Raw genomic sequence first — 46,919 nt, forward strand, 5'->3', positions numbered from 1 at the left:
GGCGATCACGGGCATGCGGCCGGCGTCCACGACCAGCACCCAGATCGCCCAGGTGGCCCTGTTGGAACGCATCGTCAACGCCAGCGCCGGGCTGCGGGCCGAAGTCTCGGTGCAGTTCGCCGAAGCGACGCTCGCCGAGCAGCGCGACGCCGGCATCGGCCCACGCCTACTCGGCCGCGGCATCGCCGACGAGCTGGGTCTGGCGCGGGGGATCTCACCGCAGCACGCCGCGTCGGACATGCGCCTGGCCCGCCAGCTCGACGGTCGCTTCCCGATGCTCGCCGCGATCCTGCGAAGCGGCGACGTGTCCGAACGGGCAGCCCATGTCGTGGCCCGCGAGTGCGAGCACCTCAGCGACGAACTGGCCCGCCACGTCGATGCCCGGCTGAGCCCTCAGTTGCCGGGGCTGGGCATCGGCAAGGTCGAGACCGCGGCGCGGTTCCTCGCCATCGAGCTCGACGAGCGTGGCTACCTCGAACGCCACAGCGCCGCCGTCGAGCAGCGCTGCCTGACGATGCGGCCGGTCGCCGACGGGATGGTCCGCCTGTCGGGTCTCGTGCCGATGCGCGACGGGGTGCGAGCGTTCGGTGCCATCGACCGGGCGGCCCGCAACGCACGCAGCGAGGGCGACGGCCGCAACCTCGACCAGCTGCGCGCCGACCTCTTCGTCGAACTGCTCACCGGTCAGCGTGGTGCGGTACCCGACACCGAACTGCGGGTGACGATCCCCGCCGACTCGCTGTTCGCACACGGCTCCACACCCGGAATCATCGACGGGTACGGACCCGTGCCCGCCGCCTGGGTCCGCGAGCTCCTCGACACCCTCACCCACCACGGCGACAGCGACAACGACAACGACCGCGACAGCGACGGCGACGGCGACGGCGACGGCGGGTCAGCGGCGGTGTGGCTGCGGCGGGTGTTCACCGATCCGGCCGACGACACCGTGGTCGCCGTCGACACGCACCGACGCCGGTTCCACCCCGTGGTCGCCCGATGGATCCGCGCCCGCGACGCCAACGTCTGCCGGATGCCGGCATGCGACCACACGGGCGACGACCTGCAGCTCGATCACGTCGACCCCTATTCACAGAGCCACGACTCAGCCGTCGAGAACGGACAGACCGCCTGCGCGTCCTACAACCTGCTCAAGGAGCTACCGGGCTGGACCGTCCGCAAGCACCGTGACCCCGACCATCCACACTCGCCAACCCTGGAGATCATCACCCCCACCGGACGCACCTACCACTGCCCACCCCCACCAGCCTTCGGACCCGGAACACGCCGGACCCCACCCTGGGCCATCAGGCAGTGAGGATCTCGGCACCCGACGCGTCGTCGAGGACGGCGACGGCGTGGGCAGCCAGCGAGACGACGGTGGTGTCACACCCGACGCGTACAGTCGGAGCGTGGGACTTCCTCGATTCGCCGTCGTCGACCTCGAGACCTCGGGGCTCCGTCCTGGACGCGATCGGGTGCTCCAGATCGGCGTGGTCACGGTCGAGGCCGACGGCACCGTGCTCGACGAGTGGTCCACGCTGGTGCGGCTGCGGTGGCCGTGGAGCCGCGTCGGACCCACGCACATCCACGGGCTCACCAGGCGGAGCCTCCGCGGCGCCACGCCGGCCGGCGACGCCTTCGCCGAGCTCGCCCAGCGGCTCGAGGGTGCGGTGTTCACCGCCCACAACGCGGCGTTTGACGCGGCGTTCGTCGAGCGGTGGTCCCGCCACCACGGCAGCCCCATCGAGCTACCCACCCGCCTCTGCACGCTCGAACTCTCCCGTCGCCTCGATCCCGACCGGCTGCTCACCCACGGACTGGCCGACGTCTGCGCCCGCTACGACGTCGCCCTCGTGAGCCACCACGACGCCCTCGCCGACGCCGCCGCCACGGCGGCCATCCTCCCCCACCTGCTGGCCGCCCACGGGGTCAGTGACCCGACCGATCTCGACGAGTTGTACCTCCGTCGCCGTCCGCGCAGCGGCCGGAACAGGCGTCGCTGGTTCAGGCGTCGCTGAGGGCGGAGCGGACCCAGCGTTCGAACTCGTCGAGAAGGGCACCGAGGCGCCGGCGGTCGATCCGGTCGTCGAACTGCTGGCTGCCCACGAGGATCGCGAACCCGATCCTCGCCAAATCACCTGCCCGGCTCGGGTCGACGCCGGCGTCCTCGAGCATCCGGGCCAGCCGCTGCTCGCGGGCGACGTCCACCCTGCGCACCGCGGCGGCCACCATCGGATTGGTCGCACCCCACGCCCTGATCGCCTTCTCGGCGTTGTGGTCGCCCCAGAGGGCGAACGACTTGAGCACGTCGATCCGCTCGGACGGGTCGGCCACCGCTTCGGCGTGGGCGAGCAGACCGGGAACCAGCTCGTTCTCCCAGAAGTCGATGACCGCCGCGTGCAGCGCCGGACCGCTGGCGAAGTGGTGGTACAGGGAGCCGCGGGTGACGTTGAGCTGGGCACACAGGTTGGTGGTGGTCAGGGCGCCCACCCCGTCGGTGGAGAGGATCTCGATCGCCGTCACCAGGTAGTCCCAACGCCGCAACCGTCCGTCGCTCCGCGGCGGAGGGGCGAGGGCCTTGGTCAACACGTCGACCGGCAGCACCGTCGGCGCCGACCCGCCCGACGCACTCGATCGTCCTGCCCGTCTTTCCATGTCGTCGCTCGTCGTCGCTCGTCGTCGCTTGCTCGTCCAACTCGACATCTAACCATACATCGATGTATGGTTGCTGCCGGCGGCGATCGAGCCGACGGATCACGCTCGAGGGGGGCGAACGATGGCGCACATCACGCAGGCGGCCGTGCTCCGAGCCGGCACCGGCCCGTTCACGGTCGAGGAGCTCTCGGTGGGCGACCCCGGAGACCGCGAGGTCCTCGTCCGGATCGTCGCCGCCGGCATGTGCCACACCGACCTGCTCGCCCGTGAGCTGCCACCGGAGTTCTTCGCCGGTCCGCAGGTGTACGGGCACGAGGGCGCCGGGATCATCGAGTCGGTCGGTGCCGGGGTCACCGACGTCGGCCCCGGCGATCATGTCGTCTTGTCGTTCACCTCCTGCCACCACTGCCCGGCGTGCGACGCCGGTCGGCGGCCGTACTGTTTCAACTTCGCCCTGCACAACATGTCGGGCGGGCGACCCGACGGGAGCTCGGTGTTCACCGATGCCAACGGCGACCGTGTCGGCTCCCACTTCTTCGGTCAGTCGTCGTTCGCCGGTCTGACCGTCGTGGCCGCTGACTCGGTCGTCAAGGTCGACGCCGGCCTCGACCTCCGGCGGCTCGGGCCACTCGGCTGCGGCGTGCAGACCGGCGCCGGCACGATCCTCAACACGCTCGCCGTCGAGCCCGGCGCATCCGTCGTGATCGCCGGCGCCGGCGCCCTCGGGCTCAGCGCCGTGATGGCCGCCAAGCTCGCGGGTGCGGGCACGATCGTCGCCATCGACCGCCACGCCAATCGCCTCGAACTGGCCACCAGGTACGGTGCGACCGCCACCCTCGGCGGCTCACCGGCGGAACTCGCCGATCTCATCCGCGAGGCCACCGGCGGCGGATCCCGCTACGCCTTCGACACGACCGGCAATGCCGCCGTCGTGCGCTCGCTCTACGACGGTCTCGACAACATCGGCACGTTGGCGATGGCCGGTGTCGGCTTCGGTGATGTCACGTTCGACTTCCTGTCGATGATCAGCGGCCGGCGCATCACGGGCGTGATGGAAGGCGATGCCGTACCGACCGAGTTCATCCCGCACCTCGCCGCGCTCAATGCCGCCGGGGAGTTTCCGTTCCACGAGCTGATCACCGAGTTCCCGATCGCCGAGATCAACGACGCCGAGGCCGCCAGTGCGTCGGGAGCCGTGATCAAGCCCGTCCTCACCTTCCCCTGACCAACGGCACCGTCGCCAAGGAGCCTCGCATGACCGACCTGTTCACCAACCCGCACCGCTACGGCGACCTCGACCGCTGGCGGAGCGAGGCCCTCGCCCTGCACGCCGACGGGCCGATCCATCGCATCGAGCAGCAGGGGTTCCAACCGTTCCTCGCCGTGATCGGACACGACGCGATCCTCGACATCGAACGCCGGCCCGCCGAGTTCAGCAACGGGCCCGAGCCCGTGCTCGGCACCGACGAGGCGATCGAGCTGCGTCACCGAGAGCAGGGTCAGATCCGCACATTGATCCACATGGACGAACCGGATCACGCCAAGTACCGGGCGCTCACGGCCGACTGGTTCAAACCGTCGAGCGTCGGCCGGTTGACCGATCGGCTCGACGAGCTGAGCCGGGAGGCGGTCGCCACGCTCGAGCGTCTCGGTGGCGAGGCCGACTTCTACCGCGACATCGCCCTGTCCTACCCCCTGCAGGTGATCCTCGCCATCCTCGGCCTTCCCGAGTCCGACTACGCACGGATGAAGCAGCTGACCCAGGAGCTCTTCGGCGCAGAGGACCCCGACCTGCAGCGTGAGACGACCACCCCCGAGGAGATGCTCCAGGTGGTCGTCGACTTCTACCAGTACTTCGCCGGCCTCACGGCCGACCGTCAGGCGAATCCGACCGGAGACCTGGCGACGCTCATCGCCAACGGCACCATCGACGGCGAGCCGATGCCCGAGCTGGAGAAGATGGGGTACTACACCATCATCGCCACCGCCGGACACGACACGACGGCCGCGGCGATGGCCGGCGGCCTTCGCGCCCTCGCCGAGCACCCCGATCAGCTGCGTCGGCTGCAGGACGAGCCAGACCTGATCCCCAATGCCGTCGACGAGATGATCCGGTGGACGACACCGGTACGCCATTTCATGCGCACCGCGCAGGTCGATGCCGAGATCGCCGGTTTCCCCATCGCCAAGGGTGACTGGCTGTTGCTGTCGTACCTCGCCGGCAACATCGATCCCGCCGTGTTCGACGATCCGCTGCGCTTCGACGTCGCCCGGCCCAACGCCAGCAAGCACATCGCCTTCGGGTACGGCATCCACTTCTGCCTCGGTCACCAGCTGGCTCGGATGGAGCTGCGCTCGCTGTTCAGCCACATCGTGCCGCGCCTGGCGTCGCTGGAACTGGCCGGTGAGCCGGCGACGGCCAAGACCACGTTCGTCGGCGGCCACAAGACCCTGCCGATCCGCTACACGCTCACCCCGGGTTCCTGACACCGCGGCCGCTCAACCACGCGATCCGTGCCGTTCGGTCGTGCCACCGACGCTACGTTGCACCCTCGATGACGCACCTGGTCCTCGGGCCCCTACTCCGACACGTCTCCCGGTCGACGGCCACCATCTGGGTGGAGACGGACGAGCCCTGCACGGTTCGCGTGCTCGATCACGAGTCCCCGACATTCACCGTGTGCGGTCATCACTACGCGCTCGTGATCGTCGAGGGTCTGGTCCCGGGGTCGACGACGCCGTACGAGGTGCATCTCGACGGTCAGCGGTGCTGGCCCCCGGCCGGCACCGCGTTCCCGCCGAGCGTGATCCGGGCGCTCGACGGCGGCCCGCGGCGCATCCTGTTCGGTTCCTGCCGGGCCACCGCACCCCACGAGCCTCCGTGGTCGCTCGACGGCGACGCCGACGATCGGGCGCGCGGGGTCGATGCGCTCTACGCCCACGCCCTGCGCATCCTGGGCCAGGAGCCCGACCAGTGGCCCGATCTCCTCCTGTTCGTCGGCGACCAGGTGTATGCCGACGACTCATCACCTGCGACACGGGCGCGGGTCGAGCAACGTCGCGGGCACCTGGACGGGGACGATCGGTACCCGCCGCTCGACGACGTCGCCGACTTCGAGGAGTACACCTGGCTGTACCACGAGGCGTGGCAGCCCGAGGTCGAGCGTTGGCTGTTGTCGGTGGTGCCCAGCGCGATGATCTTCGACGACCACGACATGATCGACGACTGGAACACGTCGGCGACCTGGTGCGAGGAGATCCGCCGCCACGACTGGTGGGACGAGCGGTTGACGGCCGGGCTGATGTCGTACTGGGTGTACCAGCATCTCGGCAACCTGTCCCCGGACGAGATCCGCGCCGAGGGGATGCTCGAGCGGTTCGTCGAGGCCGGGGACGCCTCCTCCGCGCTCGAGGCGTGGGCCAGGGAAACGAGCACCCGCGAGCCCGGAGCGGGCGGCTACCGGTTCAGCTTCTGGCGTGACCTCGGTCCGATCCGGCTCGTCGTGATCGACTGCCGGCAGTCGCGGGTGCTCGACCCGAACGGCCGGCGGATGGTCTCGGAACGGGACTGGGAGTGGGTCGTCGACCACGCCGACGTCGAGTGTGATCACCTCGTGCTCGCGACCTCGGTGCCGGTGATCATGCCGGGTGGGGTCCACGACCTCGAGCAGTGGAGCGAGCGAGTCGCCAGCGGTGCCTGGGGCCGCCCGGGCGCGCGTCTCGGGGAGTGGGTCCGCCAGGCCGCCGACCTCGAGGACTGGTCGTCGTTCCATCGCTCGTTCGTGGACTTCATGAACCTCCTGCAGCGCGTGTCGACGCCGGACTCGCCCGGGACGACATCCCCGCCGGCGACCGTGCTCGTGTTGTCCGGCGACGTCCATTTCAGCTACCGGGCGCGGGCGACGTTCGTCGCCGGCCCGGATGCGCCCCCGCCGACCAGCCGCGTCCACCAGATCGTCAACTCGCCCATCCGGAACGTGCTGGACTCGGGCACCCGTCGAACACTCCGACTCGGGCTCTCACCGATCGGCGCGTTGGTGGGGCGGATGCTCCGGCGCGCGTCGGGAGCCCGGCGTCACCCGACGTCCTGGTCGATGATGGACGGCCCGTTCTTCGCCAACCACGTCTGCGTCATCGAGTTCGACGGACGCGACGCGCGAATGATCCTGGAGCGTGCCGATGCCGACGAGCACGGCGAGCCCCGCCTGACGGTGGCCGCCGACTCAGCGCTGTAGCGAAGGGTCTGCTTCGGACGCATGCGTCGCCGGATCGCCGAGGCGCTGGAGACGACCGCCGAAGACGACCGCACTGAGAACGAACCAGCCGTAGCCGACGGCCACGCCGGCCACGACATCGGTGAGCCAGTGCACGCCGAGCAGGACCCGTGACGCGGCGACCGCGACCGTCACCAGCGCGGCCAGACCAGCGGCGACGGCGCGACGTCGCCGGCCCTGGTGACGAGTGACCACGAGGGCGAGGGCGAACCACGCGGCCGCTGCGGCCGACGAATGCCCGGAGGGGAACGACGCACCGGCCGCCCCGACGAGGTGCTCGACGGGTGGGCGCTCTCGACCGACCAGGACCTTGAGCGCGTTGTTGACCACGACGACCCCGATGAGCGTGACGACGAGGAAGAGCACGACGTCGCGGTCGCGGTGGCGGGCGAAGTCGACGGCGGCGACGACGATCACGGCCCCGGTCAACACACCCGTTCCGCCGAGATCGGTGATGTGATCGAGGATGCGAACGGACCGCTCGGTCGCGTGCCTGCTCCCCCATTCCGAGACGCTCCGGTCCCATGCGGCCAGGCCGGACTCGGCGTCCACCATGTCGAAGACGAGTCCAACGACCAGCGCCGTTGCGAACACCACCGTGAGCGCGACGACGAGCATCACTCCGCCCACGATCTCGCGGTCGAGCCGGCGCACGAGCGTCTTCAGGCGCTGACGGCGGCCGATCCACGCAACGAGCCAGCGTTCCTCCGCAGCCGGGTCCACGGGGTCGGGGCCGCGGCGCGTGCGCGACACCGCCCCCACTGCGGCGGCGGTGAGCACGGCAGCGAGCACCACGGCGAGCGTGACGGGCAACGAGGGCCTCGCTCAGCCGGCCGGTTTGAGCTGTTGGCGGGGCGCCGACACCACGCAGAACGCCCCGTAGACGATCAGGCCCACCGCTGCGCAGCCGACGAGCACGGCACCGACACCCGAGCTGGTCGCTGAGCGCAGGGCACCGTCGATGCCCTTGGCCTCGTCGGGATCGAACGAGACGGCCGCGCGCAGCAGCAACCAGCCGACGAGTCCGGTGACGATGCCGCGCCCGACCCAGCCGACGCGTCCGAGATTCACGATCGTCTCCGGGCTGAGCGGGCCGACGGCCCGGGGCTCGAGCTCGTCACGGAACGACGCCTTGATCCCCCGGACGACGAAGTAGACCCCGAGACCCACCACCGCGGCCCCGGCCAGGCCGACGAGCCAGCGACCCGCCGAATGCTCCATCAGGTCGCGGGTGAACCCCTCGACCTTGCTGTCTTCGGACTGCTGACCGCTCCCGCCACCGTTGCGGACGAACGAGATCGCCGTCCATCCCAACGTGATGTACACCAGGGCGCTGACCACGTAGCCGGCTCGCGTGGCCCACGCCTTGACCGAGTGCTCGGCGGGAAGTGCGGCGGACACGAGCCGCCACGCCGCATAGAGGAACACACCGATGGCGATGGCGACGAGCAGCGGCGTGCCATAGCTCGACTCGGCGATCTCCTGGACGGCGCCGGTCTGGCTCGCCTCTTCCTGCTGCCCCGCGGCCCCGGACGTGTCCGAGCCACCATCGAGCGCGATCGGCACGGCGAGCACGCCGACCAGGCCGTAGACGATCCCCTTGGCGACCCAGCCGGCCCGGCCGAGAGCGACCAATGTCGGATGCTGGGCAACGTTCCGAGCCGCATCCGACGGGGACGAGACGGACGTGAGATCGGTGGTCATCGCTCTGCTCCCTCGACGAGTTCCAGACGGCGTACCCGCTCGGGGGCCCGCTCTCCCCACTGGCGGTCGATGTCGGCGGCGCCGCTTTCGAGCGCGGCACGTACGACGACGAGTGTGGCGACGCCGAGAGCGGCACCGAGCACGACGTCGACGGGGTGGTGCATGCCCCGCTGGACGCGCGAGACCCCCACGATGATGGGGGCGGCGACGGCGACCAACCCGACGACGAGACGGATGCCGGCGCGGCGGGTCCGCCAGCACGTGATCACGAAGAGACCACCGTAGAAGGCCACGGCCGCCGCGGTGTGTCCGGACGGCAGGCTGCCCGACGGCGCAGGAGGATCGAGGGGTTCGACGGGAGGGCGGTCGCGGTCGATGACGAGACTGGAGCACACGAACACGGTCGCTTCGACGATGACCGACACCGCGAGGAAGACACCGTCGTGCCATCGTCGCCACACCAGCACCATCGCACCGCCCACGACGGCGACCGCGGCGACCTTGACGAGGGTGTCGGAGAGCATCGAGCCGATCTCGCTGAGCGAGTTCCAGGTGGGTGTCCGCCGCTCGGCGAACCACTCGACGGCCCGCCGGTCGGCATCGCCGATGGCGCCACCGTCGAGGAGCCCCATGTACAGCAGGCCGACGGCGGTCGTGGCGGCGAACAGCAGCACCATCCCCGTGCCGATGCGCACCATCGCCGGCTTCCGAAGTGGCCAGGCCTGCGCCCACCCCACTCCGGCACCACGGTCGGCGTCGAGCGTCGCCGTCCCGCTCACGGCGCCGGCACCATGACGGGGATGCGCCGGGGCAGTACGGACAGCTCGAACTTCCGCGCCGGCGCCCGGTCACCGCCGTCGAGCTCCCAAGGCATCCGGCGGTCGAGCTCGATCCGCAGGCTCGCCGCCGACGTGGTCTCGACGAAGGGCGACGCGTCGATCCGACCGGCGATGGCGCGCGCCGCGACGCGAGCCCAGTCGCGACGCCTCGCGGCGGTGACCACCCCCACCTCGAGGACGCCGTCGTCGAGCCGGGCCTCGGGGAAGACATCGATCCCCCCGATGATCCGCCCGACGTTGCCGACGAGCACACAGGCCGCCCGCCCGGTGAACCACGCGTCGCCGTCGACCTCGATCCTCATGCCCGCTCCCGCCGATGTCAGGTGGCGCGTCGCCGCGCGCACGTAGGAGAGCCGGCCGAACCGGGCCTTGCTTCCGTCGGCGACGTCGCGGATCATCAAGGCGTCGAATCCGGAGCCGGCCATCACGGCGAACGCCTCGCCGTTGACGACACCGATGTCGATCGCTCGCGGCACGCCCGCGAGTGCGACGTCTGCGGCGCCGGCCAGGTCGCCGGGCACGCCCAGGGCCCGAGCCAGATGGTTGGCCGTGCCCGCGGGCATGATCGCCACCTCGGCCGCGGCGTCGTCGGCGACCAGCGTGTCGATGCACCGCCGGACGGTTCCGTCCCCGCCCCAAACGATGAGACGGTCGACGCCGTCGTCCACCAGCTTGCGCACCGCGGCCGGTGCCTTCTTGCTCTTGGGGACGAACGCCCACGACGCGTGGGGATGACCGGCATCGGCGAGCCGGCGACGCAGCTCGTCGGGCCCGCCGCCCAGGGACTTGCCCTCGTGCACCACCACACCGACAGTCGTCATCGTCTCGCCTCCATCGGTCCGGCTCGTACCCGGATCGGCGAGAGCCGAAACGGTCTCGATGAGGCGCCCGGCCGACCGAGCGCAGGTGCCGGCGCGGGACCGGTGGCCTACTGGTACTTGGCGAGGAGGCGGGTGGCCGCCTCGCGGGCGACGGATCGCCACTTCGCCGGTTCGAGCACCTCGGCGCCGGTGCCGACGCGGAGCAGCAATCGTTCCAGCCACACCTCGCTGAGCACGACGAACGTCGCGTCGACGGCACCGTCGCCGGCGTCGACCACCGACACGACCGGGTATTGCTCGACGGCCCAACGCGCGGCCGGCTGGAGGCGGATCGTCACCCTGGGCAGCGAGCCGTCGGCAGACCACGACACCGAGGTCGCCGGATGGTCGGCCGCGTCGGCGTCGATCGGGTCGTCGACCTCACCGGTGTGCTCGATCGCCTCGACCCGGTCGACGCGGAACGTCCGGTACTCGCCCGACAGATGATCGTCGCCGGCCACGAACCAGTCCCCCCGTTCGTGGAAGACCCGGCGGGGCGTGAACTCGCGCTCGGTCACCTCGTCCCGGGATGCCGTGAAGTACCGCATCCGCAGTCGCTCGACCCGGCGGGTGGCCTCGACGAACTCGTCGACGAGCGGGGTCGGTGCCAACTCGACGACCAGCGCCGCACCGTCCTCCGGCTCACCCAGCACTGCCGCCAGCTTCGCCAGGCCACGCCCGAGGGGACTCCCCGGATCGGCCCCCGGGAGCTGCATCGCGGCCCGCCCGGACGTGAGGAGGGCGAACCCCTCGGGAGCGGTGAGGCGCAGCGGTTTGGTGAACAGCCGGGGAACACCGACGTAGACCATCTCGTCGTCGATGAACACGTCGATCATCTCGTCGACGAAGGGCGGCACCCCGCACATCGCCGCCAGTTCGAGCTCGGTCGCCACCTCCTCCGGGGGCATCTTGAACGTCCGGGCCACCTCGGCGAGCGGTACTTCCCGACGCTCCATCAACCATGGCAGCATGACGAGCAGCCGGCGGAGCCGCTGCTCGGCGCTCGCCGGCCCCCGCCGCTCGCGAGGCGCCGTCACCGCGCCGCCTTGCGACGCGTCCGCGGCGGCGTGGCCGCGATCGCCCGCAGGCGGTCGACGACCGCCGCACGTGCTGCGGGTGGGGACAGGACCTCGGCGTGGTCGGTGAGACCGAGCACCCACGATCCGAACGCGTCGAGGTTGGCGCATGGGACGTCGACGACGATGTCGCCCCGCTTGTAGCGGCGCGTGACGCGGTCGGACCCGAGCTGCCGCTCCACGAGGACCGCCCGGTCGGCGGAGATGCGGACGCTGGCCGTCGTCGGCGCAGCTGCCGTCTCGTCTCCGGTCGCGCCCACGCCGAAGCGTTTCGCGTCGGCAGGAAAGGCATCCCGAGGGTCGAAGCCGGCGGGTCGTTCGAACGCCCCGCCGTCGCCGACGATGGTGGCGTCGCCCTCGATCCGGTCGACGCGGTAGGTGCGCTGCTCGTCGTGGCCGTGATCACGGCCGAGCACGTACCAGAACCCGTTGCGCAGGAGGAGCCCGTACGGGTCGACCTCGCGTCGCCGCCCGTGGTAGCCGAACTGCACGACCGCCCTCCGGGCCGCGGCATCGCGCAGCACGGGGAGGGCCGGGAGCTCCGGGACGCTCGCCGTGACGAGGGCGGCCGACTCGAACGCGTCGCCGCCGCCGAGCTTCCACAACGCCTCCTCCCCGGCGGTCATCGCCGACCCGCTCGTGGAGCGCACGGCGGCGAACGCCATCTGCAGGGCCCGGGTCTCGTCCGGCTCGAGATCGAGGTCGGCCAGCTCGTAGCGGGCGCGATCGATCCAGTACACGTACGTGCCGAAGCTGCCGTCGTCGCGATGCTCCGACTCGATCGGCACGCCGATGTCGCGCAGCGCCGCCTTGTCCCGCTCGAACGCCGCGCGCAGGGCGTTACCGGTGGACGTGTACTGGCCTTCGAGCTCCGCCGCGATCTCGACCAGCGACAGCGGTCGCGGTGTCTCGAGGAGCAGCGCCAACAGGTTCGTCAGCCGCTCGACGCGGTCGATCCGTTGGGCCATGGTCGCGACCGTACAGGAGGGCGACGCCAACCCGATGGCTGACGGGAGCGCGCCGATGGATGCGACGAGTCGCTGGTCAGGAGCGCGAGGCCACTGCGTCGCGGATCGCCTGGACGACCGCCTCGGAGCTGGCGCCCGGCGTCAGCACGCCGGCGACGCCGAGCGCCTTGAGCTCGGCCACGTCGGTGTCGGGGACGATGCCGCCGACGACGACGGGGATGTCGGCGCCGCGTTCGCGCACCTTGGCCACGACCGCTGGAGCGAGCGTCATGTGGGCGCCCGACAGCATCGACAGCCCGATGACGTCGGCGTCCTCGTCGACGGCGGCGGCGGCGACCGTGTCGGGCGTCTGGAACAACCCGGTGTAGATGACCTCGAAGCCGGCATCGCGCAGGATGCGAGCGACGACCTTCACGCCGCGGTCGTGGCCGTCGAGGCCGACCTTGGCGACGAGGACACGCGGTGCTGGCGACTCAGTCGACACCGTCGACTCAGCGGGCACCGTCGACACCGTCGACTCAGCGGGCACCGTCGACACCGTCGACTCAGCGGGCATAGTCATAGAAACCCCTCCCGGTCTTGCGGCCCAGCAGTCCCGCCTCGACCATGCGCGAGAGCAAGGGCGGCGGGGCGTAGAGCGGCTCTTTGAACTCCTCGTAGAGGCTCTCGGCGACGGCGAGCGTCGTGTCGAGGCCGATGAGATCGGTGAGGTGCAGCGGGCCCATCGGGTGGTTGCAGCCCTCGACCATGCCGATGTCGATGTCGTCGGCGGTCGCAAAGCCCGACTCCATCATGCGGATCGCCGAGAGGAGGTACGGGATCAGCAGGGCGTTGACCACGAAGCCGGCTCGATCCTGGCTGCGGATGACCTTCTTGCCGAGCGTGCCGGTGGCGAAGTCCATCGCCGTCGACACGGTTGCCGGCGAGGTCATCAGGCTGGTGACGAGCTCGACGAGGCGCAGCACCGGGACCGGGTTGAAGAAGTGGATGCCGATCACCTGCTCGGGCCGCGCCGTGGCGATGCCGAGCTTCATGATCGGGATCGAGCTGGTGTTGCTCGCCAGCACGGCGTTGTCGTCGTTGACGACCTTGTCGAGCTGGCGGAAGATGTCGACCTTGGTGTCCTCGTCCTCGACGACCGCCTCGACCACGAGCTGACGGTCGGCCAGGTCGTCGATGTCGGTCGTGAACGTCACGGCGGCGAGGGCGGCGTCGCGGGCGTCTTCGCCGAGCTTGCCGGCGGTGACGCCGCGGTCGAGGGACTTGACGAGCCGACTGCGGCCCGCCTCGGCGGCGGCGGCGTCCACTTCCCGAACGATCGTGTCGATACCGGCCCGGGCGCACACCTCGGCGATTCCCGATCCCATCAGGCCGGCTCCGACCACGCCGACCCGCTCGATCGTGGCTCGATCCACGGAGCGAACAACATCTCCAGCTACGTCTGTCACGCCCGTCAGCGTACTTGGTTGGACGTCCAAGCATTCTGTGCGGGACGCCCCACCCAGCCTCGTTCCCGGGCGGACCGACCTGTGTCTCCGGCGCGGCCAGACTTCCGGTGTGACTCCGATCTCCCGCCGCGACGCCCTCGGTCTCGGCGCCGCCGCCCTCGCCGCCTTCCCGCTCGCCCGCGCCGCCGACCGTCGTCGACCGGGCTCGGCTCCATCGACCGACGACCCATTCGTGCTCGGGGTGTGCTCGGGTGATCCCGACGCCACGTCGGTGGTGCTGTGGACCCGCCTCGCCGGACCCGGAGGCGCTCTCCTCGAGGCCGGCGACGTGCCCGTGACCTGGGAGCTCTCGGAGGACGAAGGGTTCACGTCGGTCGTCGCCGGCGGCACGGTCGACGCCCTCGCCCGCGAGGGCCACGCCGTCCACGCCGTCGTCGACCTGTCCGCACCGGCATGGTTCCGCTTCACGACGGGCGGATGGACATCGCCGATCGGGCGGACGGCCCCGGCGCCGCGTGACGCCGACACGCTCACGGTGGCCGCAGCGAGCTGCCAGAACTTCGAAGTCGGCTATTACGCGGCCCACCGCGACATCGCCGAGTGGCAGCCCGACCTCGTCGTCTTCCTGGGTGACTTCATCTACGAATACGCGGCCAACCCGGTCGGCGACCACGTGCTGCGCAGCCACCACGGGCCGGAGGTACGCACGATCGACGACTACCGCATCCGCTACGGCCAATACCTCGGCGACCGCCACCTCGCGGCGTCGCGCGCCGCGGCACCCTGGTTGGCGATCTGGGACGACCACGAGGTGGAGAACAACCATGCCCGGCTCGTCCCCGAGGACCCCGCCGACGTCGACGGGTTCGCCGAGCGGCGTCTCGCCGCTTACCAGGCATGGTGGGAACACATGCCGGTTCGCATGGCCCGGCCAACCAGCGCCGACTTCACCATCTACCGCCGCGTCGAGTGGAGCTCACTCGCCACCTTCTTCCTGCTCGACGGGCGGCAGTACCGCAGCGACCAGGCGTGCGGCGACGTGACGCTGAACTTCGACCCGCCGTGCGCCGACGCCCTCGTCGACGATCGCACGATGCTCGGCTCCGAGCAGGAAGTCTGGCTCGCCGGCGGACTGGCCGACGTCTCGGCGCGCTGGGCCGTGATCGCCCAGCAGACCGTCGTCTCCGACATGCGCCTGGAGAACGGGGCGATCATCAACTACGACCAGTGGGACGGGTACGCGCCAGCCCGCGATCGACTGTTGCTGGCCGCCGCCCAGCCCGAGCGCACGATCGTGCTCACCGGCGACATCCACTTGGCGGCGGCGGCCCGCCTCCCCGGCGTCGGCGCCGAGTTCGTCTCGACCGGCGTCAGCTCCCGGTCACCCGTCGACCAGGCGGCGGCCGATGCGCTGACGAGCCTGTTCCCGGACGTCGTCGGCGTCGAGGCCGACCACCGCGGCTACGTGCGCCACACCGTGACGAACGACGCCTGGACCGCAGAGTTCCGGACGGTCGACGATGCCACCGATCCTGACTCCGCCGTCTCGACCTGGAAGACGTTCACCGTCGACGCAAACGTCCGCGACGTCGTCGTCGAAGCCTGACGAACGGCGCAATGAGGAGAATCAGACGGTTGCCGGGGTGAGCGAGGCGAGCCAGTCGTCGAACGTCGTCGGCCCGAGCTCGGCGTCGGGACCGGCGATGAGGACCTCGCCCGACATCGACACGTCGAACACGGCGTCGGTCCACGAGGCGACGAGCCGAACCTCGCGCCCTCGCGCCGCCAGCGTGCGGCGGGCCATGTCGACCATGTCGTGCGTGTCGGGACCGGCGATGTCCCGGTGGCGGCCCTGCGGGGCACCGGTGGCGACCCGAGCGAGGATCGCCGCGACGTCGGCGGGAGCGATCGGCTGGAGGAGCAAGGGAGCGATCCGCGCCACCTCGTCGCGCTCGGTCCATCCGACGACCATCTCGGGGAAGTCGTGGAACTGGGTGGCCGGCACGATCGTCCACGGAATCGGCCCGCTCGCCACGGTCGCTTCCTGGGCGCGCTTGCCGGCGTAGTGGCCGTTGCCGGCCACCCGATCGATGTTGGTGATCGAGAGCGCGACGTGATGGCCGACGCCGGCGCGCTGCTCGGCGGCGAGCAAGTTCTGCGTCGCGGTCGTGAAGAAGGCGACGGTGTCCGCCTCAGCGGTGGCAGTGGTGCTGGAGGCGTCGATGACGGCATCGACACCGACGAGCGCGGCGTCGAGCCCGGCACCGCTGATCACGTCGACTCCATCGGTCCGGCTGATGCGGACCGCTTCATGGCCATCTCGCTCGAGGGCGGCGACGGTGAGGGATCCGATGCGCCCGGTGGCGCCGACGACGGCAACTCGCATGGTGATGCTCCTGGTGTGGGGTTCGTACGTGATGACGTCGACCACCATATTACGGATATCTCACATCCGCAATATCCGAGACAGCGCCCCTCGCCGAGTAGCCTCGGGGCATGAAGCTGCCGGAGACGACCGAGTGGGTCCTGCACTGCGCCACGGCCCTCGCCCAGCTTCCCGACGGCCAGACGGTCAGCACCGGCCAGCTCGCCGAGCACTTCGGCATCGCGGCGCCATATCTGGCGAAGCAGCTCGCGCAACTCGTGCGCCATGGCGTGCTCACCGCGACCACCGGGCCGCGTGGCGGATTCCGTCTCGCCCGCGCCCCCGGCGACATCTCGATCCTCGAGGTCGTCGAGGCCGTCGACGGCGGGACCGACCCGTACATCTGCCGCGAGATCCGCCAGCAGGGCCGCGGCGCATCGACGCCCGACGCGTGTACGGAGCCGTGCCAGCTCGTCATCATCATGGGGCGGGCCCATGAGGCGTGGCGTGAGAGCCTGCGCGCCACCACCCTTGCCGATGTCGTCGAGTCCCTCCCTCCGGAGGTCCCGTTCAACACGCGCCGCCTGCTCATCCGCCCCGGTTGAGCGCGCGACGATTGGGCCATGTCACTCGCAATCGACGCCGGGCCCACCGACGTCCCGCTGCTCGACGAGACGATCGGCGCCAATCTCGACCGCATCGTCGCCGCCCACGGCGACGGTGACGCCTTGATCAGCCGACACCAGGGCATCCGCTGGACGTACGCCGAGTTCGGTGAACGCGTCGACCGTCTGGCGCTCGGGCTCCTCGGGCTCGGACTCGAACCCGGCGACCGCGTCGGGCTGTGGAGCCCGAACTACGCCGAGTGGACGCTGCTTCAGTACGCCACGGCTCAGATCGGCGTCGTGCTCGTGAACGTCAACCCGTCGTATCGCACGCACGAGTTGTCGTACGCCCTGCAGCAGTCCGGGAGCCGCATGCTGTTCGCCGCCCCGTCGTTCAAGTCGTCGGACTACATGGACATGGTCGAGCAGATCACGCCCGACGTTCCCGGACTCGAGCGCGCGGTGTTCTTCTGGGAGGACGACTGGGACGAGATCGTCGCCGGAACGGGCGGGGTGTTGCCCGACGTGTTGGCCGACCGCAAGGCGGCGCTCCGTCCGGACGACCCGATCAACATCCAGTACACGTCCGGGACGACGGGATTCCCCAAAGGCGCCACACTCACCCACCGCAACATCTTGAACAACGGCTACTTCGTGGCCCGCGGCCAGGGCTTCACCGCCGCCGACCGGCTCTGCATCCCCGTGCCCTTCTACCACTGCTTCGGCATGGTCATGGGCAACCTCGGCTGCACCACGCACGGCGCCACGATGGTCATCCCGTCGGACGCGTTCGACCCGGCCCACGTGCTCGAGACGGTTCAGGCCGAGCGCTGCACTGCCCTCTACGGCGTCCCCACGATGTTCATCGCCGAGCTCGGCCTGCCCGACTTCGAGCGCTACGACCTCTCGTCGCTGCGCACCGGTGTCATGGCCGGCTCGCCGTGCCCCGTCGAGGTGATGAAGGCGTGTGTCGACCGCATGCACATGGCCGAGGTGACCATCTGTTACGGCATGACCGAGACCTCGCCGGTGTCGACACAGACACTGCTCGACGACTCACTGCACCACCGCACGGCCACCGTCGGCCGCGCCCACCCGCACGTCGAGATCCGTGTGGCCGACCCGGCGACCGGCGAGACACTGGCGCGTGGGGAGACCGGCGAGTTCTGCACGCGGGGCTACTCGGTGATGCAGGGCTACTGGAACGACGCCGACCGGACTGCGGAGGCGATCGACGCCGACGACTGGATGCACACCGGCGACCTCGCGGTGATGGCCGAGGACGGCTACGTCAACATCGTCGGGCGGATCAAGGACATGGTGATCCGCGGCGGCGAGAACATCTACCCCCGCGAGATCGAGGAGTTCCTCTACACCCACCCGGACGTGGCCGACGTGCAGGGCATCGGCGTGCCCGACCCGAAGTACGGCGAAGAGCTGATGGTGTGGGTGAAGCTCCGCCCCGGCGCCACCGTGGACGAGGAAGGACTCCGCGACTTCTGCCGCGGCAAGATCGCCCATTTCAAGGTGCCGCGCTACGTGAAGCTCGTCGACGAGTTCCCGATGACCGTCACGGGCAAGGTGCAGAAGTACCTGATGCGGGAGCGGTCGATCGCCGAGCTCGGCCTGGCCCCGGCGGCCGACACCGCCTGACCGCGCGTCCGGCGCCGATCAGACGATCGACAGTGGGCGCTCGGGCGTCTCGTCGCTCTCCCGCAGGACCAGACGCCACTCCCGCTCGCCGTCGACCAAGCGCTCGGTGGGTTGGAGGCCGACGCGGGACGCGACGGCGTTGGAGGCGGCATGGTCGGGATGGATGTGCGCGACGATCTCGGTAACCCCTTCGCCGACCAGGGCACCGACCATCGCCGACGCCGCCTCCGAGGCGTAGCCGTGTCCCTGGAACGCGGCGCCGACGACCCAGGCGATCTCGGCGTGGCGCCCACCATCGGCGACGGTCGCCTGCACGTAGCCGACGGCCGGCCCGCCGCGAACGGTGCGGATGATCCAGTTGTGCCACTCCTCGACCGATCCGGCCGGCGGTCCCGTCACCTGGGCGGTGTAGCGGCGGACCAGCTGATCCGACGTCGGCGGCTCGCCGCCGGTGAAACGGTACAGCGTCGGGTCGGAGAGCACCGTCACCATCTCATCGGCATCGGCGACGCAGAGTGGTGTCAGTTCCAACCGGGCGCTGCGGATCGGCATCGTCTGCATCGCGACAGCCTGCCCGCTTGCGGGATGAGGCGCAGCCGGATTCCCCACGACGGGACTCCGGATCAGCCGGGATTGCGGGCGGTCACCAGCCACGTGGCGCCGTTGAACTGCACGCGCCCGTCGACGAGGTTGGCCCGCAACTCGGCGCGGACGTCGTCGAGCAGGGCGGCCCACGCCTCCTCGCCGATCTGCGGCCGAACGTTGGCCGACGCCATCGAACCAGCCGAGGTGCCGAGGATCATCGTGAGGCGGTTCTCCACGCCATCGGTCCCGTCGCGGCCGTAGTCACACATCGCGTCGAACGGCTCGACGGACACGTCCGCCCAGCCTGACCCCGTCAGCACCGACCGGATCCGATCGGGATCGGCGAAGCCGAGCGGACCCGGTGCACCATCCACCGGGCCGGGCGGCCGCGGGTCGATCCGGTCGAGCAGGACGCTGGTGCCGAGCGAGAACATCGGGTTCTCGTCGAGGCCACGCCAGCAGACGAACGCCAGCCGGCCGTCCGCTTCGACGGCGCGGCGGATGTTGGCGAACGCCGCCACGGGGTCCTCGAAGAACATCACGCCGAAGCGGGAGATCATCGCCGAGAACGGCCCGCCGAGCGGGTCGGTCTGGGCATCGGCCACGACGAACGTCGCCGACGGCACCAGGGACGTCGCAGCCTCGATCATCGCCGGCGAGATGTCGACGCCCTGCCCGGACGCCCCGCTCTCGGCCGCCAGATGGAGCAGGGTGCCGGTCCCACAACCGATGTCGAGCAGCCGGTCGCGGGGGCCCGGCCGCACGTTCTCGAGCACGGCGGCAGCGAACGGGGCCAGCTCGGAGTCGAAGATGTGCTTGTGCCGCACCCATCCCTCGGCTCCGATCGACGCCCAGTAGTCCCGCATCTGCTCGTTGGCCATGGGGCAGACGGTACCCAAGCCAAATCGGCCAGCGGGGCGAGCGGTTCGTCCGATTGTCCGCGAGAATGCCGCCGATGCCGAGGAAGGTGACCGAACCACCCAGTAGCGCGGAGACCCACGAGTCGGACCGGACGTCGACGCCACGAGCAGCGACGTCACCGATCACGACGACCCGGCGCGTGTGGGCCGGCCAACCGGCTCCCCTCGGAGCGACGTACGACGGGTCGGGGACCAACTTCTCGCTCTTCTCGAGCGTCGCCGACGGCGTCGAGCTCTGCCTGATCGACCACATCGAGCGGGCAGCCGACGGCACCGTGACGGCGATCGCCGAAGAACGCATCGCCCTGCGCGAAGTCGACGGTCACTGCTGGCACGCCTACCTTCCGGGCGTCCGTCCCGGACAACGGTACGGCTACCGGGTGCACGGCCCGTGGGAGCCGGCCAAGGGCCAGTGGTGCAACCCCTCCAAGCTGCTCCTCGATCCGTACGCCAAGGCGGTCGACGGCGCCGTCGACTGGGACGAGGCGTGCTTCGCCTACGACTTCGAGTCGCCCGACCAGCCGAACACCACCGACAGCGCGCCCCACGTCCCGCTCGGGCTCGTCGGCGACCCGTTCTTCGACTGGGGCAACGACCGCCCTCCGCACCACGCGATGCACGAGACGATCATCTACGAGGCCCACGTCCGGGGCCTCACGATCACCCATCCGGATGTGCCGCCGGAGCTACGGGGCACGTACTCCGGCGTCGCCCACCCGGCGATCGTCGACCACCTCACCGGTCTCGGCATCACGGCCATCGAACTGATGCCGGTCCACCAGTTCCTCCACGACCACCACCTCATCCAGCGCGGGCTACGCAACTATTGGGGCTACAACTCGATCGGCTATCTCGCGCCGCACAACGGGTACGCCCTCTCGGCCGGCACCCAGATCAGCGAGTTCAAGGCGATGGTGAAGACGCTCCACCAAGCCGGCATCGAAGTGATCATGGACGTCGTGTACAACCACACGGCGGAGGGCAACCACCTCGGCCCGATCCTGTCGATGCGTGGCATCGACAACCAGGCGTATTACCGCACGATGGACGACGAGCCACGCCTCTACCTCGACTTCACCGGCACGGGCAACAGCCTCAACATGCGCAACCCGCACGTGCTGCAGCTCATCATGGACAGCCTGCGGTACTGGGTGACCGAGATGCACGTCGACGGCTTCCGCTTCGACCTGGCGTCCACCCTCGCCCGCGAGCTGTTCGCCGTCGATCGGCTGTCTGCGTTCTTCGACCTCGTCCAGCAGGACCCGGTGGTCTCGGCCGTGAAGCTCATCGCCGAGCCGTGGGACGTGGGCGAAGGCGGCTACCAGGTGGGCAACTTCCCGGCGCTGTGGAGCGAGTGGAACGGCCGCTACCGCGACACCATTCGCGACTTCTGGCGCGGCGAACCGGCCGCCCTCGCCGAGTTCGGCTCCCGGTTCACGGGCAGCTCCGACCTCTACCAGGCCGACACCCGCCGGCCGACGGCGTCGATCAACTTCGTGACCGCCCACGACGGCTTCACCCTCACCGACCTCGTCTCGTACAACGACAAGCACAACGACGCCAACGGCGAGGGCAACCGCGACGGCGAGTCGCACAACCGCTCCTGGAACTGCGGGGTCGAGGGGCCGACCGACGACCCCGACGTGACCGCGCTGCGCAACCGCCAGCGCCGCAACATGATGGCCACGCTGCTGCTCAGCCAGGGCGTGCCGATGATCCTCGGCGGCGACGAGCTCGGCCGTACCCAGGGCGGCAACAACAACGCCTACTGCCAGGACAACGAGGTCTCGTGGTACGACTGGGAGCAAGTCGACCACGACTTCACCGAGTGGTGCCGGACGCTCACCACACTGCGCCGAGCGCACCCCGTGTTTCGCCGGCGCCGATGGTTCCAGGGCCACCCGATCCGCGGGACCGAAGAGGTGCTGTGGCTGCGGCCCGACGGGGCGGCGATGAACGACGACGACTGGGACAACGGCTACGCCAAGTCGGTTGGCGTGCTGCTCAACGGTGAGGCGATCGCGACGCCCGACACCCACGGTGGCCGCGTCGTCGACGAGTCCTTCCTCATCCTGTTCAACGCCAGCGAGATCGACCTGCCGTGGCAGCTGCCCGCCACCCTGTGGCCGCGGCCGTGGGTCATCGAGCTCGACACCGCCGACACCGCCGAGCCCGGCGCCGTCCTCACCGCCGACGCCGTGGTGCCCGTGCCGGAGCGGTCGCTCGTGGTCCTGCGATCGGCGTCGAGCGGGAATCAGGCGTAGAAGTCGTCGGCGCCGTCGCCCGGCTCGTCGACGTCCGTGACGAAGTCGTCGGCCGAGTCCGCGTACGCCACCGCCGTGTCGGCCCCGCCGTCGTCGACCCCGATGTCGATGTCGGCGTCGGCCGAAATCACAGGTGGCGGTGGCGTCTGCGGCTCCGGCACCGGCTCGAACGTGTCCGGATCCCAGTTGCGCGGAATGGGTCGGATGTCAGGCGGGCCGACCGGACCTTGCGGCAACTGCGGTCCCTTCGGCTGCACCGTCAGGCCCATACGAGGGTTGGTCCCATCGATGGCCACCTCGGCGCCGTCGGGTCGCCCATCGTCGTCGGTGTCGCCGTCGTCGTCGAACGTCCCGAGCCAGCGCTCCTCGACGGTCGTTGAGCCCGTCGCCGTCCGAATCGCGCTTGTTCGGATCGGTGCCCAGCACCTCTCGCTCGAACACGTCGGGGATCCCGTCGCCGTCGGAATCTGTCATCCCGTCGTCGAACCTGAATCGCTTCGCCATCGACCGTCCTCCACTGCCGGCCACCGCGGGACCGGACCGTATCCCCAGCGCGTGTCACGTGCGGGCGAATTCGACTGTCAGCTATCGTCCCGCCAGTGACGGACCTCGACGCGCTGCGTGCACGAGCCAACGAGCTGGCGATCGAGAGCTTCTACTGGGACAACGAGGGTCGCCGTCATGACGCCAACCCCGAGGCACTGCAGCGTGTGGTCGATGTCGTCGAGGCCGACTACGCCCGCTCGGAGGGGCGCCGCACCCATCCGATCGTGCTCACCGCTCGGCGACCGCCCACCGGCGTGAGCGGTGCTCCCGAGCGGGTCTACGCCGGCGGGGCATCGGACGCCGAGCTCCTGCTGGCCGACGGCACGGTGGCCGGCCTCGCCGTCAGCGAGGATCACGTCGAGCTGCCCGGCGACCTCCCGTTCGGGAGCCATCGGCTGTCGCTCGCCGGGGTCGGCTTCGAGGAGACCTCCACGGTGGTCGTCGCCCCCGACCGCATGCCGCGGTCGGCCGCCCTCGACGGCGGCACGGCCCTCTTCGCACCCGCGTACGCGCTCTGGGAGAAGGAGCGGCCGCTGCCGAGCTTCGGCCACGTCGCCGACCTGTGCCGGCGGCTGCCATCGCTCGGCGTCGACGCGCTCGTCACCCTGCCCCTGTATGCGGCCTTTCTCGACGAGCCGTTCGACCCCAGTCCGTACGCGCCGGTCAGCCGGCTGCACTGGAACGAGTGCTACCTCGACGACGCCTCGCTCAACGCCCTGCTGCCCGCGCCCGAACCGGCGCCGCCCGTGGGCGAGCTCGTCGACTGGCGCGAGCTGGCGCGCCGGCGACGGCGCCAGCTGCTCACCGCGGCCGCCGGCCTTGCCGCCGGCGGTCCGCTCGCCGCGCGCGTCGAGCAGTGGTCGCTGTCCCACCCGGACGTCGCGGCCTACGCCCGTTTCCGGGCCACCGCCACACCAGACCCGGTGGACGCCGGCCACCCGAGCGAGCTCGTCGAGCTCAGCCACCGCCTGGCCCAGTACCTCGCCCACGAACAGCTCTCGGCCATCGAGGGCGACGGTACGGCGGCCTTCGCCCTCGACCTGCCGATCGGAAGCCACCCGGGCGGCTACGAGACGTGGGCCCATCCCGACCTCTGGGCGCCGGCCATGGCGATCGGCGCCCCGCCCGACGCGCTGTTCGCCGAAGGACAGAACTGGGGCTTTCCGCCGCAGCTCCCCGGCGAGGCCGAGCGGAGCGGGTTCGCCCTGTGGCGCGAGCTGGTGGCCCGCTGCGGCCGCTACGCCTCGATGCTTCGTGTCGATCACGTGCTGGGTGTCCACCGCCTGTGGTGGGTACCCGACGGGATGTCACCGAAGGACGGCGTCTACGTGAAGTACCCCCGCCAAGCGCTGATGTCCGTCATCGCCGCCGAGGCCCAGCTCACCGCCACGACCGTGGTCGGCGAAGACCTCGGCACGGTTCCGCAGGAGATCATCGACCTGCTCGACGAGTGGGAACTGCTCGGGCTGTACGCCGAGCAGCTCCAACTGACCGAGCCACTCGAGGCTGTGCCGGCCCGAACCGTCGCCGGATTGCGCACCCACGACATGCCGGCGTTCGCCGCCCGCTACGCCGATGGCGACCTCGATCCGTACCGGGAACAGCTCGCCGAACGGCTCGGACGTGCTGTTCCCGACACCGCCGAGGGCGTGCTCGAGGCGGCGCTCGAGCGGCTCGCCTCGTCGGCCGCCTACCTGGTCGTCGGCGACGTCGACGATCTGCTCGGCGAGACGCGTCCCCACAACGTGCCCGGCAAGATCCTGCCCGGAACGTGGCGCCGCCGGTTCGCTCAGCCGACCTCGGCCACGCTCGCCGATCCCCGGGTGCGCCACAACCTCGCCCTGCTCACCGATCGGACCCGCCGATGACCGCTCGGGAGCCCGGCCCGCCGGGGGAGATCGACCGGCACCTGTTCAACGAAGGCACGCACCGGTTCGTCCACCACACGCTCGGTGCCCACGCCGACGAGACCGGCGTGTGGTTCTCGGTCTGGGCGCCCGCGGCGCAGCGCGTCGACGTCGTCGGCGACTTCGGCGGTTGGCAGACGCCACACCGGCTCGAACCGGTCGACTCGTCGGGCATCTGGTCCGGTCACGTCGACGGCGCCCACGTCGGGCAGGCCTACCGCTTCGGCATCACCGGCCCCGACGGGCTGCGCACCGAGCGATCGGACCCGGTCGCCGCGGCCAACCACCTCCCTCCGTCCACCGCCTCCATCGTCGCCGATCTCTCGTACGAGTGGCACGACGCCGCATGGATGGGCTCACGGGGCAGCCGCATCGACCCCCGTTCACCGGTGTCGGTCTACGAGGTCCATCTCGGATCGTGGGGCCGGATCGCCGTGCCCAACCGACGCTGGCCGCGCTACGACGAGCTGGCCGAGTCGCTCGCCGACCACGCCGAGGCGCACGGATTCACCCACGTCGAACTGATGCCGATCATGGAGCACCCGTTCTACGGGTCGTGGGGGTATCAGACGACCGGCTACTTCGCGCCGACGTCCCGATACGGCTCTCCCACCGACCTGATGCGGATGATCGACGTCCTGCACCAGCGCGGCATCGGGGTCATCGTGGACTGGGTGCCGTCGCACTTCCCCATCGACGGTCACGCGCTCGCTCGTTTCGACGGCACCCATCTCTACGAGCACGCCGATCCTCGCCAGGGGTTCCATCCCGACTGGACGTCGGCGATCTTCAACTACGGTCGCCCCGAGGTTCGCTCGTTCCTCGTGTCGAGCGCACTGTCCTGGCTCGAGCACTACCACGTCGACGGCATCCGCGTCGACGCCGTGGCGTCGATGCTCTATCTCGACTACTCGCGCGAGCCCGGCGAATGGGTGCCCAACGTGCACGGCGGGCGCGAGAACCTCGAGGCGATCGACTTTCTCCGCCAGCTCAACACGGCGGTGGCCGCCGAGTTCCCGGGCACGGCGACGATCGCCGAGGAGTCGACGGCGTGGCCGCAGGTGACCGGGCCGGTCGAGGCCGGCGGTCTGGGCTTCACCTACAAGTGGGACATGGGCTGGATGCACGACACGTTGCACTACCTCAGCCGTGACCCGGTGCACCGCCGCTTCCATCACGACGAGGTGACGTTCCGCAACGTCTACGCCTTCAGCGAGCGCTACGTGCTCCCGCTGTCGCACGACGAGGTGGTGCACGGCAAGGGCTCTCTGCTCGGCAAGATGCCGGGCGACGAGTGGCAGCGCCGGGCCAATCTGCGCCTGCTGTACGGCACGATGTGGGGTCAGCCGGGCAAGAAGCTGCTGTTCATGGGCGGCGAGCTGGCGGCGCTCTCCGAGTGGGATCACGAGTCGACGCTCGACTGGGACCTCCACGACGCTCCCGGCCACGAGGGCGTGCGTCGCCTCGTCGCCGATCTTAACGCCGTCTACGCGAAGGAACCGGCCCTCCATCGCGGGGACGCCGCGGTCGACGGCGCCGGCGGCATGCAATACGTCATCGGCGACGACGACACCCACAGCGTGTTCGCCTGGCTGCGCATCGATCCGGTCGGTGAGGCCCCCGACGTCCTCGTCGTGGCGAACGCCACACCGACGGTGCACCACGGGTACCGGGTCGGGGTCCCCGTCGCCGGAGCCTGGGCCGAGATCATCAACACCGACTCCGATCTCTACGGCGGAAGCGGCCTCGGCAACCTCGGTGTGGTGCGCTCCGACGGTCAGGCGTGGCACGGCTACGACCAGTCGTTGGTGCTCACGCTCCCCCCGCTCGCCGTGATCTTCCTCCGCGCCCAATAGGGGTCAGCGTCCGGAGTGGGCGCCGCCGTTGACGTGCACCACCTGGGCCGTGATGTGGGCGGCGCCGGGTGAGGCGAGGAAGGCGATGACCGAGGCGACGTCGTCGGGAGTGCCGGCCCGGCCGGTCGCCGTGGCGGCGACGAGGCGCATCCGTCGCTCGTCGGACAGGCGGCCACGGAAGAACTCGGTGTCGACGATCAGGCCCGGCGCGACGAGGTTGACGGTGATGCCGTCACGGCCGACGTCAGCGGCGAGCGACACCGTCCACGACTCGAGCGCGGCCTTGGCGGCGCCGTAGGAGCCGGCCCCCCTCGGCGAGGCGATCGATCCGACGTTGACGATGCGACCACCCGCCCCCATACGCGGACGCAGGGCGGTCGTGGTCAAGACCGCAGTGAGGACGTTGGCGGCCCAGTTGCGGTTCCACACGTCGGCGGTCGCCGTCAGCTCGTCGGCCCCGTCCGGCACGCCGTCGAAATCGGTGTTGCCGCCAGCGTTGTTGACCAGAACGTCGATCTGCTCGGGCAACGCGGCGACGACGGCCGCCACCCCGTCCGGAGTCGCGAGGTCACCGGCGACCGGCGTCGCGGCGATGGCCGCCGCCGTCTCCTGCAACGGGCCGGCGCGCCGGCCGACGATGTACACATCGGCGCCCCCGGCGGCGAACGCCGCAGCCGTCGCCCGACCGATTCCCGTCCCGCCGCCGGTGACGACGACCGTCCGGACGGTCCCGCTCGTCCTGCTCGTCCCGCTCGTCCCGCTCGTCATCGTGTCGTCCGGCGTCGTCATGACAGATACTGTAGTGCTAAAGTATCTGGGTGCCCACCGGTGAGATCGAGCGTGACGACGTCGACGAGATCCAAGCGGCGTGGGCTCGGGAACAACCCGGCGTGCCGGTGGCGTCGATCGGGGTGATCACGCGGATCTGGCGCATCGCCCGCCTACTCGACGACGACCGCCGATCCACGATGCGACGCCTGGGGATGGACGTGCCGACGCGCAACGTGCTGAGCACGCTCCGGCGGGCCGGCGCCCCGTACTCGCTGACCGCATCGGAGCTCGCCCGCCGGGCCGGGGTGACGCCCGCCGCCGTCTCCCAGTGGGTGGCGCGCGCCGAGGCCGACGGGCTGGTGACACGGCGACGCCACACCGTCGGCGACACTCGCCAGGTCGACGTGTCCCTCACCGAGCGCGGCCGCGAGCGCATCGACGGTGTCGTCGCCGAACTGCTCCGCCACGAGGACGACCTGGTGGCCGGACTCGACCCAGACGAGGTCGAGCAACTGTCCGCGTCGTTGCGGACGTTCCTCGCCTCGCTGACGGCCCGCAAGGCGCGATCGTCCTAGTTCGCCGCCGCGGCCTCCGCGGCCTCGTAGCGGGCGCGCGCCGCGGCGATCTCGGCCTGGTGCGTCTCGGTCCACTGCACCAGGCAGTCGGTGATCTCGAGCAGCGTGCACCCGAGATCGGTCAGCTCGTAGTCGACCCGCGGCGGCACGACGGGGTAGACGGTCCGCGAGATGAGACCGTCGCGCTCCAGGTGACGGAGCGTGAGGGTGAGCATGCGCTGGCTGATGCCGTCGATCTCGCGGCGCAGTTCGGAGAAGCGGAGCGTGCGCCGCGCCAGCAACGAGATGACCAGCAGCGACCACTTGTCGGCGATGCGGTCGAGGATCTGGCGCACCTCGCAGTCCTGGCGTTTGTCCCACTGGATCGCGTCACGTTCGAACGCCGCCGCTCGGCGGTCGTCGGCCTCGGTACCGTCGCAGTCACTCGGTTCTCGCGATGTGCCTTCTTCCATCGGCAGCCAGTCTGTCGCACAATGGCCACAGTTACAAGAAGGAACTGACCCCCCGATCGAGAACCGAGAACCCGAGTCGTCATGACGTCGCCGCCCTCCATCACCACCACCACACCGCCGACCACACCGTCCATCACACCGTCCCCGATCCCGTCGCGGTCCCCCGCGCCCTCCCGCCTGCTCACCGGCCACGACCGCACGATCCTGTTCGTGCTGTGCGGCGCGATCTTCCTCGAGGGGATCGACGTGGCGATGCTCAACGTCGCCCTGCCATCGATCCGCGCCGACCTCGACCTGTCGACCGGCATGCTCAGCGCGGTCGTCGCCGCCTACGTGCTGGGCTACGGCGGCTTCATGCTCCTCGGCGGCTCGGCCGCCGACCGGTTCGGGCGGCGCCGGATGTTCGTCGGCTGGCTGGGCGTGTTCGTCGTCTTCTCCGGTCTCGGCGGCCTCGCCACCGACGGATGGATGCTGCTGCTCGCCCGCTTCGTCACCGGCGTGGCGGCGGCGTTCATGACGCCCGCCGGCCTGTCGCTCATCACGACGAACTTCGCCGAGGGACCAGTGCGCAACAAGGCGCTGGTCATCTACGGGGCCACCGGCGCCGCCGGTTTCTCCCTCGGCCTCGTCGCCGGCGGGTTGCTCACCGAGATCAGCTGGCGCTGGGTGTTCTTCGCCCCGGTGATCATCTCGGCGACGCTGCTGGTGCTCGCCATCCGGGTGATCCGCGACGTGCCGACCCCACCGCGCCCCGGCCGCTTCGACCTGCCGGGCGGGGTCACCCTCACCGCCGGCGCCGTCGCCGTCGTCTACGCCATCACGCGGCTCGAACATCCCGGCGACGCACCCGTCCTCACCGCCGCCCTCTTCGTCGCCGGAGCCACGCTGCTCGCCGTCTTCGTCCGCATCCAGCGGCGGACCACGAGTCCACTGCTCCGGCTCGGGCTGCTGCGCACGCCGGCGCTCGCCCGGGCGAACACGACGGCGCTGCTCTACGCCGCGGCGTTCTTCGGGTTCCAGTTCCTGGCCACGATCTACCTCCAGGAGCTGCTCGGTTGGAGCTCCCTGCAGACCGGCCTGGCGATGGTCGTGATGGCGATCGACGGCATCATCGCCCCGACGTTGACCCCGAGGCTCGTGCGCCGATACGGGAACTCGAGGGTGATCCTCAGCGGCACGCTGTTCGCCGCCGTCGGCTACCTCCTGTTCCTCCGGCTCTCGCTCGACTGGACGTACGCGGCGATGTTCCCGACGTTCGTGCTGATCGGCCTCGGCTTCTCGTTCGCCTACGGCCCGCTGGCGATCGCCGCCACCGACGGGGTCAGCGAACACGAACAGGGAGTGGCCGGGGCGCTGCTCAACACCGCCTTCCAGTTCGGCGCCGCCCTCGGGGTGGCTCTCGTCAGCGCGGTCAACGTGCTCCGACTCGACGACGACCCGACGCCCGCGGCCGAGATCGACGCCATCCGTGTGGCCCTCGTCGTGTCGGTCGTCGCCGCCTTCGGCGCCGCTGCGGTCATCGCCACGGGCGTCCGCCGGTCAACGAGGCCGAGCGAGGTACACGAGCGGGCTGACGCCGACGTGCGCCGTGAAGTCCCGCGTGAAGTGTGCCTGGTCGAACCAGCCGAGTGATGCGGCCAGATCGGCCAAGTCGATGCGCTCGCCGGCGCCGTCGGCCTGGTCGATCGCCGCGACCGCATCATGGAGGCGGAAGCGTGCGAGCAACCACTTGGGCCCGACTCCCACGTGGCGGCGCAGGAGTCGCTGCAGCGTCCGCATCGACATGCCGTGCGCAGCGGCGACGTCCTCGGCCCTCGTGAGGGTGCGATCACCCGCCATCGCCGCGACGATCGTCCTCACGCGTTCGAATTCGGGATCGACTGCACCAGGGACTCGGCCGTGCAGCCAGCTCTCGAACGCCGCCGCGCGATCCTCGGGCTCCGCTGCGGTGACCGTCGTCAGCAGCTCGGCCGCACTGGATCGGCCCACCAGCTCCCCGAGCGGGACGACACGATCGGTGAACGCCACGGCGTCGGCTCCGAACACGGCACGGAATCCACCCGGGAGGAAGCGCGCGCCGATCACCCATCCACGTGGCGGAAGGTCGACGTTGAACGTGCGCCGCACGATCCCGTGCACCAGGGCGACGGGCGTGGCGAAGCCGTGGATCGGTCCGTCACCCACCTCGACCGTCACGTGGATCACCGGATGGCCGAGCACGAATCGGCGGGCCGGGCCGCGGACCTCCCACTCCACCGTCCAGTAGCGCTCCACGAACCGCGCCACGTCGACGCCGGGGCGAACGGTCTGCGACTGCGGACGCCCGGTCCCGTCCGGCGAGCGCAGCACGCCTCGACCGATCGTGGCGGACGGGCGCGGCATCTCCGGCGGGAGTGTCGCGTTTGTCCAAGACTCCACTCCCCCGACGCTACGAGGCTGGACGGTGATGGAAACCACCGCTCACCGCCCAGTCGACCGACCCGCCGCCCCGCAGAATCCGCCCGCCGGCTACACGACGATCACGCCGTTCCTGGTCGTCGACGGCGCCGCCCGGGCCATCGAGTTCTACTCGTCGGTGTTCGGTGCCCGCCTGGTGTCACGCAACGACGCTCCCGACGGCACCGTCGCCCACGCCGAGCTCGAGTTCGACCACGGCCGGCTGCAGCTCGCCGATCCCGCCCCGGCCTACAAACTCGTCGCCCCCGACGGCACCGACACCGTCAATCACTCGTACGCCCTCTATTGCGACGACGTCGACGCCGTGTGGCAGGCAGCCGTCGCCGCCGGCGCCACGCCGTTCGAGGAGCCGTCGACGTTCGTGACCGGCGATCGCTTCGGCGCCGTCCTCGACCCGTTCGGTCACCGCTGGGCGATCCTCACGAGGGTCGAGGACATCGACGAGGACGAGGCCGCCCGCCGCGTCGATGCCTGGCTGGCCGAACAGTCGACCGCTGGGTAGTGCCGGGGCACGTACGTCCGGTCAGCGAGCCATCCAGTAGGTGTGGGTGCCGCTGGAGATGCGTTCGGGGAGCCGCACGCGGGCGAGCGGGCCGTCGGCGATCGATCGGACGTCGAACACCAGGCACTCCGAGCGGTCGTTGGCGACGTCGGTGGTGAACGTGACGACGTAGCCGTCGTCCTCGGCGGTGCTCCCCGAACGCGGCGCCATCGGACTCTCGCTGGCGAACTCGCCGGGGGCGAACCGATACTCCTGCGTCGCCCCGGTCTCCACGTCGGTGGCCACGATGCCGTTGAAGAGGAACCAGCCCGGTTCGTTCGTCATCGCGTACACGTGCCGATGACGCCGGCCGAGATGCCGCGGGTTGATCATGCCGAACTCGACCGTGCGGTCGTCGAGGAAGCCCTCGGTGACCGTGCCGGTGCGGAGGTCGAGCCGCCAGCGGTACGGCCGGGTGCCCAGCTCGGCGGCGTCGAGGAAGCGGAACATGCGATCCTCGATCGACGCGTCGGGGGGAGACGAGGGCGCCGGGTTGGTCTGGAAGTAGCCGTCGAGCACGATCTCGTCGCCGTCCTCGTAGGCGTTGATCCAGTGCAGCACGTACGTCGGCGCCGCCTCGAACCAACGAATCTCGTCACCGCCGCCGCGCCGGGGGAGGATGCCGATACGGGTGGGGAGATCGGGGTGGAACCGCACGGCGTGGACGCCGCGGGCGAGGAGGTCGGGGTCCCAGAACATCGGGCAGTCGTTGAGGACGGCATAGTGCTCGGTGAACGCCATGTCGTGCGGCAGGCGGGGGCCGGGCAGCTCGACGGGTGTGTAGTGCCCGAGCGTGCCGTCGGGATCGAGGACCCCGTAGTGGAGGTAGGGCGCCGTCGTCGAGTAGTTGAAGAACAGCAGCTCGCCGGTGTGCTCGTCGACCTTCGGGTGCGCGGACACGCCCTCGGCGGGGAACCCGTCCCAGCGCTGCGGGCCGAGCTGTTCGAGGGTGACCGGGTCGAGGCCGTAGAGGTCACCGCACTGGTAGAAGCTGGTGAGGGCGATGCCCCGATGCACGACCACGTCGGTGGACGAGGCGTCCTTCATGCGGGTGCGGGCGCCCCAACCGTCCGCGCGGATGGAACGGCTCGGCGGTTCGGCGAGCCCGGCCCACAGCGGGCCGCCGGCCGCCAGCTCGGCCTCGAACCCGGCGGTCCGCACGAAGCGGTTCCGGTAGTTGGCCGTGCCGTTGCCGAACTCGACGGCGTGCACCATCCCGTCGCCGTCGAACGGGTGGTAGCGACCGATCGACGGGTGCAACGGGTTCTCGGTGTTCCGGAGATACACGCCGTCGAGGTCGTCGGGAAGCTCACCGACGACCTCGCAATCGGTGACCGACCACTCGGTGAACGTCGGCTGCCAGGCACCCGTCCGGTAGCGATGATCGTCGTCGGCGGGCAACGTCGGTTCGTACCGGGCGACGACTCGCGTGATCGGGGACATGGCCCCTTTCGTAGTTCCTCGCCGCCCGGCTGGCAACACCCGGGCTAGGCCTGGCGGTTGGCTCGGTACCAGTCGATCAGGGCGTTGGTGGAGCTGTCGTGGACGCCGCGTTCGTCCCCGCTGAGCTCGGGTGTGATGCGGTTGGCGAGCTCCTTGCCCAGCTCGACGCCCCACTGGTCGAAGCTGTCGATGCCCCACACGGCGCCCTGGACGAACACGATGTGCTCGTACAGGGCGACGAGGTTGCCGAGCACGAACGGCGTGAGCTGGGGCGCGAGGATCGTCGTGGTGGGACGGTTGCCGGCGAACGAGCGCCACGGCTCGTCGGGCCGGTCGTAGCCGAAGGCCAGGGCCTCGGTCTGGGCGATCAGGTTGGCCACGAGCAGGTCGTGGTGGTTCCGGTGCGGGTGATGGGGATTGGCGAAGCCGATGAAGTCGGCGGGAACGATCTCGGTGCCCTGGTGGAGCAGCTGGTAGAAGGCGTGCTGGCCGTTGGTCCCCGGTTCGCCCCAGACGATGGGCCCCGTGTCGGTGGACACCGGTCGACCGTCGAGCCGAACGGACTTGCCGTTGGACTCCATGTCGAGCTGTTGGAGGTAGGCGGGGAAACGACCGAGCTCCTCCGCGTAGGGCAGGACCGCCTTGGTGGCGAAGCCCAGCACGTTGCGGTTGAGGACGCCGATGAGGCCGAGGACGACCGGCGCGTTCTGCTCGAGCGGGGCCGACACGAAATGTTCGTCGACGGCCCGGAACCCGGCGAGGAACTCGGTGAAGCCGGACGCACCGATCGCCACCATCAGCGACAGGCCGATCGCCGAGTCGACGGAGTAGCGACCGCCGACCCATTCCCAGAAGCCGAACATGTTGGCAGTGTCGATGCCGAACTTGGCCACCTCGGCCTCGTTCGTGCTGACGGCCACGAAGTGGCGGCCGACGGCCTTCTCGCCGAGGGCGGCCACGAGCCATGCCCTGGCCGTGTGGGCGTTGGTGAGCGTCTCGATCGTGGTGAACGTCTTCGACGAGACCACGAACAGGGTGCGGGCCGGGTCGAGGTCGGCCGTCGCCTGGGCGATCGCCGCGCCGTCAACGTTGGACACGAACCGGCACTCGATCTTCGGGTGGCGGAAGGCCTCCAGCGCGCGGTACGCCATGGCCGGTCCGAGGTCGGAGCCACCGATGCCGATGTTGACGACGGTGCGGATGCGCTTGCCCGTGGCCCCGCGCCAGGCACCCGACCTCACCCGCTCGGCGAACTTCCCCATTCGCTCGAGCACCTCGTGGACGTCGGGTTCGACGTTGACGGTGGTGCCGTCGGTCGTCCGCGGGCCCATCACCACGCCGGCGGGCGCCCGCAGCGCCGTGTGCAGCACGGCGCGACGTTCGGTCGCGTTGATCGGGTCCCCGGCGAACATGGCATCCCGGCGCGCCTCCACGCCCGCCGCCCGGGCGACGGCGAACAGGGCGTCGAGGGTGGCGTCGTCGACCCGCTGCTTCGAATAGTCGATGCGCAGGTCACCCGCCGTGACCACGTAGCGGTCGGCCCGGCCCGGGTCGTCGTGGAAGAGCGAGCGAAGATTGAGGTCTCGGGCGTGCCCGTCGACGAGGGCGGCCCACTCCTGCGTGCTGGCGATGTCGATCACATCCATCGGGTGCGACCGTAGCGCCGCGTTGGTTGGCTTGCGCTGGCGTCCCCCGGGGAACGAGAACAGCCGACCGCCCGCAGGCTCGGCCTTCGATCAGCGGCAGTGCCGGATGGTGGCGTACGCGCCCGGGCCGAGATAGTTGACCGCCGCGACGCGCATCCGCAGGCATTGCTCCGGAGAGGGAATGATTTTCGATTGAGTGGCCCGAGCGTCGGTGAGTTCCGCGATCACCCACGACGAGCCGTCCCAATACTCGACCGTGTACCCGAGGATGTCGAGGCCGCCGTCTTCCCATGGCTCGTTCCAAGCGATGATGAAGTTGAAGATGTTTCCGCTGCCGTAGTAGCCGTTACCCCACGTATTCCTCGGCACGCTCGGGGTTTCGAAGTAGCACGAGTCGTAGATCGTCGAGAACTGGCCACGACCGACGGCGTTGACGGCGGCGACGCGCATGTCGACGCATCCGTAGCCGGGAACGCCGATCCAGAGCGATGTGGACGTTGAGACGCCGTCGGGATATGTCCACCAGCCATCTGTCGAGTCGTACACCTGGACGACGTAGTCGTACGTGGGGTACCCGCCAAGGAACTCCGGAGCCGACCAGGTGAGATTGAGCCCTTCGTACGAGGCGTCGATGTCGAACCCGCGCGGAGCGGACGGCACGCGAGGCGTGAATGGCGCCGAGTGCGCGATGTTGCTGCCCGGGCCGGTGCCGACGGCGTTGCGGGCGTAGACCCGGAACCAGTAGCGGGTCCCGTTGGTGAGCCCGGTGACGGTGAACGATCGGCCCGTCGACGCCCCGTCGCTGATCGTCACCCAACCCGACGTGCCGTTGGGGGAACGCTGGATGACATAGTCGGAGATCGGCGAGCCGCCGTTCGACGACGGCGCCGTCCACGACAGCCGGATCTGGCCGGAGACGTACGTCGGTACCGCACTCAAGGCGGTCGGCGCCGTCGTGATCGTGCGCGCGGCCCCGGCGGCGACGTTGGACGCCGGGCCCGGGCCGACGGCGTTCGTGCTGATCACGCGGAACCAGTACCGCGTGCCATTGGCGAGGCCGGTCACCGTGTAGGCGTTGGCCACCGACACCCCGTCGTTGATCGTGGTCCAGCCCGACGTGCCGTTGGGCGATCGCTGGATCACGTAGTCCGTCACGGCCGAGCCGCCGTTCGACGCATGGGGCGACCATGTCAGCCGGACCTCGCCCGACCGGTTCGTCGGTGCCGCCACCAATGAGCGTGGCGCCGTCGGCGTCGTACGAGCGACCTGGTGGACGACGTTGCTCGCCGGCCCCGTGCCGACGCCGTTCCTCGCGAACACCCGGAACCAGTAGCGCGTCCCGTTGGTGAGGCCCGTCACGGTGTACGACCGCGCCGTCGAGACGCCGTCGTTGATCGTGACCCAACCCGTCGTGCCGTTCGGCGAACGCTGGATCGCATAGTCCGTGATGGGCGTGCCGCCAGTGGAGGCCGGGAGGGACCACCACAACCGCACCGACCGATCGCCGGACGACGCCACCAGCCCCAACGGCGCCGACGACGGTGTCAAGGCCGCGACCATCAACGCCGGCACCGCCAGGGCCGGCGAGGCCAACGGCACCGTCGACGAGACGGCCGGTGCCGTCGAGGCCGTTGCGACCGTGGTGGGCGGAGACGCCGGTTCCGTCGCGGGCGGGGCCGGTTGAGGCTCCGTCGAGCCGACCGACTCCGGCGCCGAGGACTCCGGCGCCGAGGAATCAGGCGCCGAGGAATCAGGCGCCGAGGAACCAGGCGCCGAGGAATCATGGACCGACGGCTCGGGCACGGAATCGCCCGGCTCCGAGGCCACCGAACTGGTTGGCACCGACGAGTCCACCGGATCATCGGCCACTGGGATGCGAGCCTCGTCCACCACATGCGCAGACGTCGCTCGGGACGACGGCCCGAGCGCCGAACCGGTTCCGATCAGCCCGATCACGAGCGATCCGACGAGTGCCGCGCGTCCACCAACCGTGCGAGACCTCATTCCACACCCCTTCCATCACGGACAGCTCGACCGCCGCCACTCGTGTTCCGCCTGCCCGGCAATCGCCACGCCGGCCGGAAACCTACACGCTCCAGAATCCGAATCTGAACGGGACGGATCGCCACCGTCGGAAAAGGCGCGTCCGGGACGATGAGGTGTCATGGAACTCGACGACATCAAGCAGGAGGCGGCTCGCCTGTCGCCGCTCGCTCACCTGGCCACGGTCGGCGCCGACGGCGCGCCCGACGTCAGTCCGATCCACCCGGCCTGGGAGGGCGACACCCTGTGGATCATGAGCTACACCAACTCGGTGAAGGTGAAGAACCTCGCCGCCAACCCGGCCGTGGCCCTGCACTGGCAGGTGAGCGAGGCCGGCGACGGGGTGGCCATGTGGGGCACGGGCAAGACGTTCGACGACCTCGAGACGAAGCAACGCCTCTGGAAGGGCGTGTTCGACTATGACCTCGATCTGTTCGCCCCGGGCGGTCCGACCACCGACGGCGTCGGGTTCATCGGGATCGAGCCCGAGCGGGCCCTCGTGCTGAAGCAGTACGGCCTCGCCGGCCGCGAGACCTGGCACCGCTGACTGTCACTCAGGCCGGGAAGGCCCGCTCGACGATCGCCGCGGCGTCGACGCCGTCGGGAAGGGTGCCGAACATCGCCCCGCCGGTCCGGGCCAGCCGAGATCCGCAGAAGGCATCGGCGACCTCGGCAGTCGAGTGGCGCAGCAAGAGCGATCCCTGGAGCGCGAGAGCAAGCCGTTCGGCGAGGCGGCGCGCGCCACGTTGGGCCTCGTCACCGGCCAGGGCCGGCAGCCCGGCGAGCTCGGCGTGCAGGTCGGCGACGAACCGGTCGAAGCGCGTGTCGGCGCCGGCCGCCAGCTCGATCTCGGCGAGCACGGCCGCCAGCGAGTCCGGCTCGCGAGCGACGGCGCGCATCACGTCGAGGGCGATGACGTTGCCGCTGCCCTCCCAGATGCCGTTCAGCGGACTCTCGCGGAACAGCCGCGCCATCGGGCCCTCCTCGACATAGCCGTTGCCGCCGAAGCACTCCAGCGCCTCGGCGGCGAACATCGGCGTCCGCTTGCAGCACCAATACTTGGCCACGGCCGTCGCCAGACGGGACATCGTCTCGTCTCCCGCGTCGTACGCCGCCGCCAGCCGCAGCATCGTCACCGTGGCGGCCTCGCTCTCGATGGCCAGGTCGGCGAGCACCTGATGCATCAATGGCTGATCGGCGAGCCGGCGACCGAACGCCGAGCGATGGCGCGTGTGGTGGATCGCCTGGATGAGGCCGGCGCGCATCTGCCCGGTCACACCGATGACGCAGTCGAGCCGGGTGTGGTTGACCATGCGGATGATCGTCGACACCCCGGCGCCGTCGCCGCCGAGTCGCCGGCCCCAGGCGCCCTCGAGCTCGATCTCGCTCGACGCGTTGGAGCGATTGCCGAGCTTGTCCTTCAGCCGCTCGACGCGGATGGCGTTGCGCGTGCCGTCCGGCAACCAGCGGGGCACGGCGAAGCAGGTCAGCCCGGCGTCGGTCTGCGCCAACATGAGGAACAGGTCGCTCATCGGCGCCGAGCAGAACCACTTGTGACCGGTCAGGGCGTAGCCGTCGCCGGCGGGCACGGCGCGGGTCGTGTTGGCCCGAACGTCGCTGCCGCCCTGCTTCTCGGTCATCGCCATACCGGCGAGCGCGCCGCCCTTCTCGCTCGCCGGCCGGTCATCGCCGTCGTACACCCGCGACGTCAGCCGGGGCTCCCACTCCGCGGCGAGGTCGGCGTCGGCACGCAGGGCCGGCACGATCGAGTAGGTCATCGAGACCGGGCAGCCGTGGCCGGCCTCCACCTGGGTCCACACGGCGAAGCGGGCCGCCCGCACCACGTGGGCGCCCGGCCGCCCGTCGGCCCACGGGGCGGCATGCAGGCCACCGCGCACGGCCTCGCCGATCAGCCGGTGATACGCCGGGTGATACTCGACCTGGTCGATCCGGTGGCCGAAACGGTCGTAGCGGTGCAGCTCGGGATGATGTTCGTTGGCCAGTTCGCCGGCTCGGATCCACTCGTGGTCGCCCGCCCGCCGACCGAGTTCGGCCAGCTCCTCGAGTCCCCACGCGCCGCCGTACCGTGCGACGCCGTCGATCAGCGCCACGTCGGTGGACGCTGCGTCGTGCCCCTCGAGCGGCACCGCCTGGTTGAGAACTTCATGCGTCGTGACCACGGCCCCACGCTAGGCGTGGCATCGTTGGGCCATGTCTGCCACCGCGTCGGCGAACGACGCCGAGCCGTTCGATGCGATCGTGATCGGGGCCGGCCAGGCCGGTCCCGGGGTCGCCACCCACCTGGTCGGACAGGGCAAGCGAGTCGCCCTCGTCGAGATGGACAAGGTCGGCGGCACGTGCCTCAACCGCGGCTGCCGCCCGACGAAGGCGTTGCGGGCGTCGGCACGCGTCGCCCACCTCGCCCGCACCGCAGCGCGCCACGGCGTCCACGCCGGGCCGGTCACCGTGGACTTCGCCGCCGTGATGGCGCGGAAGGACGTGCTGATCGACGGCTGGCAGCACGGCTATGCCGACTCCCTCGAGCACACCGACGGCCTCGACATGATCTACGGCACGGCGAGATTCGTGGGCACCGACGACGCCGGCGATGGTCGGCTCCGCCACGTCGTGGCCGTCGGTGATCGCAGCCTCGTCGCGCCGCACGTGTTCGTCAACGTCGGCACGCGGTCCACCGTGCCGGCCATCCTCGGACTCGATCCCGCGCTCGGCGACGTCGTGCCGTGGCTCGACAACGATCGCGTGCTCCATCTCGACTCGCTCCCCGAGCACCTGGTGATCCTCGGGGGCAGCTACATCGGTCTGGAGCTGGGCCAGCTGTTCGCCCGCCTCGGGAGCGCCGTCACCATCGTCGAGCGGGGTGAACGCATCGCATCGCGGGAGGACTCGGAGATCAGCGATGCGATCGCCCGGTTCCTGACCGACGAAGGCATCGACATCCGCACGGGTGCGGCGGTGGAACGGGTGTCGGTCACCGACGGCGTGATCCGCGTCGACATCTCCGCCGACCCGTCGACCCCGTCCCGAACCGGCGGCGAACACATCGCCGGGACCCACCTGCTCGTCGCCATCGGGCGCACGCCCAACACCGACACCCTCGACCTGGACGCCGTCGGCGTCGAGACCGACGGTCGTGGCTTCGTCCCGACCGACGGGGTGTTCCGCACCAACGTCGAGGGGATCTGGGCGCTCGGCGACATCAACGGACGCGGCGCGTTCACCCACACCAGCTATCAGGACTACGAGATCCTCGTCGACCACCTCGACGGCGGCTCACGGAGCGTCGACTCGCGGATTCCCACCTACGCGATGTTCACCGACCCGCCGCTCGGCCGCGTCGGGATGTCCGACCGCGAGGCCCGACGATCGGGACGCAACGTCCTCAAGGCGACATACCCGATGTCGGACGTCACCCGGGCGAAGCTCGACGGCGAGACGGCCGGCCTTGTCAACCTCCTCGTCGACGCCGATACGGAGCGCCTCCTCGGGGCCTCGGTGCTCGGGCTGAGCGGTGACGAGATCGTCCAGATCGTCAGCGCCCTCATGCACGCCGACGCCAGCTGTCACGTCCTCAAGGACATGCTCCCGATCCACCCCACCGTCGCCGAGTTCTTCCCGACGATCCTCGGCGCCCTCGAGCCGCTCACCCCGGACGAGGGCGCCGCCGCCGGCTGATCACGCCGGATCGACGGAGACGTACATCTCGGTCAACGCGACCGGGCCGAACTGCGTGACGAGGGCGACGTCGGCGGCGTCACGGCCGTAGGCGACGGCGACGCGGTTGCCCTTGGCGGACGGCTGGGTGGCGTCGAACGTGTACCAGCGGTCGCCGACGAACGCCTCGAACCAGGCGTGGGCGTCCATCGGCACCAACTCGTGGAGATAGCCGACCACCATGCGGGCCGGGATCTGCAGCGCCCGGCACAGGGCGATGCCGAGGTGGGCGAAGTCGCGGCACACCCCGGCGCGGCTCTCGATGGTGTCGAGCGCCGACGTCGTCGACGAGCTCGTCCCGTACTCGTAGCGGATCGTGGAGGCGATCCAGGCCCGGATCGCCTCCACCTGCGGGTAGCCGGGGAGGGCGCCGGCGGTGACCGTCGAGGCCAGGTCGTACAGCGTGTCCGACGGGCAGTAGCGGCTCGGCAGGCAGTATTCCAGCACCCAGTCGGGGATCGTCTCGAACTCCGACCGTGGGGCGGTGGGGTCGACGTCGATCTCGTCACCGACGTCCACCGTCGCCGCCGCCGCCACCGTGGTGCGGCCGGTGGGCAGCGTCAGTCGGTGACAGAGGTTGCCGAACGAATCGTGGTACGACCGAACGTGGGTCGCCGGATCGACCACGAGCTGCTCGGTCACCACGTTCTGAGCCTCGCCCGACTGGGGGGACACCATGAGCACGATTCCCGTCGGCCACGGCGCCTCGAACGTCAGTCGACAGCCGACATCGAGCCTCATCCGCGGTTGCCGATCCCGGCCGCGGCGTCGGTGAACACGACGGTACGCGTGGCGCGCAGCCGGGCGATCGGTGGAGCTGGCCCGTCGGCCGGGTCGAGCCACGACGCGAGGGCGGCGGCCTTGCCCGCACCCCGGGTGAGCACGACCCGCCCGGTTGCCGCGTTGACCACCCCTGGAGTCAGGGTCATGCGCACGTGCCCCTGGTAGGCCTGGGACAGGGCCACCGGTTCGGTCCGGTCGATCACCGGATCGCCGGGGGGCCACGAGGCGGTGTGGCCGTCATCGCCGAGGCCCAGGTGCACCACGTCGAACCGCTCCGGCAGCGTGCGGGCGTAGCGCTTGGCAGCCTTCACGAGGTCGGGGTCGGTGACCGGCATCAGACGATGGCGACCGGGGAAGCCGGCCAGCTGGTTGGCGTTGCGACTGTCATCACCGTCGGGTGCGACCCGCTCGTCCACCTGCCACACACCCACCTTCGGCCAGGGCACGTCGAGGGCGGCCAGGATCGCCAGCATCGGCGGCGCACTCGACCCCCCGGAGACCGCCAGCGTGGCCGAGCCCCGGCGCCGGATCGCCGCGTTGAGGCGCCGGGCGATCGACTGCGCGCACTCCGCATCGGGGTCATCGACCACCCTGACGACCGGACCGGAGCTCACGGCACCGAATGTACGGCCTGGGCGGCGCGCTCGCACGGGAAGAGATCGGCCTGGCGCGGTGTTGCACCATCGCGTGACCGACACGCTCACCTCCTCCGAGTCCCCCGTCGCCGATCTGCCCGGCGGGCCGTACGACATCGAATTCTTCTTCGATCCCGGTTGCCCGTTCGCGTGGCAGACCTCCGTGTGGATCCGCCGCGTCGCCGAACTGCGCGACGTCAAGGTCGGCTGGCGGTTCATCTCGTTGAAGTTCATCAACGAGGCGAACAACCCCCCGCCAGCCATGTCCGAGGCCCAGCAGCGCGGGCTGCGCTACCACCGCATCTGCGCCGCCGCCCGTGAGCGCCTCGGCAACGATGCCGTCGGCGCGCTGTACAAGGCGTTCGGCGACCGCTACTGGTACAAGGAGATCCCCGGCGACTTCGGCGAGAAGTTCGCCGCCGCGACGGCCAACGTCGAGCCCGGCGCGATCCTCGCCGAGCTCGGCCTCCCCGCCGATCTCCTGGCCGAAGCCGACAACGAGTCCTGGGACCCTCTCATCCGCGCCGAGAGCGACGAGGCCTTCCGCCGCACCGGCCCCGATGTCGGCACGCCGATCATCAGCTACTTCGAAGCCGACGGGACGCTGGGCAACTCGCTGTTCGGACCGGTGATCAGCGACGTGCCCGCCGACGACGAGACCACCGTGGCGTTGTACGACGCCCTGCGCGTGTTCGTCGACTACCCCGGCTTCGCCGAGCTCAAGCGCACCAAGCGCCCCCCGCTCGACCTGCCGCTCTTCTCCTAGGGCACGCCTCCGCCACGAATTGTGCCGGTGGCGCCGCCGCCGATCGGTACGGTCGTGGGCGATGACGCCCCTCACCACGGTCATCGAGCAGGCGAGGCGCCAGGCGTTCGTCGGACGCCGGTTCGAGCTGGCGCGGTTCGACGAACTGCTCGCCGGCACAAGCAGCTGGCGGGTGATGTACGTGTACGGTCCGGGCGGCATCGGCAAGACCGCGTTGCTCGCCGAGTTCGGGGCCCGCGCCACTGCTGCGGGACGGACCACGGTCGCCGTCGATCTGCGCGACGTCGAGTGTTCCCCGGACGGGCTCCGGGCGTCGTACGACTGGGCCGCCACGCGAGCCGGAGGCGACCCCGAGGTCGTGCTCCTCGACGGGTACGAGCACTTCGCCGCCAACGACGCCTGGGTGCGCGACCAGTTCCTCCCCGGGTTGGTCGGCGACCCGATCGTCGTGCTCAGCGGTCAGGCCTCGCCGCGCGACCCGTGGGTCACCGATGCCGGATGGCGACAGGTCGTCAGCGTCCACCCGCTCGCCGCTCTCGACCTCGCCGACAGCCGCGAGCTCGTCCTCAAGGCGGCGACTCCCGCCGAGCACGTCGACGCGCTGACCGACCTCGGCTGCGGTCATCCCCTCACGCTCGCCCTCCTGGCCGAAGCGACGAAGACGGCCGGCGCCCCGCCCGGCGACCTCGCCGACGTCCCGGACCTCGTCGCCACGCTGGCGACCCGGGTGATCGGCTCGGTCCCGAGCGCCGCCCATGCCACCGGACTGGCCGTCTGTGCCCATGCCTGGCTGACGACCGAGGACCTGCTGCGCCGGATCGTCGGCGACGACGCCCCGAGCGTCTGGGCGTGGCTGGAGTCGCGCCCGTTCGTGGCGCGGGCACCTCACGGACTCCACCCCCACGCACTCGTCCGCGATGCCCTCGAGGCCGACCTGATCCGACGGTCGCCGGAGACCTACCGTCGGGTCCACCGGGCGGTGCACGGCCATGTCGCATCGGGTCTGCGCCGCGCCGACGGCTTCGACCGGCAGCTGCTGCTCGACCAGAACTTGTGGTTGCACCGTCACAGTCCACTGTCGGCGCTCTACCTGATGATGCGGGATCACGGCCCGACCACCCTGGTGCCGGGCGAGGAGACCGACCACCCGGCGGTACTCGCCATCATCGAGCAGTCCGACACGACCGCCGAGGTCGCGCGGGCCGCCCGCTGGTTGGCGGAGAAGCCCGAGAACCTGCGCGTGGTCCGGGTCGACGGAGAGGTTGCCGCCTTCGCCTACAACGTCCTGTGGCCGGCCGACGCCGAGCTCTGCGATGCCGACCCGGTCGCCAGGGAGATCCTCGAGTTCGCCGCGGCCACGTCGCCGGCTCGACCGGGCGAGGAGATCTGGCTCGGCCGGTTCGTCGGCGGCCGCGACGGCTACCAGCGCGATCCGCTCGCGGTCGTCGCCGCGGCGACGACGGCGACCGTCGACTGGGTCACCAGGCCCCTGGCGTGGGCGTTCGTGTCGGCCGTCGATGCCGAGTTCTGGGGACCGGCGATGGACTACATCGCGTTCACGCATCACCTCGACATCGGCCAACCGGTCCCGAGCCACGTGGTGTACGGCAACGACTGGCGGCGATTGTCGGTGGAGAGCTGGCAGGACGTGCTCGGCGAGCGCGAGCTGACCGGCGAGTCGGGGCCGGCCCCGGCGGCGATGCTGCGGCCCCCACCGCTCGCCCGGAGCGCGTTCGACGACGCGGTACGCGCCGCCCTACGGGACCTGCGCCGTCCCGATCGGCTCCGGGGCAACCTGCTGATGGGGTCGGCGCTCGCCGGCGGCGGCGACACAGCGAACGGCGGCGATGCCGAGCGCCTGGGCGCGGTCCTGACCGCGGCGATCGATGGGCTCGCGCACGAGCCCCGCGGCGAACGTCTCGTCAGGGTCCTCGACCGGACGTTCCGGCACGCCGTGCCGTCACAGGAAGCGGCGGCCGAGCTGCTCGGGTTGCCGTTCTCCACGTACCGCCGCCACCTGGGCCGGGCGATCGAGCGCCTCACCGACGTGCTCTGGGAGATCGAGACCGGGCAGCGGCGCGGCGACGAGCCGGCGACCTGGAACTGAGCAGCAACCGGCCTGGAAAGTGAGCAGTCCCCGGCCCGATCGTCGGGTCCATGACTGCCACTCCCAACGTGCACGGGCTGCGCGCCGCGCGCCGCATCGCCATCTCGGCGACCGTGCTGACCCTCGCCATCACGGGACCGCCGACGGCGATCGCGCAAGCCGCCACCGTTGCGCCGGGGCAGCCTCCCACCGCCGAGCGCGGCCCGATCACGGCGATCACGCCGGCGCGCTATTGGGACACCCGCGCCGGGACAGCGCCGACGGTCGACGGTCGGCTGCAGGACACCGGCCGGGTCGCCGCCGGAGGCCGGGTCGCCGTGCCGGTGGCCGGACGTGGCGATGTGCCGGCCGACGCCGTCGCAGCCATCGTCAACGTCACCGTCATCGACCCTGCGTCGACCGGCACCGCCGTGGTCTACCCCTGCGGTCGCCGCCCGCCTCCGGTGCCGCTGCTCACCGTCGCCACCGGCGACACCCGCTCGAACTCGGCGGTCGTCGCCCTCGGAGACGGCGGGGAGCTGTGCGTGCGCACCGACAACGACGCCGATGTCGCCCTCGACGTGACCGGGTACATCGTCGCCGGCTCCGCCGTCGGCGTGTTCGACGCCACCCGCATCCTCGACACCGCCGACCGGCTCCCCGCCACGTCGTTCGCGGCACGAGCGCCGGGCGCGCCGCGAATCGCCGCGGGGCAGATCGTCGAGATCGCGGTCGCCGGCCGTGGCCGCGTGCCCGCTGACGCGCGCGGAGTGTTCGTCAACGTCACCGCCTCGTCCGACGCCGCCGGCTCGGTCAGCGTCGTTCCGTGCGGCTCGCCGCCCGCCCTCCCGACCGTCGACGTCGCGGCGGGCGAGGTCGTGTCCAGCAGCACGGTCGTCGCCCTGACGCCCACCGGCACGATCTGTGTGTCGGCGACCGTGGACGCCGACCTCGCCGTCGACGTGCTCGGCGCCATCTCCGGTGACGTGTCCGGCCTCCTCCGCATCGCACCGCCGTCGACGATCACCGAGGGAACGACGCTCGGCGCCGGTGAGACGGTCGAGATCGACGTGGCCGGCCCCTCCGGAGGCCCGGCCACGGCGACCGCAGCGTTCGTGACGCTGCGCATCGACTCCGTCGACGGACCGGGCGACGTCACGATGTTCCCGTGCGGTGCCGCACCGGGGCCCCCGACCGTCACGCTCGGTTCGAGCACCGGCGCTCGCACGACCACCGTCTTGACGCCGCTGTCGCCTCGCGGCAGTCTCTGCCTGGTCGCGTCGACCGGCGTCGACGTCGCACTCGGACTGGCGAGTGCGGTCGCCAACCCCCCGCCGGCGACGACGAGCGACCCCGACGTCTCCGTCGGCCCGGCCCCGACGACTGGGCCGACCACGACGCCCGGTCCGACCACGACGCCCGGTCCGACCACGACGCCCGGTTCGACCACGACACCGGGCCCGTCGGAGAGTCCACTACCCGACGTCGCATCGCCGACAGCGCCGTCGACCGCCCCGGCAACCCGGCCACCGGACACGATTGCCGTGCCGTTGCCCACCACCGCACCCGCCACGACCACACCCGCCACGACCACACCAGGCGGTTCGGGCTGCTCCCGCTTCGACGCCGCGACAACGCCGATCAGCATCACCGGCTTCGTGCTCTATCCCGACGGCGTGCCGCCGAACCGGTCGCGCTTCTTCGACGGGCATCACTCTGCGCTGGCCACCTTGCGCAACCATGCGACGAACCCCGGGGGCATCTCCGCCGAGGCGTCGGTGAACGAGGCCGGCTTCTTCCTCCTCAACGCGAGCATCGCCTCGGAGCCCGAGTGCCCACGGAACTACACGATCGAGATCGACATCGAGCTTCCCTCGGGCCTCCAGATGTACGGCGAGCTCGACGTGACCGGACTGATGATCCCCTTGACACCCGGCGCCGACACGGTCGACGCCGACATCACGTCGACACCGATCCAGGTCGAGATCACCGACCGCCCGACGACCACCACCACCGTCGCACCGACCACCACCAGCGGCCCGCCGACGAGTCAGGCCCCGACCAGCGTCGACCCCGCCGACAACAGCGGCGAGCACGACACCGACGAACCCCGTCCCGACGAGCCCCGACCCGACCAACCCCCGACCGCGGCCCCACCGACGACCACCCCATCAACGACCACCGTCCCTCCCACGACCTCGGCCCCGCCCAGCGAGTCACCAACGAGCGAGCCACCAACCAGCGAGACGCCAACCAGCGAGGTGCCAACCGATGGAGACCGGTAGCAGGACGACCAAGGCGCCGGCGCCGAAGGGGGAGGTTTCGGAGGGGGATTCCCCCTCCGATTGCGGCGACCAGCGGAGCTTGCTGGGTGTTCATAATGGTGGTTGCCGGCCGGTCGGCCTGATCGGTCGGGTAGGCCATCGTCACTGGCGTTGCCATGGCTCTGGAGCTTGGTGTCGCG

At 70.6% G+C, this 46,919-nt stretch carries 43 protein-coding genes; 20 read left to right on the top strand and 23 right to left on the bottom strand.

All coding sequences use genetic code 11. The features are described 5' to 3' along the window. Together DN771_RS26165 and DN771_RS29865 are read left to right on the top strand one after the other, a co-directional pair. Nucleotides 1-1,315, top strand: a 1,315-nt coding sequence (locus DN771_RS26165) for an HNH endonuclease (RefSeq protein WP_162942430.1), incomplete at its 5' end; no start/stop codon positions are given. A gap of 94 nt (nucleotides 1,316-1,409) precedes the next feature. Further along, entirely contained in the window at nucleotides 1,410-2,018 is a 609-nt protein-coding gene (locus DN771_RS29865) for a 3'-5' exonuclease (protein ID WP_162942431.1), read from the top strand. Here the strand turns inward: DN771_RS29865 and DN771_RS26175 are convergent. Further along, a complete protein-coding gene (locus DN771_RS26175) occupies nucleotides 2,005-2,655 on the bottom strand; it encodes a TetR/AcrR family transcriptional regulator (protein ID WP_162942432.1) in 651 nt (216 codons plus the stop codon). The two genes, DN771_RS29865 and DN771_RS26175, sit on opposite strands and share 14 nt — an antisense overlap. Before the next feature lie 121 nt (nucleotides 2,656-2,776). On the opposite strand from DN771_RS26175, the gene DN771_RS26180 reads away from it, so the two are divergent. The 3 genes from DN771_RS26180 (at nucleotide 2,777) to DN771_RS26190 (ending at nucleotide 6,890) form a co-directional block, all read left to right on the top strand. Further along, nucleotides 2,777-3,880, top strand: coding sequence for an NAD(P)-dependent alcohol dehydrogenase (locus tag DN771_RS26180; RefSeq protein WP_117000556.1), 1,104 nt, complete (start codon nucleotides 2,777-2,779; stop codon nucleotides 3,878-3,880). Between the two features lie 29 nt (nucleotides 3,881-3,909). Next, the gene (locus DN771_RS26185) at nucleotides 3,910-5,142 is read left to right on the top strand and encodes a cytochrome P450 (protein ID WP_117000524.1); all 1,233 of its coding nucleotides are present in this window, start codon (nucleotides 3,910-3,912) and stop codon (nucleotides 5,140-5,142) included. 68 nt (nucleotides 5,143-5,210) lie between these two features. Further along, a complete protein-coding gene (locus tag DN771_RS26190; RefSeq protein ID WP_117000525.1) occupies nucleotides 5,211-6,890 on the top strand; it encodes a DUF7800 domain-containing protein in 1,680 nt (559 codons plus the stop codon). Here DN771_RS26190 and DN771_RS26195 read toward each other — a convergent pair. The 8 genes from DN771_RS26195 to DN771_RS26230 form a co-directional block, all read right to left on the bottom strand. Further along, nucleotides 6,879-7,742, bottom strand: a complete 864-nt coding sequence (locus DN771_RS26195; protein WP_162942433.1) for a phosphatase PAP2 family protein — start codon at nucleotides 7,740-7,742, stop codon at nucleotides 6,879-6,881. The two genes, DN771_RS26190 and DN771_RS26195, sit on opposite strands and share 12 nt — an antisense overlap. 12 nt (nucleotides 7,743-7,754) lie before the next feature. Next, the gene (locus DN771_RS26200; RefSeq protein WP_117000527.1) at nucleotides 7,755-8,633 is read right to left on the bottom strand and encodes a DUF1206 domain-containing protein; all 879 of its coding nucleotides are present in this window, start codon (nucleotides 8,631-8,633) and stop codon (nucleotides 7,755-7,757) included. After that, complete coding sequence (locus tag DN771_RS26205) at nucleotides 8,630-9,412, bottom strand: phosphatase PAP2 family protein (RefSeq protein ID WP_117000528.1); 783 nt, start codon at nucleotides 9,410-9,412, stop codon at nucleotides 8,630-8,632. The genes DN771_RS26200 and DN771_RS26205 overlap by 4 nt, the downstream gene beginning before the upstream one ends. Further along, nucleotides 9,409-10,293 (bottom strand): diacylglycerol/lipid kinase family protein, encoded by an 885-nt coding sequence (locus DN771_RS26210; protein ID WP_205528784.1) that lies wholly within the window; start codon nucleotides 10,291-10,293, stop codon nucleotides 9,409-9,411. The genes DN771_RS26205 and DN771_RS26210 overlap by 4 nt, the downstream gene beginning before the upstream one ends. 107 nt (nucleotides 10,294-10,400) lie before the next feature. Next, a complete protein-coding gene (locus DN771_RS26215; RefSeq protein WP_162942434.1) occupies nucleotides 10,401-11,369 on the bottom strand; it encodes a helix-turn-helix transcriptional regulator in 969 nt (322 codons plus the stop codon). Continuing rightward, on the bottom strand, nucleotides 11,366-12,376 hold the full coding sequence (locus DN771_RS26220) for a helix-turn-helix transcriptional regulator (RefSeq protein WP_117000530.1): 1,011 nt from the start codon (nucleotides 12,374-12,376) through the stop codon (nucleotides 11,366-11,368). The genes DN771_RS26215 and DN771_RS26220 overlap by 4 nt, the downstream gene beginning before the upstream one ends. A 76-nt stretch (nucleotides 12,377-12,452) precedes the next feature. Next, nucleotides 12,453-12,905 carry a cobalamin B12-binding domain-containing protein gene (locus DN771_RS26225; protein WP_227462488.1) on the bottom strand — a complete coding sequence of 151 codons (453 nt, stop codon included), beginning with the start codon at nucleotides 12,903-12,905 and terminating at the stop codon, nucleotides 12,453-12,455. A gap of 16 nt (nucleotides 12,906-12,921) precedes the next feature. Next, the gene (locus DN771_RS26230) at nucleotides 12,922-13,743 is read right to left on the bottom strand and encodes a 3-hydroxybutyryl-CoA dehydrogenase (protein ID WP_117000558.1); all 822 of its coding nucleotides are present in this window, start codon (nucleotides 13,741-13,743) and stop codon (nucleotides 12,922-12,924) included. Nucleotides 13,744-13,933: 190 nt separating this feature from the next. Between DN771_RS26230 and DN771_RS26235 the strand changes: the two genes are divergently transcribed. Then, nucleotides 13,934-15,430: an alkaline phosphatase D family protein gene (locus DN771_RS26235; RefSeq protein ID WP_162942435.1), complete on the top strand. Its 1,497-nt coding sequence runs from the start codon at nucleotides 13,934-13,936 to the stop codon at nucleotides 15,428-15,430. A gap of 21 nt (nucleotides 15,431-15,451) precedes the next feature. Here DN771_RS26235 and DN771_RS26240 read toward each other — a convergent pair whose 3' ends face one another. Further along, a complete protein-coding gene (locus tag DN771_RS26240; protein ID WP_117000559.1) occupies nucleotides 15,452-16,210 on the bottom strand; it encodes an SDR family oxidoreductase in 759 nt (252 codons plus the stop codon). Between the two features lie 110 nt (nucleotides 16,211-16,320). On the opposite strand from DN771_RS26240, the gene DN771_RS26245 reads away from it, so the two are divergent. Both DN771_RS26245 and DN771_RS26250 read left to right on the top strand, forming a co-directional pair. Continuing rightward, nucleotides 16,321-16,794, top strand: a complete 474-nt coding sequence (locus DN771_RS26245; RefSeq protein ID WP_117000533.1) for an RrF2 family transcriptional regulator — start codon at nucleotides 16,321-16,323, stop codon at nucleotides 16,792-16,794. 18 nt (nucleotides 16,795-16,812) lie between these two features. Continuing rightward, nucleotides 16,813-18,447 (top strand): AMP-binding protein, encoded by a 1,635-nt coding sequence (locus tag DN771_RS26250; protein WP_117000534.1) that lies wholly within the window; start codon nucleotides 16,813-16,815, stop codon nucleotides 18,445-18,447. An 18-nt stretch (nucleotides 18,448-18,465) separates the two neighbouring features. Here the strand turns inward: DN771_RS26250 and DN771_RS26255 are convergent, their stop codons facing one another. Both DN771_RS26255 and DN771_RS26260 read right to left on the bottom strand, forming a co-directional pair. Continuing rightward, entirely contained in the window at nucleotides 18,466-19,008 is a 543-nt protein-coding gene (locus DN771_RS26255) for a GNAT family N-acetyltransferase (protein ID WP_117000535.1), read from the bottom strand. 62 nt (nucleotides 19,009-19,070) lie between these two features. Then, nucleotides 19,071-19,913 carry a class I SAM-dependent methyltransferase gene (locus DN771_RS26260; RefSeq protein ID WP_117000536.1) on the bottom strand — a complete coding sequence of 281 codons (843 nt, stop codon included), beginning with the start codon at nucleotides 19,911-19,913 and terminating at the stop codon, nucleotides 19,071-19,073. Between the two features lie 74 nt (nucleotides 19,914-19,987). Here DN771_RS26260 and glgX point away from each other — a divergent pair, with 74 nt between their 5' ends. After that, nucleotides 19,988-22,216: a glycogen debranching protein GlgX gene (gene glgX, locus DN771_RS26265; RefSeq protein ID WP_117000560.1), complete on the top strand. Its 2,229-nt coding sequence runs from the start codon at nucleotides 19,988-19,990 to the stop codon at nucleotides 22,214-22,216. Here glgX and DN771_RS26270 read toward each other — a convergent pair. Together DN771_RS26270 and DN771_RS30940 are read right to left on the bottom strand one after the other, a co-directional pair. Further along, nucleotides 22,207-22,452: a hypothetical protein gene (locus tag DN771_RS26270; RefSeq protein ID WP_162942436.1), complete on the bottom strand. Its 246-nt coding sequence runs from the start codon at nucleotides 22,450-22,452 to the stop codon at nucleotides 22,207-22,209. The genes glgX and DN771_RS26270 overlap by 10 nt on opposite strands. Beyond that, nucleotides 22,424-22,720, bottom strand: coding sequence for a hypothetical protein (locus DN771_RS30940; RefSeq protein ID WP_420810942.1), 297 nt, complete (start codon nucleotides 22,718-22,720; stop codon nucleotides 22,424-22,426). The genes DN771_RS26270 and DN771_RS30940 overlap by 29 nt, the downstream gene beginning before the upstream one ends. 95 nt (nucleotides 22,721-22,815) lie before the next feature. Here DN771_RS30940 and DN771_RS26280 point away from each other — a divergent pair, with 95 nt between their 5' ends. Together DN771_RS26280 and glgB are read left to right on the top strand one after the other, a co-directional pair. After that, on the top strand, nucleotides 22,816-24,630 hold the full coding sequence (locus tag DN771_RS26280; RefSeq protein WP_117000539.1) for a 4-alpha-glucanotransferase: 1,815 nt from the start codon (nucleotides 22,816-22,818) through the stop codon (nucleotides 24,628-24,630). Then, nucleotides 24,627-26,525 carry a 1,4-alpha-glucan branching protein GlgB gene (glgB, locus tag DN771_RS26285; protein ID WP_117000540.1) on the top strand — a complete coding sequence of 633 codons (1,899 nt, stop codon included), beginning with the start codon at nucleotides 24,627-24,629 and terminating at the stop codon, nucleotides 26,523-26,525. The genes DN771_RS26280 and glgB overlap by 4 nt, the downstream gene beginning before the upstream one ends. A gap of 3 nt (nucleotides 26,526-26,528) precedes the next feature. On the opposite strand, the gene DN771_RS26290 is transcribed toward glgB, so the two are convergent. Continuing rightward, on the bottom strand, nucleotides 26,529-27,314 hold the full coding sequence (locus tag DN771_RS26290; protein ID WP_205528785.1) for an SDR family NAD(P)-dependent oxidoreductase: 786 nt from the start codon (nucleotides 27,312-27,314) through the stop codon (nucleotides 26,529-26,531). 29 nt (nucleotides 27,315-27,343) lie between these two features. On the opposite strand from DN771_RS26290, the gene DN771_RS26295 reads away from it, so the two are divergent. Further along, a complete protein-coding gene (locus DN771_RS26295) occupies nucleotides 27,344-27,871 on the top strand; it encodes a MarR family winged helix-turn-helix transcriptional regulator (protein WP_205528786.1) in 528 nt (175 codons plus the stop codon). Here DN771_RS26295 and DN771_RS26300 read toward each other — a convergent pair. Further along, on the bottom strand, nucleotides 27,868-28,323 hold the full coding sequence (locus tag DN771_RS26300; RefSeq protein ID WP_117000542.1) for a winged helix-turn-helix transcriptional regulator: 456 nt from the start codon (nucleotides 28,321-28,323) through the stop codon (nucleotides 27,868-27,870). The two genes, DN771_RS26295 and DN771_RS26300, sit on opposite strands and share 4 nt — an antisense overlap. An 81-nt stretch (nucleotides 28,324-28,404) precedes the next feature. Here DN771_RS26300 and DN771_RS26305 point away from each other — a divergent pair, with 81 nt between their 5' ends. Next, entirely contained in the window at nucleotides 28,405-29,955 is a 1,551-nt protein-coding gene (locus DN771_RS26305) for an MFS transporter (RefSeq protein WP_117000543.1), read from the top strand. On the opposite strand, the gene DN771_RS26310 is transcribed toward DN771_RS26305, so the two are convergent. After that, nucleotides 29,863-30,705, bottom strand: a complete 843-nt coding sequence (locus tag DN771_RS26310; RefSeq protein WP_117000544.1) for a helix-turn-helix domain-containing protein — start codon at nucleotides 30,703-30,705, stop codon at nucleotides 29,863-29,865. The two genes, DN771_RS26305 and DN771_RS26310, sit on opposite strands and share 93 nt — an antisense overlap. A 64-nt stretch (nucleotides 30,706-30,769) precedes the next feature. Here DN771_RS26310 and DN771_RS26315 point away from each other — a divergent pair, with 64 nt between their 5' ends. Further along, nucleotides 30,770-31,282, top strand: a complete 513-nt coding sequence (locus DN771_RS26315) for a VOC family protein (protein ID WP_117000545.1) — start codon at nucleotides 30,770-30,772, stop codon at nucleotides 31,280-31,282. A 21-nt stretch (nucleotides 31,283-31,303) separates the two neighbouring features. Here DN771_RS26315 and DN771_RS26320 read toward each other — a convergent pair whose 3' ends face one another. The 3 genes from DN771_RS26320 to DN771_RS26330 form a co-directional block, all read right to left on the bottom strand. After that, entirely contained in the window at nucleotides 31,304-32,764 is a 1,461-nt protein-coding gene (locus DN771_RS26320; RefSeq protein WP_117000546.1) for a carotenoid oxygenase family protein, read from the bottom strand. Between the two features lie 44 nt (nucleotides 32,765-32,808). Further along, the gene (gene pgi / locus DN771_RS26325; protein WP_117000547.1) at nucleotides 32,809-34,410 is read right to left on the bottom strand and encodes a glucose-6-phosphate isomerase; all 1,602 of its coding nucleotides are present in this window, start codon (nucleotides 34,408-34,410) and stop codon (nucleotides 32,809-32,811) included. A 90-nt stretch (nucleotides 34,411-34,500) separates the two neighbouring features. Then, nucleotides 34,501-35,970 carry a fibronectin type III domain-containing protein gene (locus tag DN771_RS26330; protein ID WP_227462491.1) on the bottom strand — a complete coding sequence of 490 codons (1,470 nt, stop codon included), beginning with the start codon at nucleotides 35,968-35,970 and terminating at the stop codon, nucleotides 34,501-34,503. Between DN771_RS26330 and DN771_RS30585 the strand changes: the two genes are divergently transcribed. Continuing rightward, a complete protein-coding gene (locus DN771_RS30585; protein WP_227462492.1) occupies nucleotides 35,858-36,094 on the top strand; it encodes a hypothetical protein in 237 nt (78 codons plus the stop codon). The genes DN771_RS26330 and DN771_RS30585 overlap by 113 nt on opposite strands. 480 nt (nucleotides 36,095-36,574) lie before the next feature. Beyond that, a complete protein-coding gene (locus DN771_RS26335; protein WP_117000549.1) occupies nucleotides 36,575-37,000 on the top strand; it encodes a pyridoxamine 5'-phosphate oxidase family protein in 426 nt (141 codons plus the stop codon). A 7-nt stretch (nucleotides 37,001-37,007) separates the two neighbouring features. Here the strand turns inward: DN771_RS26335 and DN771_RS26340 are convergent, their stop codons facing one another. Next, complete coding sequence (locus tag DN771_RS26340) at nucleotides 37,008-38,633, bottom strand: acyl-CoA dehydrogenase family protein (protein WP_117000550.1); 1,626 nt, start codon at nucleotides 38,631-38,633, stop codon at nucleotides 37,008-37,010. A 31-nt stretch (nucleotides 38,634-38,664) separates the two neighbouring features. Here DN771_RS26340 and DN771_RS26345 point away from each other — a divergent pair, with 31 nt between their 5' ends. After that, nucleotides 38,665-40,146, top strand: coding sequence for a mercuric reductase (locus DN771_RS26345; protein ID WP_117000551.1), 1,482 nt, complete (start codon nucleotides 38,665-38,667; stop codon nucleotides 40,144-40,146). Here the strand turns inward: DN771_RS26345 and DN771_RS26350 are convergent, their stop codons facing one another. Both DN771_RS26350 and DN771_RS26355 read right to left on the bottom strand, forming a co-directional pair. Next, the gene (locus DN771_RS26350) at nucleotides 40,147-40,926 is read right to left on the bottom strand and encodes a transglutaminase domain-containing protein (protein ID WP_117000552.1); all 780 of its coding nucleotides are present in this window, start codon (nucleotides 40,924-40,926) and stop codon (nucleotides 40,147-40,149) included. Further along, nucleotides 40,923-41,582 (bottom strand): 6-phosphogluconolactonase, encoded by a 660-nt coding sequence (locus DN771_RS26355; protein WP_162942438.1) that lies wholly within the window; start codon nucleotides 41,580-41,582, stop codon nucleotides 40,923-40,925. Before DN771_RS26355 ends, DN771_RS26350 begins: the two co-directional genes overlap by 4 nt. A 73-nt stretch (nucleotides 41,583-41,655) precedes the next feature. On the opposite strand from DN771_RS26355, the gene DN771_RS26360 reads away from it, so the two are divergent. The 3 genes from DN771_RS26360 (at nucleotide 41,656) to DN771_RS30590 (ending at nucleotide 46,740) form a co-directional block, all read left to right on the top strand. Further along, nucleotides 41,656-42,369, top strand: coding sequence for a mycothiol-dependent nitroreductase Rv2466c family protein (locus tag DN771_RS26360; protein WP_162942439.1), 714 nt, complete (start codon nucleotides 41,656-41,658; stop codon nucleotides 42,367-42,369). 61 nt (nucleotides 42,370-42,430) lie between these two features. After that, nucleotides 42,431-44,476 (top strand): ATP-binding protein, encoded by a 2,046-nt coding sequence (locus tag DN771_RS26365; RefSeq protein WP_117000555.1) that lies wholly within the window; start codon nucleotides 42,431-42,433, stop codon nucleotides 44,474-44,476. 50 nt (nucleotides 44,477-44,526) lie between these two features. Continuing rightward, nucleotides 44,527-46,740, top strand: coding sequence for a hypothetical protein (locus DN771_RS30590; RefSeq protein WP_240394229.1), 2,214 nt, complete (start codon nucleotides 44,527-44,529; stop codon nucleotides 46,738-46,740). Nucleotides 46,741-46,919: the final 179 nt, after the last annotated feature.

The organism is Desertimonas flava, from assembly GCF_003426815.1.
GTDB lineage: Bacteria > Actinomycetota > Acidimicrobiia > Acidimicrobiales > Ilumatobacteraceae > Desertimonas > Desertimonas flava.

What these genes read in the sequence shown, in the direction of transcription:
- DN771_RS26230 (WP_117000558.1), bottom strand. Translation starts at nt 13,743, where the DNA reads ATGGGATCGGGAATCGCCGAGGTGTGCGCCCGGGCCGGTATCGACACG.
- DN771_RS26200 (WP_117000527.1), bottom strand. Translation starts at nt 8,633, where the DNA reads ATGACCACCGATCTCACGTCCGTCTCGTCCCCGTCGGATGCGGCTCGG.
- DN771_RS26255 (WP_117000535.1), bottom strand. Translation starts at nt 19,008, where the DNA reads ATGCAGACGATGCCGATCCGCAGCGCCCGGTTGGAACTGACACCACTC.
- pgi (WP_117000547.1), bottom strand. Translation starts at nt 34,410, where the DNA reads ATGGATGTGATCGACATCGCCAGCACGCAGGAGTGGGCCGCCCTCGTC.
- DN771_RS26345 (WP_117000551.1), top strand. Translation starts at nt 38,665, where the DNA reads ATGTCTGCCACCGCGTCGGCGAACGACGCCGAGCCGTTCGATGCGATC.
- glgB (WP_117000540.1), top strand. Translation starts at nt 24,627, where the DNA reads ATGACCGCTCGGGAGCCCGGCCCGCCGGGGGAGATCGACCGGCACCTG.
- DN771_RS26210 (WP_205528784.1), bottom strand. Translation starts at nt 10,293, where the DNA reads ATGACGACTGTCGGTGTGGTGGTGCACGAGGGCAAGTCCCTGGGCGGC.
- DN771_RS26190 (WP_117000525.1), top strand. Translation starts at nt 5,211, where the DNA reads ATGACGCACCTGGTCCTCGGGCCCCTACTCCGACACGTCTCCCGGTCG.
- glgX (WP_117000560.1), top strand. Translation starts at nt 19,988, where the DNA reads ATGCCGAGGAAGGTGACCGAACCACCCAGTAGCGCGGAGACCCACGAG.
- DN771_RS26250 (WP_117000534.1), top strand. Translation starts at nt 16,813, where the DNA reads ATGTCACTCGCAATCGACGCCGGGCCCACCGACGTCCCGCTGCTCGAC.
- DN771_RS26240 (WP_117000559.1), bottom strand. Translation starts at nt 16,210, where the DNA reads ATGCGAGTTGCCGTCGTCGGCGCCACCGGGCGCATCGGATCCCTCACC.
- DN771_RS26350 (WP_117000552.1), bottom strand. Translation starts at nt 40,926, where the DNA reads ATGAGGCTCGATGTCGGCTGTCGACTGACGTTCGAGGCGCCGTGGCCG.
- DN771_RS26365 (WP_117000555.1), top strand. Translation starts at nt 42,431, where the DNA reads ATGACGCCCCTCACCACGGTCATCGAGCAGGCGAGGCGCCAGGCGTTC.
- DN771_RS30940 (WP_420810942.1), bottom strand. Translation starts at nt 22,720, where the DNA reads ATGGCGAAGCGATTCAGGTTCGACGACGGGATGACAGATTCCGACGGC.
- DN771_RS26300 (WP_117000542.1), bottom strand. Translation starts at nt 28,323, where the DNA reads ATGGAAGAAGGCACATCGCGAGAACCGAGTGACTGCGACGGTACCGAG.
- DN771_RS26245 (WP_117000533.1), top strand. Translation starts at nt 16,321, where the DNA reads ATGAAGCTGCCGGAGACGACCGAGTGGGTCCTGCACTGCGCCACGGCC.
- DN771_RS26185 (WP_117000524.1), top strand. Translation starts at nt 3,910, where the DNA reads ATGACCGACCTGTTCACCAACCCGCACCGCTACGGCGACCTCGACCGC.
- DN771_RS26175 (WP_162942432.1), bottom strand. Translation starts at nt 2,655, where the DNA reads ATGGAAAGACGGGCAGGACGATCGAGTGCGTCGGGCGGGTCGGCGCCG.
- DN771_RS26315 (WP_117000545.1), top strand. Translation starts at nt 30,770, where the DNA reads ATGGAAACCACCGCTCACCGCCCAGTCGACCGACCCGCCGCCCCGCAG.
- DN771_RS26305 (WP_117000543.1), top strand. Translation starts at nt 28,405, where the DNA reads ATGACGTCGCCGCCCTCCATCACCACCACCACACCGCCGACCACACCG.
- DN771_RS26310 (WP_117000544.1), bottom strand. Translation starts at nt 30,705, where the DNA reads ATGCCGCGCCCGTCCGCCACGATCGGTCGAGGCGTGCTGCGCTCGCCG.
- DN771_RS30585 (WP_227462492.1), top strand. Translation starts at nt 35,858, where the DNA reads ATGGGCGTGCCGCCAGTGGAGGCCGGGAGGGACCACCACAACCGCACC.
- DN771_RS26290 (WP_205528785.1), bottom strand. Translation starts at nt 27,314, where the DNA reads ATGACGACGCCGGACGACACGATGACGAGCGGGACGAGCGGGACGAGC.
- DN771_RS26220 (WP_117000530.1), bottom strand. Translation starts at nt 12,376, where the DNA reads ATGGCCCAACGGATCGACCGCGTCGAGCGGCTGACGAACCTGTTGGCG.
- DN771_RS26330 (WP_227462491.1), bottom strand. Translation starts at nt 35,970, where the DNA reads ATGGTCGCGGCCTTGACACCGTCGTCGGCGCCGTTGGGGCTGGTGGCG.
- DN771_RS26260 (WP_117000536.1), bottom strand. Translation starts at nt 19,913, where the DNA reads ATGGCCAACGAGCAGATGCGGGACTACTGGGCGTCGATCGGAGCCGAG.
- DN771_RS26320 (WP_117000546.1), bottom strand. Translation starts at nt 32,764, where the DNA reads ATGTCCCCGATCACGCGAGTCGTCGCCCGGTACGAACCGACGTTGCCC.
- DN771_RS26180 (WP_117000556.1), top strand. Translation starts at nt 2,777, where the DNA reads ATGGCGCACATCACGCAGGCGGCCGTGCTCCGAGCCGGCACCGGCCCG.
- DN771_RS30590 (WP_240394229.1), top strand. Translation starts at nt 44,527, where the DNA reads ATGACTGCCACTCCCAACGTGCACGGGCTGCGCGCCGCGCGCCGCATC.
- DN771_RS26335 (WP_117000549.1), top strand. Translation starts at nt 36,575, where the DNA reads ATGGAACTCGACGACATCAAGCAGGAGGCGGCTCGCCTGTCGCCGCTC.